This window comes from Variovorax sp. RO1, assembly GCF_002849325.1.
Classification (GTDB): domain Bacteria; phylum Pseudomonadota; class Gammaproteobacteria; order Burkholderiales; family Burkholderiaceae_C; genus Variovorax.
Genome location: NZ_PKMT01000002.1, coordinates 524,725 through 580,834 on the forward strand (window position 1 = coordinate 524,725; position 56,110 = coordinate 580,834).

Sequence of the window (56,110 nt, forward strand, 5' to 3'; positions counted from 1 at the left end):
GACCCGCAGCGCCGCGCCGAGGAGGTTCCGGTTGCCGAATACGTCGCGCTGGCCCAGGCCGTTCCCCCATGAAAAATGCCCGTCGATGACGGGCATTTTTTCTGACGAGACGGACTGCAGCAGTTAAGCCGCGGCCAGCCAGTAGCCCGCGTTGAAGGGGCTGCTCATGCGCAGCGCCAGAGGCGACACGTCGACGAGCTTGTCGGTCGGCATTTTCTCGCCGGCCGGCTCGGTGCTGGCGGCGGTGGCCGCAGCGGTTGCTGCCGTGGCGGCAGGGTTGACTTCGATGCCATCGAGGGTTTCAGCGGTGGGCTGAGCCTCGTTCGCCCGTTCTGCTTGGCTGGTAGATGCAGAACGGGCTACAGAAAAGAATAGAAGCAGCGGAAGGGGACCTTGCGATCGCCCCAGTAGTCCGAGGCGTCGCGGAAGATGTCGAGCAGTTGCTCGCGCGCTTCCTTGTCGAACTTGGCGTTGGCCGGGATCTGCTCGAGCACGATGACGAAACCAGGCTGCGGGCCCGATTTATGCAACGGGTCGGTCATGCAGTCGTACAGCGCGTCGAAGTTCTTGCCGAAGTGCGCCGGGAAGGTGAACTGCTGGGCAATCAGGTCGAGCACGTCCTGCTTGGTCTGGGCATTGCCCAGGTTGGCGTACAGGAAGTGCTGGCCGGCCGCGTTGGCGGCATCCTGCAGGTCGTTCACGCGGAACGCGCGGATCGATTGCACGATGTTCGGGCGTACGGCTCGAAGGGATAAGGTCATATCCGCTGGTCTTTCCATAGTCATCATCATCTCGTCGGGGCGCTTCGGGGCGCCGCTCAGGTCGTTGTCATCGCTCATGGCGCAATCCGTCTGAAACTCGCATAGTGATCCGCCGTGTACCAGCAGGCTTCGGGCGCCGCGCGCTGCTCGCCACCGCAAACGATCCGCCGGGCACCGCGGTTGCGCGCGCCGGGCGTTGGCACCGTGTACTCGCGGTAATGCCCGCGACGTGCCGCGGGCAGAATGCGTTCGCGATTGCCGAATACCGTGCCGTCTTTGTCGTACCGGAAGGGGCCACCGTCAAGGATGGCCTGGTAGGTTCGCTGACCCTGGACCGGGAGATCGGTCAGGGCAATTGATTCCTCGGAGGACGTTTTTCCGGCGCCGAACCATCCGCGGGCCTCGGCCCCCGTCGTCAGAGCCACCAGCATCAAGCTGGTGAGCGCAAACTTAGTGACAGAGGACGTGATCGAGGCGTAAGCCGCCATGGGGCACCACAAGAAAAGAGCGGGGGGTTTGAACTGCGCTTAACCTCGGGGTTAACCCGCAAATTCAAGCCCGCGAGTGTGCACCACGCTGGCGAAAATAGCAAGCGACTGCCCAAAGTTTGAGCAGTCGCTGGGACGAAAAGCGACGCCTTAAGTTGGCGTCCACTCTCGCCAAATAGCCTATCTCTCGGCGTTTGCGTCGGCGACTGTCAAGGCCGTCATGTTCACAATGCGGCGAACAGTCGCGCTCGCCGTGAGAATGTGCACAGGTTTGGCCGCGCCGAGCAGAACCGGGCCGATGGCGATGTTGCCGCCGGCCGCGGTCTTGAGCAGGTTGTAAGAAATGTTGGCGGCGTCGATGTTGGGGAACACCAGCAGGTTGGCGTCGCCGGCGAGCGCGCTGTGCGGCATGACGACCGCGCGCTGCTTGCTGTCCAGCGCCACGTCGCCGTGCATTTCGCCGTCCACTTCGAGCCAGGGCGCCTGCACGCGCAGCAGGTCGAGCGTGCGGCGCATCTTGATGGCGCTGGGCTCGTTGCTGGTGCCGAAGTTGGAGTGCGACAGCAGCGCGGCCTTCGGCTTGAGGCCGAAGCGCATCATTTCCTCGGCCGCCATGGTCGTGATCTCGGCCAGCTCCTCGGGCGTCGGGTCGTAGTTGACGTGCGTGTCGACCAGGAACACCTGGCGGTCGGGCAGCAGCAGGCCGTTCATGCAGGCGTACACCGGCACGTCTTGCGGGGTGCTCTCGCAGCCGCCGGGGCGCTTGCCGATCACCTGGTCGATGTAGTGCAGGTGGATCAGCGTGGTGCCCCAGGTGCCGCAGATCATGCCGTCGACCTCGCCCTTGTGCAGCAGCATCGCGCCGATCAGCGTGAGGCGGCGGCGCATCTCGATCTTGGCGGTCTGCACCGTCTGGCCCTTGCGCTCGGTCATGCGGTGGTAGGTCTGCCAGAAGTCGCGGTAGCGGTGGTCCTGCTCGACGTTGACGACGTCGTAGTCGAGCTCTTCCTTCAGGCGCAGGCCGAACTTCTCGATGCGCTGGGCGATGATGGCCGGACGGCCGATCAGCGTTGGGCGCGCCAGGCCTTCGTCCACCACGATCTGCGCGGCGCGCAGCACGCGTTCTTCTTCACCTTCGCAGTACGCCACGCGCTTCTTCGGTGCGCGCTTGGCGGCATCGAAGATCGGCTTCATGGTGGTGCCCGAGGCGTAGACGAAGCTCTGCAGCTTGTCGCGGTAGGCGTCCATGTCCTTGATCGGGCGCTGCGCCACACCGCTTTCCTCGGCCGCCTTGGCCACGGCCGGCGCGATCTTCATCATCAGGCGCGGGTCGAAGGGCTTCGGGATCAGGTATTCGGGGCCGAAGCTCAGCTTTTCACCGACGTAGGCAGCCGCCACGCGCTCGCTCTGCTCGGCCTGGGCCAGCTCGGCGATGGCGTGCACCGCGGCAATCTCCATCTCGTCGGTGATCGTGGTGGCACCCGAGTCGAGCGCGCCGCGGAAGATGTACGGGAAGCACAGGACGTTGTTGACCTGGTTCGGGTAGTCGGTGCGGCCCGTGGCCATGATCACGTCGTTGCGCACCGCATGGGCGTCTTCGGGTGCGATCTCGGGGTTCGGGTTGGCCAGCGCGAAGATCACCGGCTTGGGCGCCATCTTCGCGACCATGTCAGGCTTCAGCACGCCGCCGGCCGACAGGCCGAGGAACACGTCGGCACCGGCGATCACTTCCGACAGCTTGCGCATGTCGGTCTTTTGCATGTACTGGCGCTTGTCGTCGTCCATCAGCTCTTCGCGGCCTTCGTAGACCACGCCGGCCAGGTCGGTGACGAATACGTTTTCGCGCTTCAGGCCCACCTTGAGCAGCAGGTTCAGGCAGGCCAGCGCCGCAGCGCCCGCGCCCGAGGTGACCAGCTTCACTTCTGCGATGTTCTTGCCGGCGACCTTCAGGCCGTTCAGCATGGCGGCCGCCACGGTGATGGCCGTGCCGTGCTGGTCGTCGTGGAACACCGGGATCTTCATGCGCTTGCGCAGTTCGCGCTCGACGTAGAAGCAGTCCGGGGCCTTGATGTCTTCCAGGTTGATGGCGCCGAAGGTGGGCTCCAGCGAGGCGATGATCTCGACCAGCTTGACCGGGTCTTTTTCGTCGATCTCGATGTCGAACACGTCGACGCCGGCGAACTTCTTGAAGAGAACGCCCTTGCCTTCCATCACCGGCTTGGAGGCCAGCGGGCCGATGTCGCCCAGGCCCAGCACGGCGGTGCCGTTGCTGATGACACCGACGAGGTTGCCGCGCGAGGTGTACTTGAAGGCGTTGGCCGGGTCCTTGACGATTTCCTCGCAGGGCGCGGCCACGCCGGGCGAGTAGGCCAGCGACAGGTCGCGCTGGTTGACCATCTGCTTGGTCGCCGCAATGGCGATCTTGCCGGGGACGGGAAACTCGTGGTACTCGAGGGCGGCACGGCGCAACAGGGCGCGCTTGTCTTCCGGGGTAGGGGTCGAAGGGGACGATGCGGTCGAATCGGACATGTGCCGTTGCTCCTGTGGCGCTTCTTCTGGGGGCGCCGATTGTAGACCTGGGTTCATACCGCCCTACGCCGCATGGCCGGTGGCAGGCATGACCAAAAGCACGGGGCGCCGTCAAAGCCCTGTGGCAATATGTGCGGCTGGGACACAAACCGACAACATCTCGAGAGGAACGACCATGGCCCTGATGGATTTCATCAAGAAACAGTTCATCGACATCATCCAGTGGACCGAGTCCGGCGATGGCACGCTGGCCTGGCGTTTCCCGATGGCCGAGATGGAAATCCAGAACGGCGCCTCGCTCACCGTGCGTGAGTCGCAGATGGCCGTGTTCGTCAACGAAGGCCAGGTGGCCGACGTGTTCGGCCCCGGCATGTACAAGCTCACGACGCAGACGCTGCCCGTGCTCACGTACCTGAAGAACTGGGACAAGCTCTTCGAATCTCCCTTCAAGAGCGACGTCTATTTCTTCAGCACGCGCCAGCAGGTCGACCAGAAGTGGGGCACGCCCCAGCCGATCACGATCCGCGACAAGGACTTCGGCGCCGTGCGCCTGCGCGCCTTCGGCAACTACAGCTTCCGCATCGGCGATCCGAAGCTGTTCCACACCGAAATCTCCGGCACGCGCGACATCTATTCCGTGGCCGACCTCGACGGCCAGCTGCGCGGGCTGGTGCTGCAGAACATCAGCAACGCCATCGCCTCCAGCGGCCTGCCCTTCCTCGACCTCGCGGCCAACCAGATCCAGTTCGCGACCGCGCTGGCCACCCAGCTGGTGCCCGAGTTCGAGAAGATCGGCATCAAGCTCGAGAACATCACGGTCCAGAACGTCTCGCTGCCCGAAGAGCTGCAGAAGATCCTCGACCAGAAGATCGGCATGGGCATGGTCGGCAACGACATGGGCAAGTTCATGCAGTACCAGACGGCGCAGGCCATTCCCAAGTTCGCCGAAGGTGCGGCGGGTGGCGGCGGCATCGCGGGCGACGCGATGGGCCTGGGGGCCGGCGTGGCGCTCGGCCAGGTGCTGGCGCAGAACCTCGCACAGGGCCTGAGCCCGAACGCAGCGGCACAGGCCGCGGCCACGACGCAGCAGCCGGCCGTGGCCGTGGTGAGTGCCGCCGACGTGATGACCACGCTCGAGAAGCTCGGCGAGCTCAAGACCAAGGGCATCCTCACGCAGGAAGAGTTCGACGCCAAGAAGGCCGAACTGCTCAAGAAGCTGGTCTGACCCCAGGCTTCGCGCGTTTCGTGTCGCTCTTCCCCGCTCCTTGCAGGGGGCGATGCCTGCGGGCCGGCGTAGCCGGTGCCGCGGTGGTGTCTCCCGCCTCGTTCGTTGTTGCCGTCGTGTCTTCTGCTGTGTGCCATGGCTGAGGAAACCGGCAACCAACGCTACTACCGCGCGCCCTGCCCCGGCTGCGGCGCGCCGGTCGAATTCCGCTCGGCGCAATCGACGCACGCCGTCTGTCCTTACTGCCAGAGCACCGTCGTGCGCCAGGGCGACACGCTCGCGCGCACCGGCAAGATGGCCGAGCTGTTCGACGACTTCAGCCCGCTGCAGCTGTTCGCCGCCGGCCGCATCCAGGACAAGCCCTTCGCGCTGATCGGCCGGCTGCAGTACACCTACCCCGGTGGCCGCTGGACCGAGTGGATCGCTGCACTCGACGGCGACCGCACCGGTGTGCTCAGCGAGGACAACGGCGCCTACGTTTTTGCGCTGCCCTTCGACCTGCAGCGCGCCGCGCCGCCACCGGTCGACCTGCGCGTGGGCGCCACCACCGCCTTCGCCGGCCAGAGCTACACCGTCGCTTCCAACGAGCAGGTGGCGCTGACCTCCGCGCAGGGCGAGTTGCCACACCTGCCCGAGCTCGGCAAGCCGTTCGCGATGGTCGAGTTGCGCAACGACAAGGGGCTGGTGCTCAGCATCGACTACGGCACCGCCAAGCCCAGCGCGTACCTCGGCCGCTCGGTGCAGCTGGACGACCTGCAGCTCACCGGCCTGCGCGACGAATCCGCGAAGGACGAAAAGGGCCGCAGCTTCAGCTGCCCCAACTGCGGCTCGCCCGTCACGGTCAACCTGGCCGACAGCAAGAGCATCACCTGCGGCTCGTGCAACAGCATCATCGACCTGTCGCAAGGCATCGGCGGCGAGCTGAAGCACGCCGAGCAGAGCGAGCCGGTGCGCCCGCTCATCGCGCTGGGCAGCATGGGCCAGCTGCAGGGCGCGCAGTGGCAGGTGGTGGGTTTCCAGCACCGCGTGGGCCAGGAGCCCGGCGACGACGAGCAGTTCGGCTGGGACGAGTACCTGCTCTACAACAAGAAGCGCGGCTTCAGTTTCCTGGTCGATGCCGAAGACGGCTGGAGCATGGTCAAGCCGACCACCGGCGCGCCCGTGATGGCAGAGAACGGCACCACCGCCACCTACCTCAACAAGCGCTACCAGCAGCAGTACGCCTACAACGCCGAGACCACCTACGTGGCCGGCGAGTTCTACTGGCAGGTCGAGCGCGGCCAGAAAACCTTCAACCGCGACTTTGCGAGCGGCGGCGCGCTGCTCTCGATGGAGCGCTCGGCCAACGAGCTGACCTGGTCGTCGGGCAGCAAGATCGACAGCGGCGCCGTGGCCACGGCCTTCAAGCTCGACGCCAAGAAAGACCTGTTCTCGCGCGGCGACGCGCTGCCCGTGAGCGCCGCGTCCGGCATGGGCTGCGGCACGATCATCCTCGTCATCGTGGTCATCATCTTCGTGCTGATCATGATGAGCAACTGCAGCGGTTCCTCGAGCGGGTACCGCAGTTCGGGCGGGTCGTACGGCGGCTACTCGAGCGGCGGCGGCCACAAATGACGAAGATCGCGCGCAGGCGTTGCGCTCTCATCACTTCTCTTTTTATTGCTACGACTGGAGGTCCCCATGGGAATTGAATGGCTGAAACCGGGCGTGGTCCTCGGATCGCTCGTGTATGCGCTGATCGGCGTGGTGGTCTTCTGGATCTGCTTTCTGATCATCGACAAGATCACCCCCTATGACCTGTGGGGCGAGATCGTCGAGAAGCAGAACATGGCGCTGGCCCTGGTCGTGGCCGCCATGAGCCTGGGCATCAGCGTCATCGTGGCTGCTGCAATCCATTGAGCGACGCGGCCCTGCCCGCGCGCACCCCGGAGGCGCGGGGGCCGCAACCCGTCGAGATCGCGCTGCTCGCCAGCGTGTTCGTGGTCGCCGCGTGCGGCCTGGTCTATGAACTGAGCGCAGCCGCGCTGAGCTCTTACCTGCTCGGCGACTCGGTGCTGCAGTTCAGCACCATCATCGGCACCTACCTGTTCGCCATGGGCGTCGGCTCGTGGCTCTCGCGCTACTTCGACCGGCAACTGCCGGCGCACTTCCTTCGCATCGAACTGCTCGTGGCGCTGATCGGCGGCGCGCTGCCGGCGATCCTGTTCCTGGCCAACGCCTACGTGCCGGGCGCGTTCCGCCTGCTGCTGTACGGCCTCGTCGTGGTGGTGGGCACGCTGGTGGGGCTCGAGATTCCGCTGGTGATGCGCATCCTCAAGCGCAACATCGTGCTCAAGGACCTCGTGTCGCAGGTGCTGACCTTCGACTACCTGGGCGCGCTCGCTGTGTCGGTCGCGTTCCCGCTCATTCTTGTGCCGCAGCTGGGCATGATCCGCACCGGCCTGCTGTTCGGCGTGATGAACGCCGCGGTGGCCGTGTGGGCGCTGTGGCTGTTCCGCCATGAACTGCGCCGCGCTGGCGCGCATGCGGTGGCCTGCTTCCTCACGCTGGCCGCGCTCATCGGCGCCTTCTGGGGCGCCGACCACATCACCACGTTGGCGGAAGACAAGTTCTACCAGGACCACATCGTCTTCAGCGCCAGCTCGCCTTACCAGCGCATCGTGGTCACGCGCGGCGCGCTAGGCCACCGGCTGTTCCTCAACGGCAACCTGCAGTTCGCCGAGCGCGACGAGTACCGCTACCACGAGGCATTGGTGCACCCCGCGATGGCCGCGCACGGCGCGCCGAAGAAAGTCGCCGTGCTCGGCGGCGGTGATGGCATGGCGGTGCGCGAAGTTCTCAAGTACCCCTCGGTCGAGTCGGTCACGCTGGTCGAGCTCGACCCGAACATGACGCAGCTTTTCACCACGCACGAAACGCTGGCCGCGCTCAACGGGCACGCGCTCTCGTCGCCGAAGGTGAAGATCGTCAACACCGATGCCTTCCAGTGGCTGCAACAAGACGGCGACACCTTCGACGTCATCGTGGTCGACTTTCCCGATCCGACCAACTTCGCCATCGGCAAGCTCTACACCAACAGCTTCTACGCGCTGCTCGACCGGCGCCTGTCGGCCAGCGGCTACGCGGTGATCCAGACCACCTCGCCGCTGGTCGCACGCAAGAGCTACTGGACCGTGGCGACCACCATCGAGTCGGTCGGCCTGAAGGCCACGCCGTACCACGCGCACGTGCCGAGCTTCGGCGAATGGGGCTACATCATCGCGAGCCGTCGGCCCTACCGGCTGCCCGATGCGTTGCCGGGCGGCATGCGCTTCCTCACGCCTGCCACGCTGCCCCTGATGTTCGACTTTCCGCTCGACATGGCGCGCGTGCCGACCGAAGTGAACCGCCTGTCGAACCAGACCCTCGTCACCACCTATGAACAGGAGTGGGGCAAGGTCATGGCGCACTAGCCGCAGCATGCAACGGCGCGATTTTCTCGGCGTGGCAGGTGCGGCGGGCGCTTTGGCGCTGGCCGGCTGCGAGGCGCCGCCGCCGCCCATCGAAGGCGGCTTCACCGGCGTCGACGTGATGCGCGGCCACGCCATGCGCGACGGCACGCTCAAGTCGCAGGCCCCGGCCATCGTCAAGCGCACCCGCGTCGTCATCGCGGGTGGTGGCGTGGCCGGCCTTGCGGCGGCACGCGCGCTGCGCCTCGCGGGCATCGACGACTTCGCGCTGCTCGAACTCGAAGACACCGCCGGCGGCAACGCGCGCGGCGGCTCGGTCGGCGGCATCGCCTGCCCGCTTGGCGCGCACTACCTGCCCACGCCCGGCGACGACGCGCACGAGGTGCAGGACCTGCTCGAAGAACTCGGCCTGCGCCGCCGCGTGGCCGGCCGCTGGACCTATGACGAGCGCCACCTCTGCCACAGCCCGCAGGAGCGCCTGTTCTTCCGCGGCGAATGGCAGGACGGGCTGCTGCCCGTGCACGACGTCGGCGAAGGCACGCACGCCCAATACCGCCGCTTCGCGCAGCGCATCGACGCGCTGCAACACGCCGCTCACTTCGCCATTCCCACGCTGCGCTTCGCCGTCACACCCGAACTGCTCGCGCTCGACGCCGTGCCCTTCGCGGGCTGGCTCGACCGCGAAGGTTTTGACGACGCCCACCTGCGCTGGTACCTCGACTACTGCTGCCGCGACGACTACGGCGCCGGCATCGCGCAGGTGTCGGCCTGGGCCGGCATCCACTACTTCGCGAGCCGGCACGGCTTCCATGCACCGGGCGATGCGAGCGGGAGCGTCAACGACACCAACCCCGATCGCGATGGCGTGCTCACCTGGCCCGAAGGCAACGGCTGGCTCACGAAGCAGCTGGCCGCGCCGCTGGGCGCGCGCCTGCACACCGGCCAGGTCGTCACGCGCATCGCCGAAGGGCGCGGCGGCGTCGAGGTCGATGCGTGGGATGCCGCTTCGAAATCGATGGTGCGCTGGCAGGCCGAGCGCTGCATCGTCGCGCTGCCCGTCTTCATCGCCGCGCGCGTGGTCGAGAACCCGCCGCCGCTGTTGACGAGCGCCGCCGCGCACGTGCGCTATGCCCCCTGGCTGGTCGCCAACGTGCACCTGCGCGGGCCGCTGGCCGATCGCGTCGGCGCCGCGCCGAGCTGGGACAACGTGATCTACGGCACGCGCGGCCTCGGCTACGTCGATGCGCGCCACCAGACGCTCGACCCCACGCCGCGCGGCACCGTGCTCAGCTGGTACCGCCCACTGGGCCCGAGCGGCTACGACACCGGCGACGGCCGGCAGCTGCTGCTCGAACGCCCCTGGACCGCATGGCGCGACGAACTGCTCGCCGAACTGTCGGTGCCGCACCCCGACCTGCCCGCGCTCGCCACGCGCGTCGAGATCACGCGCTACGGGCACGCCATGTCGATCCCGCGGCCCGGACTGCTCGCGCAGATCGGCGCACACGGCGACCGCGTGGCCGCGGGCCGGCTGTCGTTCGCGCACGCGGACTGGTCGGGCTATTCGATCTTCGAGGAAGCGTTCACGCGCGGCCACATCGCCGGAGCGAACCTCGCATGAAGACGCTGGTGCTCGGCGGCTACGGCAACTTCGGCGCGCGCATCAGCCGCGCACTCGCGCAGGACGCGGGCATCGAACTGTGGGTCGGCGGGCGCGACCTCGAACGGGCCACGGCCTTTGCGCAATCGCTGGGCGGCAGTGCGCGCGGTGTGCGCGTCGATGCGCAGTCGCCCGATCTCGCGCAGGGGCTGGGCTTTCTGGGCGTGGACCTCGTCATTCACACCGCCGGCCCATTCCAGGGCCAGGACTACCGCGTGCCGCAGGCCGTGGCGGCCGCCGGCGCGCACTACATCGACCTGGCTGACGGCCGGCGCTTCGTCTGCGACTTTCCCGCCGCGATGGACGCCGCCTTCCGCCGTGCGGGCTGCACCGCCGTGGCCGGCGCCAGCACCGTGCCGGCGCTGTCGTCGGCGGTGGTCGATCACCTCGCCGCCGGTTGGCAAAGCCTGCGCAGCATCGACATCTGCATCGCGCCGGCACAGGGCGCACCGCGCGGCGAAGCCACGCTCGCGGGCGTGCTCGCCTACTGCGGCGCGCCGATCCGCGTCTGGCAGGGCGGCCGATGGACCGAGCAGCCCGGCTGGGCCCATCCCGCGAAGGTGCAGTTCGCCCGCATGAAGCCGCGCCGCGGCGCCCTGTGCGACATCCCCGATCTCGAACTCTTTCCTGCGCGCTATGCCGGCGTGCAGTCGGTCATGTTCCGTGCGGCACTCGAAGTCGGCCTGACCCAGCACGCCTTCGCCTTCCTGGCTTTCCTGCGTCGCACAGGCCTGCTGCGCGCACCGCAGAAGCTGGCGCCGCTGCTGCACGCGACGGGCGGCGTGTTCGATGCGTTCGGCACCGCGCTGGGCGGCATGGTGGTGCGCGTCGAAGGCACCGATGCACGCGGCGCCATCGCGCGCCGCGCCTGGCACATCGCGGCGGACGACAACCACGGCCCCGAGATTCCCTGCATGGCCGCCATCCTGCTGGCGCGGCGCCTCGCGCGTGGCGATGCGTTGCCGGTGGGCGCGCATGCCTGCGCGGGCCTGCTCACGCTGCCCGAGTTCGATCCCGAGTTCGCGCGCTGGGGCATGGTGACGGATGTGATTGACGAGGCGACGTCCACGCCATGACACGCCCTGCCACCAACGACGACGACCGCTTGCTGCGCCTGAGCCTCGTCGCCGTCTGGCTCTTCACCGCCATCGCCAGCATCGTGGAGCTCGACGGCCAGAGCCGCCGTGTGCTGGCCGACGCGGGCATCGCCTCGCCCCCGTGGCTGGTGCAGTCGCTGATCGTCGGCGGCGCCATTGCCGATCTCGCGATCGGTCTGGCCTTATGGCTGCGACCCGGCCGCAGCGTCTACCTCGCCGCCTTCGCCCTGATGCTCGCCATGACGCTCGTGGCGACCGTGCTGCAGCCAAGCCTGTGGCTGCACCCACTCGGCCCGCTGCTCAAGAACCTGCCCATTGCCGCGCTGCTCTGGCACCTGTACCGACGCGCCACGCCATGAACACCTACCTCGTCCTCAAGTGGCTGCACATCGTCTCCAGCGTGCTGATGGTCGGCACGGGGCTGGGGTCGGCCTTCTACATGTTCTTTGCCAACCGCAGCGGCAGCGTGCCGGCGCAGGCGGTGGTGAGCCGGCTGGTGGTGCGCGCCGACTGGTGGTTCACCACGCCCACAGTGATCCTGCAGCCGGTCACCGGCTTCGCGCTGGCGCACATGGCGGGCTGGCCGCTGTCGACGCCGTGGCTCGCGCTGTCGCTGGGGCTCTTCGCGTTCGCGGGGGCGTGCTGGCTGCCGGTGGTGTGGCTGCAGATTCGCATGGCGGCCCTTGCGGCGCAGGCGCACCACGAGGCCACGCCACTGCCGTCGCTGTATCTGCGCTACCAGCGCTACTGGGAACTGCTGGGCTATCCGGCCTTCGTGGCGATGGCCATCGTGTTCTGGTTGATGGTGAACAAGCCGGCACTTTCGTTCTGACGTTCCAGACGGGCCGGTGCGCGGGCCCTGTGCGGTTTTCACGCAGACTTCACACACAGCGCCGTGGTTTCACAGACCGGGCAGAAACTGCCAGGCGCCAACAAAAACATCAGGGGGAGCTTCCATGCTTCAAGTCGCCAATCGAAAACTCGCGTCGCTCAGCGACGTGCTCTTCACCGGACTGGGCCGCGCGCTCGGTTTTCTGCGGCCTCTGGCACGCGGACTCGTCGGCTCCTGGCGACCGCCGGGGTGGCTGCGCATCGTGGGGGCGTTTCTTCTTTTCGGGCTGCAGTGGCTGCAGCAACGGCTGGCCTGGGTGGTGGTGTTGGCGCTGCTGGTGCTGGCCGGCTGGTTCGCCAGCCCGCATGTGCTGAAGTGGTGGCATGGCCTCACGCCCGACCGCGTCGAGCCGGTCGTTTCCACCGCGCAGATCGTGCCGCCGCCGCGCACGCAGATCGAAAACGACAAGGGGCCCAACCCGGTCGTCATCAATTTCACCGCCTCGGTCGCGCCGATCGCGCGCATCGGCCAGGAGGCGACGGGCGTCAGCATCGAGCCCGCCATCGCCGGGCGCTGGTCGTGGAGCAGCCAGAAGAAGCTCGAATTCCTGCCGGCGCAGGACTGGCCGGTCGGCCAGCCCTACAAGGTGCAGCTCGCGAAGGACGCGCTCGCGCCGCACATCGAGATCGAGCAGCGCAAGTACGAGTTCACCTCGCCCGAATTCAACGCGCGCGTCGCGGGCGCGGAGTTCTATCAAGACCCGGTGCAGGCCAACGTGCGCCGCGCCCTCTTTCAGGTGCGCTTCTCGCACCCCGTGAACACCGCCGAGTTCGAAAAGCGCCTGGTGCTGACCTATGACCAGGCCTGCGGCACCTCGATCTTCAGCGTGGGCAAGTGCGCGAGCGAGAAGTTCACCGCCAGCTACGACAAGCTGCGCCTCACCGCCACGCTGCAGTCCGAGCCTCTGCCCATTCCCGAGAAGACGCGCCCCGTGGTGCTGAGCCTCACGGCGGGCACAGTCGCGCAGAAGGGCGGCCCGGGCCAGCGCAGCGACATCGCACGCGCGGTCGACATCCCCGGCCTCTTCAGCCTCGCCATCTCCAGCATCGACCCGACCATCGTCACCGGCGAGAACGGCGAGCCAGAGCATGTGATGCACGTCACCGCCTCGATGCCGGTGCACGAGCGCGAAATGGCGCGCGTGGTGCAGGCCTGGCTTCTGCCGGCCACCGAAGAAGCCAAGGGCGACCCGGAAGAAAAATTCGACTGGTCCGCCGACCCCTCGAAGGTCACCGACGCCGTGCTGCGTCGCGCGAAGAAGATCACCCTGCAGCCCATCGCCAGCGAGCGCGAAGTGACCGAGATGGTCAGCTTCCGCATGCCCCAGGCCGAGGGCGGCCGCTACCTGCTGGTGCGCGTGGCCAAGGGCCTGAAGACGCCGGGCGGCTACCAGCTCGGCACCGCGCGGCAAGACGTGCTGCTGCTCAAGACCTTCGCGCCCGAGCTCACCATCATGAGCCAGGGTTCGCTGCTCGCGCTGTCGGGCGAGCGCAAGCTGCCGATCCTGGTGCGCGACCTCCCCGGCATCCGCCTCGAAATCGGCCGCCTGCTGCCGCAGCAGCTGCAGCACCTGGTCACGCAGAGCAACGGCGACTTCGCGCACCCGCAGTTCTTCGGCAGCCTGCAGCCGGACAACCTGGTCGACCGCTTCCAGAAAGAAATTCCACTCAGCATCCCCGCCGGCAAGGCGCACTACGAAACCGTCGACTTCGCGCAGTACCTGCGCAGCGACGTGGCCGACCGCCGCGGCGTGTTCCTGCTCAAGGTGCAGGGCTACGACCCCAAGGCCAAGAAGAAGCCCGAGGGCGATGCCACGCAGGCCCAGCCCGAAGAAGAGCAACAGGAAGAGCAGCAATCGGAAGGCGAAGGCAATCCCGAAAGCGGCAACCCCGAAGACCAGAAGGACCAGCGCCTGGTGCTCGTCACCGACCTGGGCATCGTCGCGAAGAAGTCGCTCGACGGCACACGCGACGTGTTCGTGCAGAGCATCGCTAATGGCCAGCCTGTGGCCGGCGCGTTGGTCGAGGTGTGGGGCCGCAACGGCATGATCATCGCGTCGCAATCCACCGATGCCACGGGCGCCGCCAAGCTGCCCAACCTCGCCGGCTACCAGCGCGAGAAGGTACCCGTGGTGCTGGTCGTGCGCAAGGACGGCGACCTGAGCTTCCTGCCCTTCAACCGCAGCGACCGCACGCTCGACATCTCGCGCTTCGACGTCGGCGGCCTGCGCGCGGCCGGCGTGCCGAACCAGATGACCGCTTACGTGTTCAGCGACCGCGGCATCTACCGCCCGGGCGACACGATGCACATCGCGATGATGGTCAAGGCCGGCAACTGGGCCACCTCGCTGCGCGACCTGCCGCTCGAGGCCGAGATCATCGATGCACGCGGCCTCAGCGTGCGCCGCGAGAAGCTCAAGCTCGGTCCCGGCGGTGCGGCGGAAATCGCGCACACCACGCAGGACACCTCGCCCACCGGCAACTACACCGTCAACCTCTACCTGCCGCGCGAATCATCGCCCGGCAACCCCGAGGTGGAAGGCCTGCTGATCGGCAGCACCACGGTGAAGGTGCAGGAGTTCTTGCCCGACCGCACCAAGGTCGTCGCCAAGCTCAGCAGCGAAGTCGCCGAAGGCTGGGTCAAGCCCAAGGACCTGAAGGCGCTCATCGACGTGCAGAACCTCTTCGGCACGCCCGCGCCCGACCGCAAGGTGGAAGGTACGCTCACGCTGAGCCCGGCCTTCCCGGCCTTCCCGGTGTTCCGCGCGTTCGCCGACTACGCCTTCTTCGATCCGCAGCGCGCCACAGAGAAGCAGGTCGACGAACTGGGCAGCGTGCAGACCAGCGCCGAAGGCAAGGCCGAATTCGACCTGCGCCTCTCGCGCTTCGACGCCGCCACCTACCAGGTGCACGTGCTTGCCAAGGCCTTCGAGCCCGAAGGCGGGCGCAGCGTCTCGGCCGAAGCGCAGACGCTGGTGAGCGACATGCCCTACCTCGTGGGCGTGAAGGTCGACGGCGACACCAACTACGTGAGCAAGGGCGCCGCGCGTAACGCCACCGTGATCGCGATCGATCCGCAGGCGAAGAAGACGGCCGTGGCCGACCTGAAGATCGAGCGCGTGGAGCGCAAGGTGCTGTCGGTGCTCGTGAAGCAGGACAACGGCCTGTACCGCTACGAATCGCGCAAGAAGGAAATCGTGATCGACGAGAAGCCGCTGGCCATCGTCGCCGCCGGCAACACCATCGCGCTGAACACCGCCACGCCCGGCAACTTTGCCTACGTGGTGCGCAATGCCGGCGGGCTGGAGTTGAACCGCGTCGAGTACAGCGTGGCGGGCAACGCGAACGTCTCGCGCTCGCTCGATCGAAACGCCGAACTGCAGCTCACGCTCGACCGCAAGGACTACGAGCCGGGCCAGGAGATCGAGGTGAGCATCCGCGCGCCGTACGTGGGCGCGGGCCTCATCACCATCGAGCGCGACAAGGTCTACGCCCACGCGTGGTTCAAGACCGACAAGACCGCCTCGGTGCAGAAGATCACGCTGCCCAAGGACTTCGAGGGCACCGGCTACATCAACGTGCACTTCGTGCGCGACCCGGCCTCGGACGAGGTCTACATGAGCCCGCTGTCGTACGGCGTCATTCCCTTCGCCACGAGTCTGGCCAAGCGCACCGCGAACCTGCAGCTCACCAGCAGCGAACTCGTGAAGCCCGGCCAGACGGTGAAGATGAAGCTCACCAGCGACAAGCCCACGCGTGCCGTGCTGTTCGCGGTGGACGAAGGCATCCTGCAGGTGGCGCGCTACAAGACGCCCGATCCGCTCAAGCACTTCTTCCAGAAGCGCGCGCTCGAAGTGGGCACCTTGCAGACGCTCGACCTGATCCTGCCGGAGTTCAAGAAGCTCATGCAGGGCGCCGCCCCCGGCGGTGACGGCGAAGGCGAACTGGGCAAGCACCTGAACCCGTTCAAGCGCAAGCGCGACAAGCCGGTGGCCTACTGGTCGGGGCTCGTCGACGTGAACGGCGGCCGCGAATTCAGCTACACCGTGCCCGAGAGCTTCAACGGCAGCCTGCGCGTGATGGCCGTCGCGGTGAACGACGAGACCACCGCCGCCAAGAGCACCCGCACCGTGGTGCGCGGCGACATGGTGATCCTGCCGAACGCGCCGCTCGCGATGGCACCCGGCGACACCGTCGAAGTGGGTGTGGGCCTGGCGAACAACATCGTGGGTTCGGGCCAAGGGGCGCCCATCGCGCTCACGCTCACCGCCTCGGGCGGGCTCGAAGTGGTGGGCGATGCGACGCAGACGCTCAAGGTCAACGAACGCGGCGAAGCGAGCACGAAGTTCAATGTGCGCGCCAAGCCGGGCGCGCAGGCGGTGCTGGGTTCGTCGGCGCTGGTGTTCACATCGACGCACAAGACCTTCAGCGCGCGCCTGTCGACCGAAGTGAGCGTGCGGCCCGCGTCGCCGTTCGTCACGATGGTGCAGGCGGGGAGCTTCCAGCGTGCGGGCGAGTTGAGCAGCAAGGCCGACCTGTATCCGAACTTCCGCAAGAGCGATGTCGCGGTGTCCGCGGCGCCATGGGCCTTCGCAACCGGTCTCATGCAGTACCTGGAGGTCTACCCGCATGGCTGCACCGAGCAGATCACGAGCCAGACCTTCCCGGCCGTGCTGCTGTCGGGCCGCCCTGAGCTGGTGAAGGAAATGGCGCGCGGCCGCACCCCGGAACAGGGCCCGATGCCCGAGGCGCGCAAGACCTTCGAGCGCTACCTCGTGCAGCTGCGCGCGCGGCAGACGGCCGACGGCGGCTTCTCGCTGTGGCCCGGCGCGGGCACCGATGCTTTCGCGACGCTCTATGCGGTGCATCTGCTCATCGAAGCCAAGGATCACAAGCTGCCCGTGCCGCAAGACCTGCTGCAAAAGGCGAACACCTATCTGCAGGGCTGGCTCGGCAGCGGCGACAGCTCGCTGGACGGCTGGCGCCAGCGCACGCAGGCGGCCTACCTGCTCACACGCCAGGGCATCATCGCGCCGGCCGCATTGGCCAACCTTCGCGAAGCCTGGCGCAACAAGCAGACGCAAGGCTGGAGCGACGACCTGGGCGCCGTGTACCTCGCCGCGAGCTACCAGCTCGTGAAGCAGGAGCAGGTGGCCAACGAACTGCTCAACCCGGTGTGGTCCGACCTGCTCGCGCGCACCGAGAAAAAACAGCGCCGCAACGTATGGGGCGCCTACTACGACCCGCTGGTGCACGACAGCATGACGCTGCACCTGGTGGGCCGCCACTTCCCTTCGCGCCTGAAGACGCTGAAGCCGGACGTGTGGGAGGGCATGGGCGCGATGGTGCGCGACGGTTGGTACAACAGCCTGTCGTCGGCCTCGATGCTGCTCGCGGTCGATGCGTACTTCGAAGCGGTGGCGCAGAACGCCGAGGGCAAGCTGACGGCGCAGAGCGTCAACGCGCAAGGCCAGGCCGCGGCGCTGGCGCTGGGCTCGGTGAACCCGATCACGCGTGCCGCGGTGCCGGCCGGTACGGCGAAGCTCAAGCTGTCGAACGACAGCGACTTCAACCTGTACTACAGCTGGGCCGAACAGGGCTTCGAGCGCAATGTGCCCACCACGCCGGTGAACCAGGGCCTCGAGATCTTCCATGAAGTGCTCGATGCCAAGGGCAATCCGATCACCAAGGCCAAGCTCGGCGAAGAGGTCACGGTGCGGGTGCGCGTGCGCAGCCTGGAGCGCGCACAGCTCAACGACGTGGCGCTCGTCGATGTGCTGCCCGGCGGACTGGAGCCGGTGCTGCAGGCCGTGGGCGACGATGACCAGGCGAATGCCGATGCGCCGATCTGGAAGAAGCGCCTGGGCGGCGGCGGTTCGTGGAAGGTGCAGTACGCCGACATCCGCGAAGACCGTGTGGTGTTCTACGGCGCCGTCGACAAGAACCTGCTCGAAGTGACCTACAAGGCGCGCGCGACCAACGTGGGCGACTTCGTGGTGCCGGCCGCGTATGGCGAGGCGATGTACGACCGGCGCGTGTATTCGCGTTCGGCGGGTGCGCGCTTCCAGGTCGTCGCGAACTGACGCCAACGCAGAGGCTGCGATGCGCTTCAGCGTGAAGTTGGAAAGGCTCAGGAAGCCCGCGCTGTGGGCGTTGGCGGGGGCCTTCCTGCTCGCGCTGCTGCGCTTCTGGCCGCATGCCCCGCTCAGCGAAACCGTCGGCAGCTCGCGCGCCGTGTACGCGCAAGGCGGTGAGCTGCTGCGCCTCACGCTCGCAAACGACGAGCAATACCGCCTCTGGGTGCCGCTCGACCGCATCTCCCCAACGCTGATCGATGCGGTGCTGCTCTATGAAGACCGCCGCTTCTACACGCACCCCGGCGTCAACCCCGCCGCGCTGGTGCGCAGCGCCTGGCGCATCGCCAGCGGCGAGCGCAGGCAGGGCGGCTCGACGCTCACGATGCAGCTCGCGCGGCGCGTCTACGGCATCGACAGCCGCACGGCCTTGGGCAAGGTCGCGCAGATCGGCGCGGCCCTGTGGCTGGAGGCGCGCTTCAGCAAGCGCGAGATCCTCGAGGCGTACCTGAACACCGCGCCCTACGGCGGCAACATCGAAGGCGTTCAGGCCGCGAGCCTCATCTACTTCCGCAAGGACGCCGCCAAGCTCAGCCTGCCCGAAGCGCTGACGCTCGCGGTGATTCCGCAGAACCCCGTCAAACGCATTGCCGAGCGCGGTCGCAATGCCGAACTGCAATCCGCGCGCGAACGCCTGTGGGCGCTGTGGGCCGAGCGCGATCCGACCGCGAAGCAGCATGCGCCCGACGCGCAACTCGCGCTCTCGGCGCAGTCGCGCGGCAGCCTTCCCTTTCTCGCGCCGCACGCCACCGACATGCTGCTCGCGCAAGAGCGTGGTGTGCAGGAAGTGCGCACCACCATCGACCTGCGCATGCAGGCCACGCTTGAGCGCGTGATGGGTCAGTACCTGCGCACACACGCCGGCGTGGGCATGACCAACGCGAGCGCGCTGCTGCTCGACGCCTCGACCATGCAGGTGCGCGCGCTGATCGGTTCGGCCGACTGGCACAACGACGCGATCGCGGGGCAGGTCAACGGCACGCAGGCCAAGCGCTCGCCGGGCTCCACGCTCAAGCCCTTCATCTATGCGCTCGCGCTCGACCAGGGGCTGCTGCATCCGAAGACGATGCTGAAGGACGCACCAACTTCCTTCGGTCCCTACACACCCGAGAACTTCGACCATCGCTTCGCCGGCCCGCTGCCCGCGCAGGAAGCGCTGATCCGCAGCCGCAACATTCCGGCAGTCGCCGTGGCCGCAAAGCTTTCGAAACCGGGGCTCTACGACTTCATGCGGCTTGCGGGTGTGCAGAAGCTGCAAAGCGAATCGCACTACGGCCTCGCGCTGGTGCTCGGTGGTGGTGAGGTCACGCCCGAGGAGCTCGCGGGCCTCTACGCCACGCTGGCGAACGGCGGCATTTCGCAGCCGATTCGCTACACGCAGCCCGCGCCCGATGAGCGGCCCGCGCAGCCGCTGCGCTTGCTGAGCGAAGAGGCGTCGTTCATCACGCTCGACATGCTGCGTCACACGCCGCGCCCCGACACCACGCTGCCCGCGCGCCCCGCCATCGCATGGAAGACGGGCACCTCGTGGGGCTTTCGCGATGCGTGGACCGCGGGTGTGTTCGGTCGCCACGTGCTCGTGGTGTGGGTCGGCAATTTCGACGGCACGAGCAACCCCGCACTCGTGGGTGTCGATGCGGCCGCGCCGCTGTTCCTGCGCATGGTCGATGCGCTGCGCGCCGAGCGGCTGGACCCGGGCGAGATTGCGACGCGCCAGCCGGCCGATCTGCGGCAGGTCGAGGTGTGCACGGCGACGGGCGGGCTGCCCGACGCGCTGTGCCCGGTGCGCACCACGACATGGTTCATCGCCGGCAAGTCGCCGATCCAGGTCAGCAACCTGCACCGCGCGGTGTGGGTCGACGAGACGACCGGCAAGGTGGTGTGCGGGCCGCAGCCCAACGCGCGCCAGCAGGTGGTCGAGCAATGGGGCAGCGACATGCGCCGGCTCTTCCGCCAGGCCGGCCTGCCGCGCGCGAGCCTGCCGGCCGATGGCTGCGAGAAGGGCGAGGCCTCGGAGACGGCGCCGCTCATCACCTCGCCCTTGCGCGGCGTACGGCACACGCTGCGCGTGAAGAGGCCGGAGCCGCTCGTGCTGCGCGCCGAAGCGGCGGCGGGCACGCAGGCGATCTACTGGTTCGCCGATGACGCATTGATCGGCAAGGCGTCGCCCGGCGAAGGCATCACCTGGATGCCGGACATGGCCGAGTCGGGACGGCGCTACGTGCTGCGCGCGGTCGACGACCAGGGCCGCGCCGAGTCGCGCGAGGTGACGGTAGACATCGCGCCTTGAACGGATGTCATGGCTGCGTCACGCGGGCTCGGCATGGTCTCGCGTTTCGACTGAAACCTTTCTTCTGCCCATGACGCGTCTTGCCTCTCTCTCTTTCATCGCGCTCGCCACCGCCTTCGCTTGCGGTGGTGCTGCTGCCCAGACCGCCTTCCCCGCCACGCTCGCCGGCCACGCCGTGCTGCCCGCGCAGAGCTTCGTCGCTGCACCGAAAGACGCACCGGCCGACCTGCAGGTCAGCGGCAAGTTCACGACCGGCAAGCGCGTCGAAGCGCTGGGCACGGTCGAAGGCCTCTCGGCCGGCCGCGGCACCGGCGTGTCGGTGCCCTTCAAGGGCCAACCGCTGCAGGGTCACTCGGGCATCAAGAAGATGGACGACGGCTCGTTCTGGGTGCTGACGGACAACGGCGCCGGCGCGAAGGCCAACTCGCCCGACTTCATGCTCTACCTGAACCACTACAAGGTGGACTTCAAGAGCGGCAAGTTCAACCGCCTGAACACGATCTTCCTGCACGACCCCGACAAGAAGGTGCCGTTCCGCATCGTCCATGAAGGCACGAAGCAACGCTACCTGACGGGCTCCGACTTCGACCCCGAGAGCTTCCAGTTCGCCGGCGGCGCGCTGTGGATCGGCGAGGAGTTCGGCCCCTTCCTCATCAAGGCCGACCTCAAGGGCAAGGTGCTCGCCGTGTTCGACACGCAGGTCGACGGCAAGGCCGTGCGCTCGCCCGACCATCCCGCTGTGACCACGCCGGGCGCACCGGGCCTGCCAGGTGGAGGGGTCGATTTCCAGATCAAGCGCTCGAAGGGCTTCGAAGGCATGGCGTCGTCGAAGGACGGCAGCAAGCTCTACGCGCTGCTCGAAGGCCCGGTGTGGAACGCCGAGACGAAGGACTACGAGAAGCTCGACGGCAAGGAAGCGCTGCGGGTTCTGGAGTTCGACGTGGCCTCTGAAAAATGGACGGGGCGTCATTGGAAGTACGTGCTCGAAGCGAACGGCCACGCCATCGGCGACTTCAACATGATCGACGGCACCACGGGCCTCATCATCGAGCGCGACAACGGCGAAGGCACGTCTGACAAGGCCTGCCCCGAAGGCCAGAAGCGTACCGACTGCTTCCACGACATCGCCAAGTTCAAGCGCGTCTACAAGGTCGAGCTGAGCGATGCGAACGTGGGCGGCGCGGTGCGCAAGATCGGCTACATCGACCTGCTGAACATCGCCGACCCGAACAAGCTGGCGCGCAAGCCGCTGAACGACGGCGTGCTCAAGTTCCCGTTCTTCACCATCGAGAACGTCGACGTGGTCGACGCCACGCACATCGTGGTCGGCAACGACAACAACCTGCCCTTCTCCACCAGCCGCGAGCCGAACAAGGCCGACGACAACGAGCTGGTGCTGCTCGAAGCCGGCGCGCTGCTGCAGGCGAAGTAAGCGTAAAGCGCCGCCCGCGTTTCAAGGCCCCGCTCGCGGGATGGGCGGGGGCTGGAAAAACCCAGAAGATGAGTATGATTCTCATTCTCCAGGTTTCTCCTCTCCCTCTGTCCCATGAATTTCCGAACGACCTTGCACGCCGTCCGGCGCTCGTCGTGAGCGCCGGCGTCCGTTACCGGATGAGCGTGGCGTCGCGGGCCGTTGCCGCCATCGCGGGCGGCTATGGCGTGGCCGCGCTGTCGGCCGCCGTGCTCGCGCTGGGCCTGCCCGCCCTCTTCGACATGGCGCGCAGCGAAGCCGCGCTGACCGGCACGCTGGTCTCCTTCCTCGTCTACGCCGTGGCCGTGATGTGGGTCTTTGCGGCCCGTTCGGCGTGGCGCGCCTGGACCGGCCTCGCCATCGCGGCGGCGCTGCAGGGCCTGCTGTTGCTGCTGTGGACTCAGGGCGGCGGAGGTGCCGCATGAAGGACGGATTCCGCCAGTCGATGGCGTGGCTGCACACCTGGTCGGGCCTCTTGGTCGGCTGGGTGCTCTTCATGGTGTTCGCGGCCGGCACGGCGTCGTACTTCAAGGACGAAATCACCTTCTGGATGAAGCCGGAGCTGCATGCCATTTCGCACGGCAGTGTGGCCCAGGCGGTCGCGGCCGAGAACGCGACGGCCTACCTGAACCGCAACGCCGGCAATGCGGCGCGCTGGTTCATCACGCTGCCGACGGCGCGCGAGCCGGCGGTCGGCGTGCTGTCGATCAAGCCGCCGCCGCCGGCCGGTTCGCCGCCCGTGGAACGGCGCCGCGGCTTCGACCGCGCCACGCTCGACCCGGCCACGGGCCAGGCGATCACCGCGCCGCGCGAGACGCGCGGCGGCGAGTTCTTCTACCGCCTGCATTTCGACCTGCACTACATGCCCGCGCTCTGGGCACGCTGGATCGTCGGCTTCTGCGCGATGTTCATGCTGGTGGCCATCGTCAGCGGCATCGTCACGCACAAGCGAATCTTCAAGGACTTCTTCACCTTCCGTCCCAAGAAGGGCCAGCGCAGTTGGCTCGACGCGCACAACGTCACCGCCGTGCTTGCGCTGCCGTACCACGCCATGATCACCTACACCGGGCTGGTCACGCTGATGTTCATGTACATGCCATGGGGGCCGCAGGTGGCCTACAAGGCGCACGGCGGCAACGACACCTTCTTCGCCGAGGCCTTCCCGGGCGGTGTGCGCACGCAGATCAAGCCCTCGGGCACGAAGGCAGGGCTGGCGCCCCTCGCACCCATGGTGGCGCAGGCCACGGCCCACTGGGACGGCGCGCCCGTCGGCCGCATCGTGGTGCACCAGCCCAACGACGCCAACGCCGTGGTCTCGCTCGCGCGGGCCGAGGGCCGGCATCTGTCGTACGAGCAGCCGACGATGCAGTTCAACGGCTCGACCGGCGCACTCATCGGCACCTTCGGCGACGTGCCCAAGGCCGCGGCCGAGACGCGCGGCGTGCTCTACGGCCTGCACATCGGCCGCTTTGCCGATCCGCTGCTGCGCGCGCTGTTCTTCGTGTCGGGCCTGGCGGGCTGCCTGATGGTGGCAACGGGCCTCTTGCTGTGGGCCGTGAAGGAGCGCCAGAAATACGCCAAGACCCTCAAGCAGGGCGGACGCATCGGTTTCGGCCTGCGGCTCGTCGACGGGTTGAACCTCGGCGCGATCGCGGGCCTGCCCGTGGCCATGGCCGCCTTCTTCTGGGCCAACCGCCTGCTGCCGGTCGACGTGGCGGGCCGCAACGAGGCCGAGATCCGCTGGTTCTTCATCGTCTGGGGCGCCACCGCCGTGCTGGGCCTGCTGCGCCCCACCCTGCGCATGTGGCAGGCGCAGCTCGCGCTCGGCGCGCTGCTGTTCGCGCTGCTGCCCGTGCTCAACGCCTTCACCGGTCCTGCACCGCTCACGGTCAGCCTGCGCAGCGGACCGAGTTCGGTGGCGGGCTTCGACCTCGTGGCGATCGCGCTCGGCCTGGGGCTCGCGGGTGCGACCTGGCTGGTGGAGCGCAAGCGCCGCAAGGCTTTGGCGGCGCCCAAGAAAGCCGTCAAGCCGCCGCCACCGACGGAACTCGCTGCCTCGGCTGCAGCAGGACAAGGATCGTGATGCCGCTGCTCGGATTGGTGTTCGCGGCCTCGCTGGCCGGCTTTTGCGCGCTGAGCCTCGCGATGGACCGCCACAGCGAAGACGTCTTCGGCCGCGGCAGCACGCCGGGTGCATGGCGCCGATGGCTGCAGCTCGGGGGGACGGCGCTGCTGTGCCTGTCGCTGTGGGCCAGCCTGGAGGCGGCGGGCGGGTCGGTGGGGTGGGTGCTGTGGCTGGGGGCGCTCACTGCGGCGGCGCTGGCCACGGTGGGGCTGCTGAGCGGGTTGCCGCATCGCTTTCCGCGCATCGCCGCGGGCGCGGCGGTGCTCGCGATCGGGCAGGCGCTGTTCTGCGCGCTGCCCGCCTGACTCACGCGCGCATCAACGCCTCGATCTCATCCGCCTTCACCGGCACCCCCCGCGAAATCAGTTCGCAGCCCGTGGCCGTGACGATCGCGTCGTCCTCGATGCGGATGCCGATGTTGTGGAATTGTTCGGGCACGCCCTCGCCCGGCCGCACGTAGATGCCGGGTTCCAGCGTCAGCACCATGCCCGGGTGCAGGATGCGGCTGGGTCGGTTCTTGATGAGTTCGTTGGACAACGGGTCCTTGCGCTCGCTCACCTCGCCCACCTGCGTGGGCTCGACGTAGCTGCCGCAGTCGTGCACGTCCATGCCCAGCCAATGGCCGGTGCGGTGCATGTAGAACTGGAAGTAGGCGCGCGAGTCGATCACGTCGTCGACGCTGCCGACCTTGTTGCCGTCGAGCAGGCCCAGGTCGAGCATGCCCTGCGCCAGCACCTTCACGGCCGCGTCGTGCGGGTCGTTGAAGCGGTTGCCGGCTTTGGTGGCGGCGGCCGAAGCGTCCTGGCTGGCGAGCACCAGGTCGTACAGCGCGCGCTGCGGGCCGCTGAATTTACCGTCGGCGGGGAAGGTGCGGGTGATGTCGCTGGCGTAGCCGTCGAGTTCGCAGCCGGCGTCGATCAGCACCAGCTCGCCCTGGCGCACGGGCGCGGCGTCGGCGCGGTAGTGCAGCACGCAGGCGTTGGCGCCGGCCGCGACGATGGAGCCGTAGGCCGGGTACTGCGAGCCGCCCAGGCGGAACTCGTGCAGCAGCTCGGCGTCGAGGTGGTACTCGCGCACGTCCTTGCCCTCGCGCAGCATGCGCGCCGACAGCTGCATCGCGCGGATGTGGGCGCGGGCGCTGATCTGCGCGGCGCGGCGCATGATGTCTTGTTCATGCGCGTCCTTGACCAGGCGCATCTCGTCGAGCGGGCCGCACAGGTCGCGCTGCTCCTCGGGGCACAGCGCGCCGTAGCGCACGCGCGCGCGCACCGACTGCAGCCAGCCGTCGATGCGGGTTTCGAGGCCCTTGTGGGTGGCGAAGGGGAACCACACGGTCGATCGGTTCTCGAGCAGCTTCGGCAGCTTGGCGTCGAGGTCGTTCACCGAGAACGCCTCGTCCACGCCCAGCGCGGCGGGGGCGGCGTCGGGGCCGAGGCGGTAGCCGTCCCAGATCTCGCGCTCGAGGTCTTTGGGCGCGCAGAACAGCGTGGCGCGGCCGTCGCCTGCCAGCACCAGCCAGGCATTGGGCTCGGTGAAGCCGGTCAGGTAGTAGAAGTAGCTGTCGTGGCGGAACAGGAAGTCGCTGTCGCGGTTGCGCTGGCGCTCGAGCGCGGTGGGAACGATGGCGATGCCGTCTTTGCCCAGTTGCGAAGCGAGGCGCGCGCGGCGCTCGGCGTAGATCGTGGCGGTGTCTGCGAAGGTCATTTTGGCGTGTTCAGTTGGGCAAGCCGTTCGGGAGTTCCCACGTCGGTCCAGGGGGCGGTGTAGAGCTCGGCGCTCACTTGTTCATTGTCCATCGCAGCGCGCAGGATCGGGGCCAATGGGGCCTTGACGCCGCCCGGGTTGCCCGCCGCGATGCTGCTGTACGGCGGCGCGAACAGCGCGGCGCGGTACAGGCCGATGGTCGAGAAGGTGTATTTGTCGGCCGCCTGGTTCAGCGCGAGCCCCTCGGCCGAGAGGCCGAAGTCGCCCTTGAGGTTGTGCGCCGGGTTCGGCACCAGCCACAGGTGGGCGAGCTTGCCGCTGGCCAGGAAGCGGTCGACCGCGGCCTGCGTGAAGCGGAAGTCGGGCGCGAACACGTCGCCGGCTGCGACCCAGAACACCTCGCCCAGCAGCGGCAGCGCTCGCACGATGCCGCCCGCCGTTTCGAGCGCGCCGCCGAAGTCGCGGCCCTCGTCGGAATAGGAGATGGACAGCGCGCCATGCCCCTCCAGCACAGGGTTCGCGCCGAACCGGGCGGCGACCTGCGCGCCGAGCCAGTCGGTGTTGACCACCAGTTCGGTGAAGCCGCCCTTGGCCAACGCTTCCATCGGCCACTGCATCAGCGGCTTGCCGCGCACGTCGAGCAGGGGCTTGGGCGTGGCGTCGGTCAGCGGTCGCATGCGTTCGCCGCGGCCCGCGGCCAGGATCATCGCGCGCACCGCCGTCACCGCACCGACCCGGCCACACGGCCGCGTTGCAGCTCATTGCGTTCGCTGTGGCGGGGCTGGAACAGCGCCACCAGGCAGGCCATCAGCGCATGCGCCTTGGCCGAGTGGTCGGCGCCGAAGTTGCACACGTACACGTCGAGCGTCACGCCGCGCTGCTCGGGCCAGGTGTGGATGCACAGGTGCGATTCGGCCAGCAGCAGCGTGGCCGTCACGCCGCCCGGGCCCTGCGGCGTGGCGGGAAAACCGTGGACCAATTTGCCCACGGCCTGCAGCCCCGCGGCCGTCACGGCCTTGGTGCAGACCTCGCCGAGCGCGCGCCCGTCGGTGAGCCATTGGAGGCCGCATTGGCAGTCGTGGAGATCGGCGGTGAGGTGCAGCCCTTGCATGGGGGGCAACTCTAGCAGCCGTGCCTGCGACACAAGAGAGCATCAGCGGGGTGTTGGCCCTGTATCGAGGCCGGGCGCGGCTCGCCCGGTAAAATCTCGGGTTCTCCCGTATCCCCCACCCACCCTTTTCCCCCGAAAGCCCACTGCCCATGGCAAACCAAGCCCTGATGGCCAACGCGATCCGCGCGCTGGCAATGGATGCCGTTCAACAAGCAAATTCCGGACATCCGGGCGCACCGATGGGCATGGCCGACATGGCCGTCGCCCTGTGGGGCGAGCACCTGCGCTACAACCCCGCCAACCCGCATTGGTTCGACCGCGACCGCTTCGTGCTGTCCAACGGCCACGCCTCGATGCTGATCTACGCGGTGCTGCACCTCACGGGCTACGACCTGCCCCTGGCCGAGATCAAGAACTTCCGCCAGCTGCACAGCAAGACCGCCGGCCACCCTGAAGTCGACGTCACCCCCGGCGTCGAAACCACCACCGGCCCGCTGGGCCAGGGCATCACCAACGCCGTGGGCTTCGCGCTGGCCGAGAAGCTGCTCGCCGCCGAGTTCAACCGCAAGAACCTCGCCATCGTCGACCACCACACCTACGCCTTCCTGGGCGACGGTTGCGTGATGGAAGGCATCAGCCACGAAGCCTGCGCCCTCGCCGGCGCCTGGCACCTGAACAAGCTGATCGCCCTGTACGACGACAACGGCATCAGCATCGACGGCCAGGTCAAGCCCTGGTTCATCGACAACACCGAAGAACGCTTCAAGGGCTATGGCTGGAACGTCATCGGCCCGATTGACGGCAACGACGCCAAGGAAGTGGCCCAGGCCATCGCCAAGGCCAAGAAGGAAGCCACCAAGCCCACGCTGATCGTCTGCAAGACCACCATCGGCAAGGGCAGCCCGAACCGCGCCGGCACCGCCAAGGCGCACGGCGAGGCGCTGGGTGCCGAAGAAATCAAGCTCACGCGCGAAGCCATCGGCTGGCCCTACCCCGCCTTCGAAATCCCGGCCGACGTGTACGCCGACTGGGACCACAAGGCCGAAGGCGCCAAGACCGAAGCCGCCTGGAACGACACCTTCGCCGCCTACACGGCCGCGTACCCCGAACTCGCCGCCGAGTTCACGCGCCGCATGAAGGGCGAGCTGCCCAAGAACTTCCACCAGGTCGCCTTCGACACCGTGGTCGCCGCCCACACCAAGGGCGAAACCGTCGCCAGCCGCAAAGCCAGCCAGCTCGCGCTGGAAGCCTTCACGGCCGCGCTGCCCGAAATGCTCGGCGGCAGCGCCGACCTCACGGGCTCCAACCTCACCAACACCAAGAGCACCGCCGCGCTGCGCTTCGACGCCAAGACCGGCGCCGTCGTGCTGAACGCGCCCCCCGCACCGGTGGTGCCCCAGGGCGGCGAAGACGAAGCCGCACAAGGCGATGCCGTCGAGCCGCCGCACGGCGAGATCGGCCGCCACATCAACTACGGCGTGCGCGAATTCGGCATGGCCGCCATCATGAACGGCGTGGCGCTGCATGGCGGCTACATCCCCTACGGCGGCACCTTCCTCACCTTCAGCGACTACAGCCGCAACGCCATCCGCATGGCCGCGCTCATGAAGCGCCGCGTGGTGCACGTGTTCACGCACGACTCCATCGGCCTGGGTGAAGACGGCCCGACGCACCAGTCGATCGAGCACGCCGCCTCGCTGCGCCTCATTCCCAACCTGGACGTCTGGCGTCCGGGCGACACGGCCGAAACCGCCGTGGCCTGGGCTGTCGCACTGCAGAACGCCACGCGCCCGACCGCGCTGCTGCTGAGCCGCCAGAACATCGCCTACGCCGCCAAGAGCGACCTGGGCGACATCAGCCGTGGTGCCTACGTGCTGTCCGAGCCCGAGAACGTCGGCCTCAAGAACAAGAAGACGGCAGCCGTCATCATCGCCACCGGCTCCGAAGTGCAGCTCGCGCTGGCCGCCCAGAAGCTGCTGGCCGACAAGAAGATCGCCGTGCGCGTGGTGTCGATGCCTTCGACCACCACCTTCGACCGCCAGGACCTGGCCTACAAGAAGGCCGTGCTGCCCAAGAAGATCCCGCGCGTCGCGGTCGAAATGGGTTGCACCGACGGCTGGTGGAAGTACGGCTGCGCGGCCGTGGTTGGCATCGACAGCTACGGCGAGTCGGCCCCCGCGCCCGTGCTGTTCAAGCACTTCGGTTTCACGGCGGAGAACGTGGCCGCCACCGTGGAAGCGGCCCTGCGCGACTGAGCGTCGCGCGGTTCGTCCGCTTCCCGTCCGATCAAAAAGTTTTTCAACCTTAGGAGCAAGTCAGATGGCTATCAAACTCGGTATCAACGGCTTCGGCCGCATCGGTCGCAACGTGCTGCGCGCAGCCGTGCAGAACTTCAAGAACGACATCGAAATCGTTGCCATCAACGACTTGCTCGAGCCGGAATACCTGGCTTACATGCTCCAGTACGACTCGGTGCATGGCCGCTTCAAGGGTGAAGTGACGGTCGAAGGCAACACGTTGATCGTGAACGGCAAGAAGATCCGCCTGACGCAAGAGCGCGACCCGTCGCAGCTCAAGTGGAACGAAGTCGGCGCCGACATCGTGCTCGAGTCGACCGGCCTGTTCCTCACCAAGGAAACCGCGCAGAAGCACATCGACGCAGGCGCCAAGAAGGTGATCCTGTCGGCCCCCTCGAAGGACGACACCCCCATGTTCGTCTACGGCGTGAACGACAAGAAGTACGCCGGCGAAGCCATCATCAGCAACGCCAGCTGCACCACCAACTGCCTGGCCCCGCTGGCCAAGGTGCTGAACGACAAGTGGGGCATCAAGCGCGGCCTGATGACCACCGTGCACGCGGCCACCGCCACGCAAAAGACCGTCGACGGCCCGAGCAACAAGGACTGGCGCGGCGGCCGCGGCATCCTGGAAAACATCATTCCCTCGAGCACTGGCGCTGCCAAGGCCGTGGGCGTGGTGATCCCCGAGCTCAACAAGAAGCTCACGGGCATGAGCTTCCGCGTGCCGACCTCCGACGTGTCGGTGGTCGACCTCGTGGTCGAGCTCGAGAAGGAAGCCACGTACGCCGAGATCTGCGCCGAAATGAAGGCACAGAGCGAAGGCGCGCTGAAGGGCGTGCTGGGCTACACCGAAGACAAGGTGGTCGCCACCGACTTCCGCGGCGACCCGCGCACCTCGATCTTCGACGCCGAAGCCGGCATTGCCCTGGACAGCACCTTCGTGAAGCTCGTGAGCTGGTACGACAACGAATGGGGCTACTCGAACAAGTGCCTCGAGATGGTGAAGGTCGTGTCGAAGTAAGACTTCGCGGCTCCCATAAGAAACGCGCCCTCGGGCGCGTTTTTTCATGGGCGAATGGTCGTCGAGCCGCTCAGCGCAGCTTCTCGTTGCGCCGGATCTCGCTGCTGAGCTGCGCCGTCATCCGCGTGGCGGCGCGCCGTGCGGCCAGCCCGTAGTCGCCGTTGAACTCGCCGAACTCCGCTGTGCCGTTGCCGACCGCGCGCACGCGCGTGACTTCGGCGCCCGCGGTGTCCGTCACCACGCACGCCACCTCGGCCGTGAACGCGGTGGGCGGCCAGGTGATCCATGAGGACGAACTCGAATCGGTCTTGATCTGCGGCGTGAACACCAGCGACACGCCCGCCGCTTCGTTGGCCTTGGCATCGCCCGCGGTGCGCAGCACGACCACGTTGCGGTAGACCCCGCGCAGCGCATCGCGGATCGACTTTTCCAGGTCGCGGTACGGGTAGTAGCTCACGCGGTCGCCGCTGCCGCCGGCGGTGATCACCTGCAAATCGCGCTGTGCGTCGGTCATCACGTAGGCCACCTTCTTGGGGATGAGGTGGGCGGTCGACCGGGGCGGTGCGGTCTCGGTGATCATCGTGATTGGGTGGGAGCAGCCCGCCAGCAGCGCGACGGTTGCCAGCGCTGCGGCCAGCCGGGGCATCGGAGAAGAAGTAAGAAACGACATGGTGCTTCTCCGGCCTTACTGCGCAGACGGCGCGATGGCCGCAACGAACTGCGGATCGGCATACACCTGCCGCAGCAGCGCCCGCACCAGCCGCGGATACGCCGCCTGTCCGGCGGGCACGGCCACGATGTTGGCGTAGCTCGAATCGAAGGCGATCTCGCCGCGGTAGGTCTTGCGCAGTTTCTGCGCGGCGTTGCGCGTGACGGTGACTTCGACGTCCATGCGGCCGGAGCCGTTGATCACGCCCAGGTCGAGCTCGTTGACGAGGATGCGTGCCGCGATGCGGGTCGGCGCCTTGGGGTCGTAGACCGAGATCTCGCCCAGGTCGCGCATCAGCGCGTCTTCGAGGTACTGGGCGAAGGTGCCGCTGGGCGACACCAGCCTGGCGCGGCGCAGGCCCAGGGTGTTGATCCTGTCGTTGGGGTCGGTGGGTTGCACCTTGGCGACCGCGACCTTGCCGGGGTTGTGGGCCTCGAGCCGGTCGAGCGCCTCGTAATCGGCGGCATAGGGCGGTGCGCCGAGCTGCGCGCAGCCCGTGGCCAGTGCAGCCAGCAGGAGCGCGCCAGTGCGCATGCGTAGACCCTGCGGTCTGAAGACGATCGCCATGTCTTGAACCCCCTCGTCCGAGATGTCTTCTTCTCCCCGGCGCGAGGGTAGCAGGCATCGCGCCGCGCGCGAAGGCTGCGGCGCGGCGAACTCAGATCGGTTCGAGCACGTGGATCAGTTTGCTCTCGGTGAACTCCCGGGTCTGGGCGCTGAAGGCGGCCATGTGCGGCGCGACCCCGTGTGCCTGCAGGGCCGGGAGCGAGGCCCATTTCTCGATCACCACAAAGGTGTCGGGCCCGAAGCTGGCCTTCGACGGCGGAACGCCCTGTGCGTCGATCGTGGCCCCGTACTCGATGCAGCCCTCTTCGGCGAGCACGGCGGCGCGGTTGGCGATGAAGGCTTCGAGCAGACGGGCGCGCTGGCCGGGCTTGGCGGTGATGACGGCAACGACTTGGATCATGGAACAGGGTCTCCGGTGAGGTGGTTCAGGGTGAAGGGAGCCACCGAATCTACGAGATCGCGCGCCGCCGCGCAGGTCCGGTGGGCGACAAGGCCGCCGCTCGGCCACCGCATGCACACGCCGCATGCGACACAGTTACCCGCGAGACACACTCTCGCCCCGCCACTGTCGCGCCGAGGTCATAGGATCAGGTCTTCTTCCGCATCGACCTGCCTTTTGCCATGTTCATCGTCACCCTGACCTACATCCGCCCGCTCGAGGAACTCGACGCTCTGATGGATGCGCATGTCACCTGGCTCAAGAAGCACTACGCCAGCGGCCTGTTCGTGGCCTCGGGGCGCCAGGTGCCGCGCAAGGGCGGCGTGATCCTCGCGCGCTCGGGCGACCGCGAGGGGCTCGAGGCGGTGCTCGCGCGCGACCCCTTCGTGCAAGGCGGCGTCGCGCGCACCGACGTCATCGAGTTCATCCCCAGCATGACCGCGCTGAGCGTCGAAGTGCTGCGCGGCTACTGACGCTGCGCAGTTTCAGAAGCCGATCAAGCCCCCGGCACTTCCTCGCGCCCGTCCGGGTGCCGCGCAAATCGCGCGGCCTCGGCACCATGCACCGGCGCCGGATCGGCCCAGGGCCAGCCACCAAATTGCGTGCGGCGGTAGTCGGCCATCGTCTGGCTGATCTCGGCCTGCGTGTTCATCACGAAGGGGCCGTACTGCGCCACAGGCTCGCCGATCGGGCGGCCCTGCATCAGCAAAAACTCGCCGTCGCCCTCGGGGCCGTTGCACAGTTCCACGGCCGCGTCCGCGCGCAGCTCGATGGCCGCCGGCCCGTCCACGCGCCGGCCTGCCACCTGTGCGGTGGCACCCTTGAAGAAGTACAGCATGCGCCGCGTGCCCTCGCCGGTGGCGGGCGGCAGCGTCCAGCGCGCACCGGGCGTCATGCGCAGCGTCCAGATCGCGAGGTCGGCGCCGGCCTGCGCGGCCCATGAATCGGGCGGCGGTGCGAGCGGGTCGATGGCCGCCTGGGCTTGTGCGTCATCGGCGCCGAAGCGTCCGGCGATCACCGCCACCTCGGTGCGGCCGCCCTGCGCGTCGTCCGAGGCGAAGCGCGGAATCGCCTCCGACCAGAACATCGTGAAGTGCGGCTCGGCCATCTTGTTCTTCGCCGGCAGGTTGAGCCAGATCTGGAACAGCTCCAGCGGGTTCGGCGCGCTGGCGTCGAGCAGCGGGAACATCTCCGAATGCACGATGCCCTTGCCGGCCGTGAGCCACTGCACGTCGCCGCCGCCGAAGCGCGCGGTGGCGCCCAGCGAGTCGGAATGGTCGATCAGGCCCTTGCGCACGATGGTCACCGTCTCGAAGCCGCGGTGCGGGTGCGAGGGAAAGCCCGGCACCGTCTCGCCGTGGTACATGCTCCAGCCGTCCTTGCGGCTGAAGTCCTGGCCGATCTGGCGGCCGGCCAGCGAGGCCTCGGGGCCCATGCGGCCGTTGGCCTTCGGGTACGCGTCGTCGTGGTAGACGCAGAACAGGAACGGGTCCAGCGTCTGCCACGGGAAGCCGAGTGGCTGGACCTGGACGATGGGAGACGGGCTGCTGTTGCTGCTGCTTTCGTTGCTGTCGGACATGTCGGGACTCCTGGGTGGGGTGGGCACGGCCGCCATGCGGGCCGTGCCTGAACCAGGAATATCGGGGCGCCGCCGCCTTTCGGTAGGTGCCTTCCGCGCAACGATCAAGAGCGCATATGGAACGATGGGCATCGTCCGGGCCGGTGTTACTGCGCGGGCATCTCGGCGTTCGGGTCCATGTAGACCAGTTCCCACAGGTGGCCGTCCAGGTCCTGGAAGCCGTGGCCGTACATGAAGCCGTAGTCCTTCGGCTCGCTGGGCGTCGTGGCGCCCGCGGCCACCGCCTTGGCGACCAGGTCTTCGACCTCGGCGCGGCTCTCGCACGACAGGCACACCAGCACCTCGGTGCTCGTGCGGGTGTCGGTGATGGCCTTGGTCGTGAAGGTCTTGAAGAAGTCTTCCATCAGCAGCATCGCGTGGATGCTGCCTTCATGGATGACCATGCAGGCGGCGTTGGCGTCGGTGAACTGCGGGTTGAAGGTGTAGCCCAGTGCGCCGAAGAACGCCTTGCTCTTGTCGAGGTTCTTGACGGGGAGGTTCACGAAGATCTGCTTGGTGGCCATGGTGTCTTGCCTGTGTCGATGAAGGGTTGATGGGGTGTTTGCCGACGTCTTGTGTACGCCGTCCACAAAAGATATCAAAGAAAATGGACGGTGTCCACATGATTTTTCGAAGCGCCGGAATCGGCCGGCACCACGTCGCTCAGGAGGAAGAAGAGCGGGCATCATGAACACCATGGAAATCGAGTTCAAGTTCTGCATTCCCCCCGACCGCCTGAAGGCGGTCGAAGCCGCATTGCGGCGCGGCGCCGTCGTGCGCACGCGCCTGCAAGCCCGCTATTTCGACACCGCCGACCAGCGCCTCGTCGCCGACGGCATGGTGCTGCGCCTGCGCAAGGAGGGCCGGCGCTGGGTGCAGACCGTCAAGGCCGCCGGCGACAACGCGCTGCACCGGCTCGAGCACAACGTCGACCTGGGCACCGGCGCCGCCGCGCCCGCCATCGACCCCGCGCGCCACGCCGGCACGCCCGTCGGCGAGCGGCTGGCCCGCCTGCTGCAGCCGGTCGATGGCGCCCCGGTGCCGCTGGTCGAGCGCCAGTCGACCGACATCGTGCGGCTCACGCGCGACCTGCGCGTGAGCGGCCCGGGCGGCGCCGTCGTCGAGATGGCGCTCGACGTCGGCAAGGTCGTCGTGCACGCGGGCACGCCCGCACAGCGCAGCTCGCCCGTGTGCGAGCTGGAGCTCGAACTCAAGAGCGGCGACGTGCAGGGGCTCGTGGCGCTCGCGCGGCGCTGGTCGCAGCAGCACGGCCTGTGGTTCAGCACCGTCTCGAAGGCCGAGCGCGGCATGCGCCTGCTGGCCGAACAGGAGACCGTGCTCGCCGTCAAGGCTGAGGCGCCGCGCTTTCCGCAGGGCCGAGACGGCCGCGCCCTCCAGCAGGCCGTGGTCGCGTCGTGCCTGGCCCAGATGCTGCCCAACGCCAGCGAGATCGCCGCAGGCAGCACCGACGAAGAACAGATCCACCAGCTGCGCATCGGCATCCGCCGCCTGCGCACCGCGCTGCGTGAACTCGCGGGGCTCGACGCCGACACGAGCCGCTTCGACGCAGCCGCCTGGGAGCCGCCGCTGGTCGACGCCTTCCGCGCGCTCGGCGATCTGCGCGACCGCGAACAGGTCGTGAAGCTTGCGCAGCCGCGGCTGCGCGAAGCGGGCGCGCCGGAGGTCGATCCGCTGGCGGGCGATGCCGACGGCGGCACAACGGCGTCCGTGCTGACGCCCGGCGACATCGTGCGCGCTGCGGCGTTCCAGGACGTGCTGGTGTCGCTGATCGGCTTCACCGCTGCCTCGCCCCCGTCGACGGGGTCCACGGCGCTGGCCGCCGACGAGGCCCGCCAACTCCTGCGCGAACGGCTCCAGCGCCTGCACAAGCAGGCCGTGCGCGACGGCGAGCGTTTCGAATCGCTCGCCACCGAGCATCAGCACCGCGCGCGCAAGCGGCTCAAGCGCCTGCGCTACCTGGCGGAATTTGTGGCGCCGTTGTTCGCCGAGGCGGAAGGCGGCAAAAAGAAGAAGGACGCAGCCGAGCGCTACCTGAAAGCCCTGCGCCCCGCGCAGGACGCGCTGGGCGAGTTCAACGACGAGGCGGTGGCGCTCGCGCTGTACCGCGAGGTCGCATCGCGCGACCCGCGCGCGTGGTTTGCGGTCGGCTGGTTCAGCGCGCGCCGTGCGGCGGGTGCGAAGGCTTGCCGCAAGGCGCTGGGGACGATCGGCGAGGCGCCGAGGTTCTGGAAGAAGTGACGGTGCTGTTGCGGCACCGTCGGCGCTGACATCAGGTCGAGAGGCCCAGGCTCAGCTGGGAGCCCGGCACGGCGGGGTCGATCTGCCTTCCCGCGAGTTTCTTTGCGGAAGCCCCTGCGATCCATGAAAAGAAGCTCATCCAGAACAGCACGGCACTCACACCGAACAGCTTGACGGATGACCAGAACTGTTCGGCAAGCGTGCGCTTGAGAAAAGCGTTGGTACCGCTGTCCGTGAGGATCGAACAGAGGATGCCGACTTCTTGCTCGGTGAACCCACTTCGCTCCGCGTTGGCGCTGGCAGGGCGCGTGCAGTCAGCGGCCTTGAGCGATTTGGAACCAAACGGAATGATCGAAGAGAGCGTGCCGAACTCCGTCGACGTGGCAAAGAAGGACCTCTGCGTCGCGTTGAGGGACAGGACCGTTCGATCGAGAAACAGGCTCCCGAAGCTCACTGCTGCGACAAGCAACCACCACATCATCCACGCGGCCCTCAGCTTTTGGGTGAACCCCGAAGGCAGCTCGTCTACTTTGACCTGCCGGGCATCTGGATCGAAGAAATCACCACAGAGGCGCAGGCGGTACATCTGCACATCGTTCAGCTTTGTCCAGCGAATGAGTTCATGGGCTTTTTCGAGCGACGAAACCGGAACGCCCGCCAAGATGCGGAACGAGATGAAGCTCGCCTCTTCCTCGGCGAACGCCCGGATTTCGGGGTCGGCGATTTCATGCTTCCCACGAACAAACTGCCAAAGCCGATGGACGATGACTTGACGTGATCCTGCGCGCTTCACGGCCCAGAAAAACGCAAACGCAATCAGGGCTGGCGGCAGGAGGCCCAGAAATCCGGAAACACTGGCGAGCTCCATTGCGTGCGCGGCTGCTTCTTAGTGATGGTGCCCATGCGCCCCATGCACATGCCGGTGCTCGATCTCCACCGGCAGCGCCGCGCGCACGTCTGTCACCTGCAGGCTGAACTTCAGCGCCTTGCCGGCCCACGGGTGGTTGCCGTCGAGCAGCACGACCGGGCCCTTGATCTTGGTCACGGTGAACACGTGCTCGGTGCCGTCGTCGAGCCGGCCCTGCAGCTGGCCGCCGACCTTCACGCCGGGCGGGAACTCGGTCTTGGGAATGGTGCGCACCAGCGCTTCGTCGCGCAGGCCGAAGGCGTCTTCGGGGGCGAGGTTCAGCGTGGTCTGGAAGCCCTTTTCCTGGCCGTCGAGCGCTTGCTCGATCTTGGGCAGGGTGTTCTCGTAACCGCCATGCAGGTAGGCCATCGGCTCGGGGCTGGCTTCGATGAGCTTGCCCTGGGCGTCGGCGACTTTGTACTTGAGGGTGACGACGGTGTCTTTTTCGATTTTCATGGCGGGCATTTTCTGTGGAAATCGATCCGCGTCCGAAGTCAGGTCATCCGCGCCCGCCACACATCCGGCAACGCCTCGTCCTCCCGCAGCTTCTGCGTCACCACCGCGATGAACGCCGACACCGCCCGCGGCAGGTGCTTGCGGCTGGGGTAGACCACGCTCAGCCCGTGCCCGGTGCGCTGGTACTGCGGCAGCACCGGCACCAGCCGCCCGGCCTCCACATCGAGCCGCCCCATGGCCGGCGGCAGCAGCGCGATGCCCAGGTCGGCGATGGCGGCCTTGCGCAGTGCCTGCGCGGTGTTGCCGCTGAAACGGCCACCCACCTGCACTTCTTCTTCCTTCCCGCCGGGCCCGGTCAGGCGCCACGTGGTGCGGCCGCTGGGGTGGGCGGGGGTCACGCAGTCGTGGTCGGCCAGCTCGCCCAGCGTGGCGGGCGTGCCGCGCGCGGCCAGGTAGGCGGGGCTGGCGACGAGGCCGTCGGTGCGCGGGCCGAGCAGCTGACGGGCGACGTACCCCGAGTCGGCCAGCGCGCCGCCGCGGAAGGCGATGTCGATCTGCTCGGCGATCAGGTCGGCCTTGGCGTCGCTGAGCACGAACTCGACGCGCACCAGCGGGTACGCCGACAGGAAGTCGGCCACCCAGGCCATGGGAAAAAAGTCGAAGAAATCGGCCGTGGCCGCCACGCGCACCCGGCCGCTGGGTTCCTGGCTGCCGGTGATGAGCGCCTGCCCGGCCTCGACCAGCCCGTCGACCGCCTCGGCGCAGCGTTCGTGAAACGCCTGCCCGGCGCCGGTGAGCGTGAGCTTGCGGGTCGAGCGCTGCAGCAGCCGGGTGCCGAGTTGCGCCTCCAGCTGCTGGATGCGCCGGCTCACGGTGTTGGGCGGCAGGCCCAGCCGCCGGCCGGCCTCGGCAAAGCTGCCGTGGCGCACCACCTGCACGAAGACGGCGATGTCGTTGAGGTCGAGCATGGCGGGGCCTATTCCTTCTGTTTGTGGACGAGTGCAATCCGACTCTACCGTCTAGTCGATCAATGCGTGCGTGCCTAACCTTGGGTCCGTGGCCTTGCGGCCTTCGACCACCCCCATTTCATTCAGGAGCACGCACCCCATGACCGGACAGCAGCAACAGCAACCCCGCATCGGCATCGTCATCGCCTCGACCCGCGAAGGCCGGTTCGGCGAGAAGCCCGCGCACTGGATCCACGAGATCGCCAAGCAGCGCGCCGACCTGGCCTTCGAGCTGGTCGACCTGCGCGACCATCCGCTGCCCTTTTTCAACGAAGCCGGCGCGCCCGCCTGGGGCCCGGTGAAGAACGAGGCCGCGCAGCGCTGGCAGGCCAAGCTGGCCACCTTCGACGGGCTCATCGTCGTCACGCCCGAGTACAACCACGGCCCGAGCGCAGTGCTGAAGAACGCGATCGACTGGGCCTACAAGGAGTTCATCCGCAAGCCGATCGGCTTCGTGGGTTACGGCGGTGTGGGTGCGGCGCGGGCCGTGGAACAGCTGCGCCTGGTCGCGGTCGAGATGCAGATGGCACCGGTGCGCCACGCGGTGCACATCGGCATGGTCGAGTTCCTCGGCATCTGGCAGCAGGGCAAATCGTTCGACGACTTCCCGCACCTGGCGCAGTCGGCCACGGGCCTGCTCGACGACATGGCGTGGTGGACCCGCGCACTGAAGACCGCCAGGGAGGCCGCATGACCGCAGCTGTTGTTGGCACAGACACCCGCGCCATCGTCTACCGCACGCGCGGCGCCAAGCACGGTCCGATCACGCGGCTCATGAGCCCGGGCGACCTGGGCGAGTACCTCAAGCCTTTCGTGTTCCTCGACCTGTTCGGCTTCGACACCACGGGCGGCCACAAGGGCTTCGGCATGCACCCGCACTCGGGCATCGCCACGCTGACCTGGCTCATCGAAGGCGACACGCTGTACGAGGACACGACCGGCGAACAGGGCGTGCTGCGCGGCGGTGGCGTCGAGTGGATGCGCGCGGGCAACGGCGTGTGGCACACGGGCGCACCGGCGCCGGGCGTGACGCGCGTGCAGGGCTTCCAGCTCTGGGTGGCGCTGCCGGCCGCCGAGGAAAACGCGCCCGCGCAGAGCATTTACCTCGCGCCCTCGCAGGTGCCGCAGGAAGGCCCGGCGCGCGTGCTGCTCGGGCGCTACGGCGCGGCGCAGAGCCCCATTCCGGCGCCCTCGCCGATGAACTACCTGGCCGTGCAGCTGAAGGACGGCGAACGCTGGCGCTACACGCCGCCCGCCGGGCACACGGTGGGCTGGGTCGCGGTGAATGCGGGTCGGCTCGACGCGGGCGACGGCACCGGCGAACCCATCGGCACGGGCGAGCTCGCGGTGTTCGAAGAGTCCGACGCGGCGCTCGATGTCGTGGCGCAGGGCGACACGGCCTTCGTGCTCGGCTCGGCGGTGCCGCATCCGCACGAGCTGGTGATGGGCCACTACTCGGTGCACACGAGCCGCGCGACGCTCGACCAGGGCGAGGCCGAGATCCGCCGCATCGGCGCAAAGCTGCGCGAGGAAGGCCGGCTGAACTGAACCACGCGTAAGCCAGCATGCGCCGCGCGGGCGGCTGCGCCAGAATCGTTCGCTTCTGTTTTCTCGAACGACCCTGCCGCCGCCCGCCATGAATCTCGTCGACGCCTTCGCCGCCCACGCCACCCACTTCATCGACATCCGGCGCGACATCCACGCGCACCCCGAACTCGGTTTCGAGGAGCACCGCACCGCCGAGAAGGTCGCGAGCCTGCTCACCGAATGGGGCATCGAGGTGCACCGCGGCATCGCAGGCACCGGTCTGGTCGGCGTGCTGCGCAAGGGCACGGGCACCCGCACCATCGGCCTGCGCGCCGACATGGACGCGCTGCCGCTGAACGAGGCCAACGACTTCGCCCACAAGTCCACGCACGCGGGCCGCATGCACGCCTGCGGGCACGACGGCCACACGACGATGCTGCTGGCCGCCGCCTGGCACCTGTCGCAGCAGGGCCCCACCGACTTCGATGGCACGGTGCATTTCATCTTCCAGCCCGCCGAAGAGATGGGCAAGGCCGGTGCGAAGAAGATGATCGACGAGGGCCTGTTCGATCGCTTCCCGTGCGATGCGGTGTTTGCGCTGCACAACTTCCCGGTCGGCGACGTGGGCCGTTTTGCGCTCAACGAAGGCGCGCTGATGGCGTCGAGCAACACCTACAAGGTCACGCTGCGCGGGCGCGGCACGCACGCCTCGATGCCGCACACCGGCATCGACCCAGTGGCCGCCGTGGTCACGCTGGCGCAGCAGCTGCAGACCATCGTGCCGCGCACCATTCCGAGCACCGAGCGCGCCCTGCTCGCGGTCACGCAGCTGCAGGGTTCCGACGCGCCCAACGTGATTCCCGACGAGGCCTCGGTGGGCGGCACGGTCCGCACCTTTTCCGTCGACGCCATCGACAAGATCGAGGCGCGCCTGCGCGAGGTGGCCCAGGGCGTGGCCATGGCGCACGGCTGCACGGCCGACATCTTCTTCAAGCGCTCGTCGCCGCCGGTGGTGAACCACGCGGCCGAAGCGCGCTTTGCGGCCGGCGTGATGCGCGAGGTGGTGGGCGACGACATGGTCACCGACGACTTTCCCGCCGTGATGGGCGCCGAAGACTTCGCGCACATGCTGCTGGCGCGGCCCGGCTGCTACGCCTTCCTGGGCAATGGCGACGGCGACCACCGGCTCGACGGCCACGGGCCCGGCCCTTGCATCATCCACAACACCTCGTTCGACTTCAACGACGAGATCATCCCTATCGGTGCCAGCTACTTCGTGAAGCTGGTGCAGCGCTGGCTGCCGTCGGGCGCCTGACCCATTTTTTTGTTGACGATGATGAAAGCGGCTCCGCCCATGACTTTTTCTCTGCTGACCCGACGTTCGCTGGCTGCCGCGGCAGCCGCCCTGGCCCTCGGTAGCTTCGGCCTGGCCCATGCGCAGCAGCGCGTGATCCACATCATCGTGCCCTTCGGCACGGGCGCCGTGCAGGACACGGTGGCGCGGGCCTTCAACAACGAGCTGGGCGCCGCGCTCGGCGGCAGCGCCATCGTCGAGAACCGCGCGGGCGCGGGCGGCACGGTGGGCGCGGCGATGGCGGCCAAGGCACCGGCCGACGGCAACACGCTGGTGCTGGCGGCGGCCAGCCACAACATCGCGGGCTTTCTGTACAGCAAGCTGCCTTACGACCCGCTGAAGGATTTTGTCGGCGTGGCCAACGTGGGCAACGCAGGCTATGTGCTGGCGGTGGCCAGCGGCATGAACGTGGCGAGCACGGCCGACTTCATCAAGGAGGTCAAGGCCAACCCCGGCAAGTACAACTATGCCTCGGCCGGCAACGGCAGCGCCACGCACCTGGCGATGGCGTCGTTCCTCGCGAAGGCGGGGCTGCAGATGACGCACATCCCGACCAAGTCGACCGGCGAGGCCGTGAACGAGGTGCTCGCGGGCCGCGTGCAGGCGGTGATCTCGTCGAGCATCGGCGTCATGGGCTTCCAGGACGACGCGCGCCTGAAGCTGCTGGCCTCCACCGGCCAGTCGCGCAGCCCTTTCCTGCCGAAGTTGCCGACGGTGGGCGAGAGCGGCCTGCCGGGTTACGCCTTCGATTCGTGGATCGGCCTGCTGGCGCCGGCCGCAACGCCGAAGGTCGAGGTCGAGCGCATCAACGCGGCGGCCAACAAGGTGCTGGCCGATCCGGTGATCCAGGAACGCTTCAAGCGCCTGGGCGTGGAGCCGCGCAGCCAGAACGTCGAGGCTTTCCAGAAGCTGCTGCGTGCGGATTGGGATGCGATGGGGGTGGTGGTGAAGGCTTCGGGGGCGAAGGTCGACTGACCTTTTTTTGCGCTCCTGTTCGGGGCGCGTGCCCGGGCCACCGGGTACTTCCCTCCGCGAATGTCCCCCGCTTCGCTCCTCCTTGATTTCGCTGCGGGAAGCACCCAGTGTCCCGGGCACGCTGGGCGCTGTCGTGGGGCTCCCCGTCGGCGGGATCGCCGCCCTGAGCGGCCCGTTTGTTCACAGATATCACAGAAGCCCGCAGCCCGGAAGAGCGCTTGCCCCACAGATATCTACAAGATATGTACTTAATATATTTAAACTGCGACAGGTAGCCGTGGAGTCGGCCCTGTCGTTTTTCATTGTTCTTAACCCTAGGACGAAGCATGAAGTCACAAGCAGGCATGGTTTCCTCACTCAGTCTCGCGGGCCTTGTGGCCCTGGCCGTGGCAAGCCCCGCGCACGCGCAGGAGCAGGTGGTCAAGATCGGCCACAGCGGTCCGCTGTCGGGTCCCAACGCCTTCGCGGGCAAGGACAATGAAAACGGCATCCGCCTGGCCATCGAGGAGCTCAACGCGAAGAAGCTCAGCGTCGGCGGCAAGACGCTGAAGTTCGAGCTGATTTCCGAAGACGACCAGTGCGACGCCAAGACCGGCGTGAGCGTGGCGCAGAAATTCGTCGACGACGGCGTCAAGTTCGTCATGGGCCCGTACTGCTCGGGCGTGGCCATTCCGGCCTCGCGCATCTACAGCGACGGCGGCACGCTGGTGTCCACCGTGGGCACCAACCCGAAGGTCACGCAGGGCGGCTACAAGAACCTGTACCGCATCATCGCGAGCGACAACCAGATCGGCGGCGCCATGGCCGTGTACGCGGCCAAGGAACTGAAGGTGAAGAAGGTCGGCGTGATCGACGACCGCACGGCCTTCGGCCAGGGCCTCGCCGAAGAGTTCACCAAAGAGGCCAAGAAGCAGGGCCTGACGATCGTGGGCCAGGAGTTCACCACCGACAAAGCCGTCGATTTCACCGCCATCCTGACCAACATGAAGGGCAAGGCGCCCGAGGCGATCTTCTTCGGCGGCTACGCGCCGCAGGCCGCGCCCATGGCGCGCCAGATGAAGCAGCTGGCGGTGCCCGGCAAGCTGCTGGGCGGCGACACCGTGTGCAGCCCGGCCACCGGCAAGATCGGCGGCGACGCGGTGAACGACCTGGTGTTCTGCGCGCAAGGCGGCTCGATGCTCGAGAAGGCGCAGAGCGGCCCGGCCTTCAAGGAGAAGTTCAAGAAGCGCTTCAACATCGATCCCGATGCGTACGCCGCCTCGTACTACGACCAGGTGCTGTTCATCGGCGAGTCGATGAAGAAGGCCAACACCATCGACCCCGACAAGGTCGGCGCCGAGCTCTACAAGACCACCTACAAGGGCGTGGCCGCCACCTACGCGTACGACGACAAGGGCAACATGAAGCAGGCGCCCATCACCGTTTTCACGTTCAAGAACGCGGCCCCGGTGCCGATTGCAAGCTACTGAGCTCCACACGTATGCAACGCATCCAGGTCATCGACTCGCACACGGGCGGCGAGCCCACGCGCCTTGTGATCGGCGGCTTTCCCGATCTGGGGAAAGGCTCCATGGCCGAGCGCCGCACGCTGCTGGCAGATCAACATGACAAGTGGCGCGCAGCCGCCGTGCTCGAGCCGCGCGGCAGCGACGTCGTGGTCGGCGCGCTGCTGTGCGAGCCGGTATCGCCCGATGCGGCGGCCGGCGTGGTCTTCTTCAACAACGCCGGGTATCTGGGCATGTGCGGCCACGGCACCATCGGGCTGGTCGCGAGCCTGGCGCACATGGGGCGCATCGGCGTGGGCGAGCACCGCATCGAGACGCCTGTCGGCACGGTGACGACCACGCTGCATGAAGACGGCTCGGTGAGCGTGCGCAACGTGCCCGCCTACCGGCACCTGCACCAGGTGGCGGTCGACGTGCCCGGCCACGGCGCCGTGCGCGGCGACGTGGCGTGGGGCGGCAACTGGTTCTTCCTCGTGAGCGAGCACGGCCAGCGCGTGGCGAGCGACAACCTCGCGGCGCTCACCGACTACACGGCCGCGTTGCGCAAGGCGCTGGCGGCGCAGGGCATCACGGGCGCGAACGGCGCGGAGATCGACCACATCGAACTCTTTGCTGACGACGATGCCGGCGCCGACAGCCGCAACTTCGTGCTGTGCCCCGGCAACGCCTACGACCGCTCGCCCTGCGGCACCGGCACCAGCGCCAAGATCGCCTGCCTCGCGGCGGACGGCAAGCTCGCGCCGGGTGCGGTGTGGACGCAGGCCAGCGTGATCGGCAGCGTCTTCGAGGCGAGCTACGCGATGGACGGCGACCAGGTCATTCCCACGCTGCGCGGCCGCGCGCACATCAGCGCCGAGGCCACGCTGCTCATCGAAGACGAAGATCCCTTCGGCTGGGGCATCCGGCTCTGACACCGGCGCGCATGGACGCGGACGTCATCGTCATCGGCGCCGGCATCGTCGGCGCGGCGTGTGCCCATGCGCTGGCGCAGGCGGGCCGCCGCGTGTGCGTGCTCGATGCGCGCCTGGGCGGTGCCACCGGCGCGGGCATGGGCCACCTCGTGGTGATGGACGACAACGCGGCCGAGCTCGAACTCAGCCGCCATTCGGTTGCGCAATGGCGCGCCCTTGCGCCGCGCCTGGGTGCCGACTGCGCCTACAGCCCCTGCGGCACGCTCTGGATCGCGGCGAACGACGAAGAAATGGCCGAAGCCGAACGCAAGCAGCAGCGGCTGGGCGCGCTCGGCATCGAGAGCCGGCTGCTGACTGCGGCCGAACTCGCGCGCGCCGAACCTGCCCTGCGCGCCGGCCTGTCGGGTGCGCTCGAAGTGCCGGGCGACGGCATCCTCTATGCGCCGAATGCGGCGCGCTGGCTGCTCGCGCAGCATGCGGCGTCGGTGCACGTCGAGCACGCGAAGGTCGAGGCCCTTGAAGACGACGGCACGCTGCGCCTGGCCGACGGCAGCCGCCGCCGCGCGCCGCAGGTCGTGCTCGCCAACGGCATCGAAGCGACGGCGCTGTGCCCCGAGCTGCCGATCCGCCCGAAGAAGGGCCACCTGCTCATCACCGACCGCTACCCGGGCACGGTGCACCACCAACTCGTCGAGCTCGGCTACGTGACCAGTGCGCACCACAGCGACGGCGACTCGGTCGCCTTCAATGTGCAGCCGCGGCCCACGGGGCAACTGCTGGTGGGTTCGTCGCGCCAGTTCGACACGACCGACCTGGCCGTCGAGGCGCCGATGCTCGCGCGCATGCTGCAGCGCACGCTCGACTACCTGCCGGGGCTCGCTGGCCTGAACGCCGTGCGTGCGTGGACCGGCCTGCGCGCCGCCTCGCCCGACGGCCTGCCGCTGCTGGGCAAGCACCCGTGGCGCGAGAAGCTCTGGCTCGCCGTCGGGCACGAAGGGCTGGGCGTGACCACGGCGCCGGGCAGCGCGCATGTGCTCGCGGCGCTGATGACCGGCGCGACGCCCGATTTCGACGCCGCGCCGTACGCGCCGCGCGGCCTGCGGGAGAGGGCATGAGCGATCAGACGCAACTGCACATCGATGGCCAGCTGGTGCGCGTGAAGGCGGGCAGTTCGGTCGCCGCCGCCTTGCGCGTTGCGGGCGGCATGGGCGCGGCGCGCACCTCGGTCACGGGCCAGCCGCGTGCGCCGTTCTGCGGCATGGGCGTGTGCCAGGAATGCCGCGTGCAGATCGATGGGCGACGACGCCTCGCGTGCCAGACCGTGTGCGCCGAGGGCATGCGCGTGGAGACGACGGCATGAGCGGCGTGGCGTTCGACACGTGCGATGTGCTGGTCGTCGGCGCGGGCCCCGCGGGCATGGCTGCGGCCGTGGCGGCGGCGCCGAGTGGTGCGTCGGTCGTGGTGATCGACGACAACCCCGCGCCCGGCGGACAGATCTGGCGCGACGGCCCTGGCGCTTCGTTGCCGCCCGTGGCGCGCCAGTGGCGCGATGCGCTCGCACGCCACGCGAACATCCGCGTGCGCAGCGGCACGCGTGTCGTCGCTGCGCCTGCTTCGCATGAGTTGCTGCTCGAAGACGCCGACGGCGCGACGCGCATGCAGTGGAAAAAGCTGATCCTGTGCACCGGCGCACGCGAACTGCTGCTGCCCTTCCCCGGCTGGACGCTGCCCGGCGTGACGGGTGCGGGCGGCCTGCAGGCGCTGATCAAGGCGGGCCTGCCGGTCGAGGGCGAACGCATCGTCATCGCAGGCAGCGGACCCTTGCTGCTGGCCGCCGCAGCCACGGCCAAAGCGGCGGGCGCGCAGGTCCTGCGCATCGCCGAGCAGGCGTCCTTCGCTTCGGTCGCGGCCTTCGGTGCCAGCCTCGTGCGCTGGCCCGGCAAGGCCGTGCAGGCGCTCACGCTGGCCGATGCGCGCTACCGCACGGCGACGCGTGTGGTCTCGGCGCAAGGCACGACGCAGGTCGAATCGGTGCGGCTGCGCCAAGGCAGCCGCGAGGTCGAGATGGCCTGCGACCGCATCGCCTGCGGCTTCGGGCTCACGCCGAACACGCAGCTGGGCCAGCTGCTCGGTTGCGCACTCACGGGCCAAGCCATCGCAGTCGATCCGCTGCAGGCCACGAGCGTCGCGGGCGTCTACGCGGCCGGCGAGTGCACCGGCTTCGGCGGCAGCGAGCGCGCGCTGGTGCAGGGCACCATCGCCGGTCATGCGGCCGTCGGTGAGACCGCCAAGGCCCGCACCCACGACCGCGAACGCGCGCGCTGGAACGCTTTCGCGGCGCAACTGCACCGCCGCTTCGCGCTGGCCGACGACCTCAAGGCCCTGCCCCGCCCCGACACGCTCGTGTGCCGCTGCGAGGACGTGCCCTTTGCCGCGCTCTCGGCCTGCACCGGCTGGACCGATGCCAAGCTGCACCGCCGCTGCGGCATGGGCGCCTGCCAGGGGCGCGTCTGCGGCGACGCGGCGCAGTTCCTGTTCGGCTGGACGCCGCCCGCGCCGCGCCCGCCGCTGGTGCCGGTCCGCATCGAGACACTGGCCGGGCTCGCAGCGCCCGGCGACGCCCGACAATGACGGCCCCGCATCTGTACACGCACGAGCACACCCACATCCCCACCATGGCCGCCCCGAAGACCGCTCCCCGACCCCCGCCCAAGCGCCGCGCGGCCGACCTGGCCTACGACGCCATCGAGGCGCTGCTGTCCACCATGCAGCTGGAGCCCGGCAGCCAGATCGTCGAGGCCGAGCTGGCCGAGCGCACGGGCCTGGGCCGCACGCCGGTGCGCGAGGCGCTGATGCGCATGGTGTCGATCGGCCTCATCGTGCAGCAGCCGCGACGCGGCCTGCTGGTGTCGACCATCGACCTGGCCGACCACCTCGACGTGATCCAGACCCGCCGCGTGCTCGAGCAACTGATTGCGGCCTGCGCCGCGCGCCGCGCCACCGCGCCGCAGCGCCAGGCCATCGTGCGCTGCGCCGAGGCCATGGTCGAAGCCGCCGGCCGCGGCGACCTGACCGACTACATGCACGCCGACCGCGCGCTCGACCTCGTCACGCACCACGCCAGCCACAACGACTCGGCGGTGAAGGCGGTGGTGCCGCTCATCGTGCAGTGCCGGCGCTTCTGGTACGCCTACCAGCACGAGGGCGAGATCGTCGAGGGCGCCAACGCGCACCTCGAACTGGCGCAGGGCATCGCCACCGGCGACGAGGCCGCGGCCATCGCGGGCGCCGAGCGGCTCATGGACTACCTCGAAGTCTTCGCCCGAAAAATCATCGACAAGTAGGCCGAAGGGCCTCGCCCGCACGCGTCCATACCGGGGAACTACGCGTGATCTGCCGGCGCCTTCGCCGCATACTGGCCCGATGGCCGCTGCACCCCGCGCTCAACCCGACGACTTCTTCACCCCCGACGAATGGCAATCGCTCACCACGCGTTCGTCGTGGCGGGGCCTGTGGCTGGTGGCGCACTGCTGGGGCGTGATCGGCGCCGCGATGGCGGTGGGCATCGTGTGGCCGTGGACCATTCCGCTCATGGTGCCGATCGTCGGCACGCGCCAGCTGGGCCTGTTCATCCTCATGCACGACGCCGCGCACGCGGGGCTGCACCGCAACCGCAAGGTCAACGACTGGGTGGGCTACTGGCTGTGCTCGCCCACGCTGCGCGACTACCGGCCGTACCACCTGCAGCACCACCGCTTCGTGCAACAGACCGAAGACCCGGACCTCGTGCTGTCGGCGCCCTTTCCGATCTCGCGCGACTCGATGTGGCGCAAGGTCGTGCGCGACCTGAGCGGGCAGACCTTCTACAAGCAGCGCTTCGGCCACATCGCCGAGGCCCTTCGCCAGCGCGCGCCGGGCGAGTCGGCGCTGCGCGTGTTCGGGCGCGCGCTGGCAAAGGACAAGCGCTTTCTCATCGGCAACGGCCTGGGCCTGCTGGCCTTCACGCTCGCCGGGGTCTGGTGGGCCTGGGTGCTGATGTGGCTGCTGCCGATGGCGACCTGGCTGCCGCTCGTGAGCCGCGTGCGCAACATCGCCGAGCATGCGCTGGTGGCGCAGAACGAAGCCGACCCGCTGCGCCAGGCGCGCACCACGCACGCCGGCTGGCTCGAACGCATCTTCGTGGCGCCCTACTGGGTCAACTACCACTGCGAGCACCACATGTTCACCAACCTGCCCTGCTGGGCGCTGCCGAAGGCGCACCGCCTGCTGCAGCGCCGGGGCGCGACCGCGCGCATGGAAGTGCAGCCCGGCTACCTGCAGCTGCTGCGGCGCGCCGCGCCGGTGGGCTGAAACCTCAACGACTCGGTGCGGGCTGCACCGCCGGCACCGGCTGCGCACCGCGCTGCGCCTGCTGGCTCAGCCAGATGCTCGCGATCACGATGCCGATGCCCGCCATCTGCCAGCCCGACAGGCTCTGGCCCAGCAGCGCCCAGCCCAGGATCACCGCCGTCACCGGGCTCAGGAAGGCCAGTGGCGCGATCGCCGAGGGCTCCAGCCGGGCCACGCCGCGGAACCACACGATGTAGGTGAGCGCGGCGCCGATCAGGCCGAGCCAGGCGAAGCCGACCCAGTTCATCGCCGTGAGCGCGGGCAGCGGCGGTTCCAGCCACAGCGCCACCGGCAGCAGCAGCAGGCCACCCGCCGTCAGCTGCCAGGCCGTGAAGGTCAGCGCCGACACCGGCGGCTGCCAGCGCCGGCTCAGCACCGTGCCGAAGGCCATCGACACGGCCGCTGTGAGCGCCGCGGCAATGCCCAGCGCGTCGAGCGTGGCGTTCGGCGTGAGCACCAGCAGCGCCACCCCGCCCATGCCGATCACGGCCGCCGCCACCGACAGCGCGCGCACCGGCGCGCCCAGCAGCAGGCCGGCGAGGAACACCACGAACAGCGGCTGCACCGAGGTGATCGTGGCCGCCACGCCGCCCGGCAGCCGGTAGGCCGCCAGGAACAGCATCGCCCACAGCACCGAGAAGTTCAGCGCCCCCAGCAGGAAGATGCGCCCCCACCACGCCCGGGGCGGCAGCTGTCGCACGATGAGCATCAGCAGCAGGCCCGCCGGCAGTGCGCGCAGCAGCGCCACCGTCAGCGGGTAGTTCGCCGGCAGCAGCTCGGTGGTCACGATGTAGGTGCTGCCCCAGATCGCGGGCGCAATGGCGGTGAGCAGGACGTCGGTGGTGCGGGAAGTCATGGCCTGAATCTATTCAATTGACCCATGGTTGTGAATGTCCGAATAATGAATTGATTCTTTACCGCCAGTCGTCAATCGAACGCCTGCCCATGGACCATCTCACCGCCCTCAAGGTCTTTCGCACCACCGCCGCCGCGGGCAGCTTTGCCGGCGCCGCGCGGCAGCTGGGGCTGTCGGCCGCGGCCGTCAGCAAGAACATCGCCGAGCTGGAGGCGCACCTGAAGGTGCGGCTCATCAACCGCACCACGCGCAGCATGAGCCTCACCGAGGCCGGCGCGGCCTACGTGGAGCGGCTCGCGCGCATCCTCGACGACCTGGACGAGGCCGACGCTGCGCTGGCGCCCGTGGGTGCGAGCCCGGGTGGCGTGCTGCGCGTGAGCGCACCGCTGACCTTTGCGCTGACCTGCATCTCGCCGCACATCCCCGCCTTCATGGACCGCCACCCGAACCTGCGGCTCGAGCTGAACCTGCAGGACACGCGCACCGACCTCATCGGCGAGGGCTACGACCTCGCGATCCGCGGCAGCGACCGGCTGGAAGATTCGAGCCTCGTCGCGCGCGAGCTCATGACCATGACGCACGTGCTGTGCGGCGCGCCCGGCTACTTCGCCACCGCCGGCCGGCCCGCCGCGCCCGAAGACCTGAAGGCCCACAACTGCGTGCAGTTCACCCTGTCGGGCCACGCGAACAAATGGACCTTCAGCCGCGCCGGGCGCAGCGTGGCGGTGCCCATCGACGGGCGCTACAAGGTCAGCTCCAGCATCGCCGTGCGCGACGCGGTGCTCGCGGGCTTCGGCGTGAGCCTGATCCCGCGCATCTACGTCGAGCACGAGCTGGCGGCGGGCCGGCTCGAAGCCGTGCTCGACGACTGGGAGGCCGACCGTACGCCGGTGTACGCCGTGTACCCGTCGCGTCACCTGGCGGCGAAGACGCGTGCCTTTGTCGACTTTTTGCTGGAACGGTTTGCGGCGCGCTGACCGTTCAGCAGCCGACCGATGACGGTGTGGCGCACCAGCAGCTGGTAGCTCGCCAGCGCCACCAGCGAGGTGGCCGCGATGTTGAGCCCCATCTTCGCGAGCGCACCCAGCGGCGCGTGGAACAGCAGGATGCCGAAGCCGATGGTGCCGAGCATGTGCACCAGGTACACCCAGTACGCGCTGTGCGAGAGGTACGCGAGCACCGCGTTCTGGCGCGGCAGGTAGCGCAGGAAGCCGCCGATCAGCGCCATGCTCCAGAGCCACGAGGTCGCGTTGTAGGCGAAGGCGATCCAGAACTCGGGGTGCGGCAGGCGGTGCGCACCGGGCCCGCGCATGGCGTCCAGCAGCGCGAGTGTCACAACGAAGAAGGCCAATCCGGTGAACGCGAGGCCCTTGCAGCGCGCAGCGAAGCGCGCGAGCAGGCGCTCCTGGTCGCGGTGCACATACCAGCCGAACACGAAGAACAGGCCGCTCTGCATCCACTCGGAGAACGGCGGCAGGAACGCGCCGCTCTCCATCACGAAGCCGGACGGATGGAAAGCGCCCGTCACCGCCAGCGGCAGCGCCAGCACCACGAAACCCCAGCGGCGTTCCGCGAGCACCGCGAAGCCGCGCGCGACGGCATTGCGCAGTCGCGCCGGCACGAAGCGCTGCAGCCGCACGCCGGCCCAGGCCAGCACGCTGAGCCAGAACAGCTGGTAGAGGAACCACAGGTGCATGGTGTTGAAGGGCGAACCGCCGGGCTGCCGCGCGGGCGTGAGTGCGGTGTCGATGCCCGGCACGCCGCGCACGGTCAGGTGGATGTAGGCCATCGCCAGCACCGCGGTCCCCACGAACAGCGGCGGCCAGAAGATCGCGAAGGGCAGCGCGAGCCGCAGGCTGCGGTTCTTCAGCATGCCGTGGGCGCCGCGCCGCTCGACCAGCAGCGCGACGAAGAAGCCGGCCAGCACGAAGAACACCGGCATGCGAAAGCTGTGGATGAAGAGCAGCAGCAGGTCGGCGACCGGCGAGGTCTTCGGGTCGCGCCAGGGCAGCGGCGAATCGACAGTGAGGTGGTTGATCGCCACGTGCAGCACGATGCCGAGCCACATCATCAGGGCGCGGAGGTTGTCGAGCGCGTGGAGCCGTTGAGGTGTGGGTGCGTTGTTCATGAGGCCCACTCTCGAGCCTCACGCAACGTCAGGGTCAAGGGGGTGTGGTGGCGTCGGGCCGGGCCAGGGCCATGGCGCGCAGCAGGTACTCGCGCACGGCGGGCGTGGCGACCGCGCCGGCCTGCAGCACCGGCTCCGCGGCCATCGCCTGCATCAGGCGGGCCGCCAGGGCCGGGTCGTGGTCGGTGAAGGCCTCGAAGAGCTGCGCCCAGCTGCGCGCGATGGCCTGCACGGCGGCGTCGCCGGGCGCAACGCCGCGCGCCTGCAGGTCGGCGAGTTCGTGCGCCAGCTGGCGCCATTCGTCGTCGGGCGGCGGGCCGAGCCGCGCCAGGTCGCCGGTGCTCAGGTGGCGCAGCAGCGCGGCCATGCGCAGGCCGATGGCCTGTTCGATGTAGGCGATGAGTTCGGCCGACGGCCCGTTGTCGAGCCGCACCACCGGCTCGCGCCGGTACATCTCGCGCCAGCGCGTGACGCGGTCGAAGTCGCTGTCCATCCAGAGGCCGATCAGCGTCATCCAGCGGGCGGCCAGCGGCTGCAGCTGCGGCGCGTCGGCCGGCACGCCGCCGGCCATGCACGCCGTGACCTCGGCGATCAGCGGTGGCCACAGCGCGGCCACGGCCTTCCCGTTGGTCATCAGCGACTGGACTTCGGCCGGGCTGAAATAACGCGCGTAGGTGCTCATCTGCTCCAGCGTGGCGAGCCAGTCCTGCGGGCCGGGCGGGTCGCCGTCGCTCAGGCGCTGTTCGAGCAGGCCGAGCCGTTCGCGCAGCGCCGTGGCCTGGGCGATCTGCTCGTCGAGCGAGACGATCTGGCGCCGGAGGATGTCCGGCAGCGCCCCGCCCTGCGCCGCCAGCAGGCCGTCGATGTCGGCCAGCGGCAGGCCCAGCAGCCGCAGCGCCTGGATCGCGTGCAGGCGGCCGATGTCGGTGGCGTCGTAGAGCCGGTAGCCGGCCTCGGAGCGCGCCGAGGGCACGAGCAGGCCGACGGCGTCGTAGTGGTGCAGCGTGCGCACCGTGAGGCCGGTGCGCCTGGCGAGTTCTCCGACCTTGAGCCGCACCGTGCGCCCCTGCTTTTCTTAATCGTCGGCTGCGACGGGCTCGGGGCCGGGCCAGCCCAGCAGCTCGGCCAGCCGCTGCACGATCCATTCGGCCTCGGCGGGCGCCACGCCGGATTCCGGCGTGGCGAGCCCCGCGTGGATGCGCCGCAGGATCTCGCTTTCGACCGGCACCTCGGTGTGGTGCTGGATCTGCGCATGGCCTACGAGGTGACCGGCGAGGTCTTCGCAGATTTCGTAGCGCGCGCGCACCACGTCGATCGGCTCGCGCAGGCGCTGGCGCGCGTCGCTGTAGACCGCGAAGAACGAGGGCGGAATGTAGATCTGGTTGTCGTCGGACATGGCGGCCTTGGTTTTGGCGGGCCCAATGACAAAACGCGCCCGGGGGCGCGTTCGTCGTGGCTCCGAAGAAAGAGCCGCGGGGGCTGGATCAGCCGCCCTTGGTGGGGCGCTTGCCCGGGTTCTTCTTGCTGCGCGTGGCGGTGCCGCGCTCGAGGCTGATCTTCTGGCCGCCACCGGTGCGAGGCGCGGTGTAGCCGGGCATGGGCGTCGGCTTCGGGCTGGCAAGACGGTCGGCTTCGGTACGGATTTTCTTGGGCATGGAAAGCTCGGATAAATAGGATGTTCGACCCCCGATTAGGCCACATCGGCAGATTTCATCTGCCAAGCGCCGAAACGAGGGGCCATGGGACGGATGTCAGGTCGACTGCGGTGTTAGCAGGCGCACCCTGACGCTCTTGCCTTTCACGCGGCCGTTGTCCAGCTTGCGTGCGGCTTCTTCGGCAATGCTGCGGTCCACCGCAACATAGGTCGAGTACTCGTTGACGTTGATCTTGCCGACCTGCTCCTTGGCATAGCCGCAGTCGCCGGTCAGCGCGCCCAGCACGTCGCCGGCGCGGATCTTTTCCTTGCGCCCGCCGACGATCTGCAGCGTGGCCATCGGCGGCGTGAGCGGCGCGCCCGGGGCGGGCGTGAGCTCGGCCAGGTTGTGCCATTCGGATTCGCGGCCCTGCAGCTGCTCGATCTTTCCGACGAAGCCCATCTCGTTCATGCTGGCCAGGTTGAGCGCCAGCCCTTCCGAGCCGCCCTGCTGGCCCACGCGGCCGGTGCGGCCCACGCGGTGGATGTGGATCTCGGAGTCGGGCGTCACGTCGACGTTGATCACGGCTTCGAGGTGCGAGATGTCCAGCCCGCGCGCCGCCACGTCGGTGGCCACGAGCACCGAGCAGCTGCGGTTGGCAAACTGCACCAGCACCTGGTCGCGCTCGCGCTGCTCCAGCTCGCCGAACAGCGCCATCGCGCTGAAGCCCTGCCCCTGCAGCACCTCGACGAGGTCGCGGCACTGCTGCTTGGTGTTGCAGAAGGCCAGCGTGCTCACGGGACGGAAATAGTCGAGCAGCAGGCTCACGGTGTGCAGCCGCTCGCTGTCTTTCACCTGGTACCAGCGCTGGCGGATCTTGCTGCCTTCATGCTGAGCCTGCACGGTGATCTGCTCGGGGTTCTTCATGAACTGCTGCGCGAGCTTGGCGATGCCTTCGGGGTAGGTGGCCGAGAACAGCAGCGTCTGGCGTTCCTTGGGGCACTGGCGCGCCACCGTCACGATGTCGTCGAAGAAGCCCATGTCGAGCATGCGGTCGGCTTCGTCGAGCACCAGCGTGTTCATCGCCGAGAGGTCGAGGTTGCCGCGCTCCAGGTGGTCCATGATGCGGCCCGGCGTGCCCACGACGATGTGCGCGCCGTGCTCCAGGCTGGCAATCTGCCCGCGCAGCGCGACGCCGCCGCAGAGCGTGACCACCTTGATGTTTTCTTCGGCGCGCGCCAGCCGGCGGATTTCGGTCGTGACCTGGTCGGCCAGCTCGCGCGTGGGGCACAGCACCATCGCCTGGATGGCGAAGCGGCGCGGGTTCAGGTTGGACAGCAGCGCCAGCGCAAAGGCGGCGGTCTTGCCGCTGCCGGTCTTGGCCTGCGCGATCAGGTCCTTGCCGAGCAAGGCGGGCGGCAGTGCGGCGGCCTGGATGGCCGTCATCTGCGTGTAGCCGAGCTGGGTGAGGTTGGCCAGCATCTGGGGCGAAAGCGCCAGCGTGGCAAAGCCGTGGGGTTCGGCCTGGAGGCCGCCGGCTGGGGAGGTGGTGGAGTTCATCGTTCGGCAGCCGGAGACATACAGACAGGAAGACGCAAAAGGAAAAGGGACGCCCGGAAAAGACAAAGGCCTTGCAGGGCCCCCTCCGGGAGGGCGCTCTGCAAGGCCGGCCGGGCGTCGCTCAGCGACGGGGCGAGTTGTTGTTGGTTGGCGGGGGACCGCGGCGTTCCAGGTGACGGAACGTGATGCGGCCCTTCGTCAGGTCGTAGGGCGAGAGCTCGAGCGACACCTTGTCGCCGGCCAGGATGCGGATGTGGTGCTTGCGCATCTTGCCGCCGCTGTAGGCGATCAGCTGGTGACCGTTGTCGAGCGTGACGCGGTAGCGCGAGTCGGGCAGGACTTCGGTCACTGCGCCGTTCATTTCGATCAGTTCTTCCTTGGGCATAAGTGATTACCTCTGAATCGTTCGATGTGTGTTGGAGATGGAATGGGGCGTAATTGTTTCAGGCCGCGCACGGAAGTGCGAGAGGGGCCACCGGTGCGCGTTCGCGCACCCAGCCCAGGCCCTGTTCGATGGCGTAGCCGAGCGCCGCGGCGTGGCTGGCAAAGCGCGGCGTGAAACGCATCACGCGGTCGTGCATGCCGCTGCCGTGGCCGGAGCGGATCGAGACGGAGGCGGCAAAGCCGCCGTCGTCCTGGTGTCGAATGAGCGGGGAAACAAGGTACTTGCCCACCGCGATACTGTGTTGAATGATGTCCATGAAGCCTTGGCGCCGCGCGCAGAGACAGCGCGCGAAGAGCCTGAAAAATAATTGAAAACGGACGCGGACCGGCCGCAACGGCGCGGGGGATGCGCAATTCGCTTCAACAGGAACGAAGGCAGTGGTGGCAATCATGGGCGCCCGGTCTGGCGCTCCAACACACTGTGAAGCCGGCTTGAAAATGAGAGGCCTGAAGAATCCAAGGACAGTGCAGGTCAGCCGGCGGGAGTGACGAAATTCTTCGTCGTGGTATCGAAACGAACCCGACATTATAGCTTGCAGGGCATGACAGTTGCTTGTCTTAAAAACAACGACTGCATGAAAAAGGCGTCGAAGTGGCGCCTGTCTTGCA

53 protein-coding genes (1 of these 53 cut by a window edge) are annotated in these 56,110 nt (G+C 68.3%); 31 read left to right on the forward strand and 22 right to left on the reverse strand.

The genetic code is table 11. The annotated features are described in order from the left end of the window. Positions 1-72, forward strand: partial view of a 16S rRNA (adenine(1518)-N(6)/adenine(1519)-N(6))-dimethyltransferase RsmA gene (gene rsmA, locus CY658_RS13665; protein ID WP_101490728.1) — the 3' end only. It extends 696 nt beyond the left edge of the window; the window shows 72 of its 768 coding nt (coding positions 697-768); its start codon lies off the left edge, out of view; the stop codon is at positions 70-72. Between the two features lie 287 nt (positions 73-359). Here rsmA and CY658_RS13670 read toward each other — a convergent pair whose 3' ends face one another. From CY658_RS13670 to CY658_RS13680, 3 genes are all read right to left on the reverse strand, one after another. Beyond that, positions 360-785, reverse strand: a complete 426-nt coding sequence (locus CY658_RS13670) for a barstar family protein (protein ID WP_095747788.1) — start codon at positions 783-785, stop codon at positions 360-362. A 50-nt stretch (positions 786-835) separates the two neighbouring features. Next, the gene (locus tag CY658_RS13675; RefSeq protein ID WP_101490729.1) at positions 836-1,249 is read right to left on the reverse strand and encodes a ribonuclease domain-containing protein; all 414 of its coding nucleotides are present in this window, start codon (positions 1,247-1,249) and stop codon (positions 836-838) included. A 180-nt stretch (positions 1,250-1,429) separates the two neighbouring features. After that, entirely contained in the window at positions 1,430-3,778 is a 2,349-nt protein-coding gene (locus tag CY658_RS13680; protein WP_101490730.1) for an NADP-dependent malic enzyme, read from the reverse strand. A gap of 175 nt (positions 3,779-3,953) precedes the next feature. Here CY658_RS13680 and CY658_RS13685 point away from each other — a divergent pair, with 175 nt between their 5' ends. The 14 genes from CY658_RS13685 (at position 3,954) to CY658_RS13750 (ending at position 24,425) form a co-directional block, all read left to right on the forward strand. After that, positions 3,954-5,003 (forward strand): SPFH domain-containing protein, encoded by a 1,050-nt coding sequence (locus tag CY658_RS13685; protein ID WP_101490731.1) that lies wholly within the window; start codon positions 3,954-3,956, stop codon positions 5,001-5,003. 135 nt (positions 5,004-5,138) lie between these two features. Beyond that, positions 5,139-6,617 (forward strand): DUF4178 domain-containing protein, encoded by a 1,479-nt coding sequence (locus CY658_RS13690; RefSeq protein WP_101490732.1) that lies wholly within the window; start codon positions 5,139-5,141, stop codon positions 6,615-6,617. Between the two features lie 66 nt (positions 6,618-6,683). Next, entirely contained in the window at positions 6,684-6,902 is a 219-nt protein-coding gene (locus CY658_RS13695) for a DUF350 domain-containing protein (RefSeq protein WP_056574995.1), read from the forward strand. Further along, positions 6,899-8,455: a polyamine aminopropyltransferase gene (locus tag CY658_RS13700; protein ID WP_374221108.1), complete on the forward strand. Its 1,557-nt coding sequence runs from the start codon at positions 6,899-6,901 to the stop codon at positions 8,453-8,455. The genes CY658_RS13695 and CY658_RS13700 overlap by 4 nt, the downstream gene beginning before the upstream one ends. A 7-nt stretch (positions 8,456-8,462) precedes the next feature. Next, a complete protein-coding gene (locus CY658_RS13705; RefSeq protein WP_101490733.1) occupies positions 8,463-10,073 on the forward strand; it encodes an FAD-dependent oxidoreductase in 1,611 nt (536 codons plus the stop codon). Continuing rightward, positions 10,070-11,188, forward strand: a complete 1,119-nt coding sequence (locus CY658_RS13710) for a saccharopine dehydrogenase family protein (RefSeq protein ID WP_101490734.1) — start codon at positions 10,070-10,072, stop codon at positions 11,186-11,188. Before CY658_RS13705 ends, CY658_RS13710 begins: the two co-directional genes overlap by 4 nt. Continuing rightward, positions 11,185-11,568 (forward strand): DoxX-like family protein, encoded by a 384-nt coding sequence (locus CY658_RS13715; RefSeq protein ID WP_101490735.1) that lies wholly within the window; start codon positions 11,185-11,187, stop codon positions 11,566-11,568. The genes CY658_RS13710 and CY658_RS13715 overlap by 4 nt, the downstream gene beginning before the upstream one ends. Continuing rightward, on the forward strand, positions 11,565-12,041 hold the full coding sequence (locus CY658_RS13720) for a DUF2269 family protein (protein ID WP_101490736.1): 477 nt from the start codon (positions 11,565-11,567) through the stop codon (positions 12,039-12,041). The genes CY658_RS13715 and CY658_RS13720 overlap by 4 nt, the downstream gene beginning before the upstream one ends. A 124-nt stretch (positions 12,042-12,165) precedes the next feature. Further along, positions 12,166-18,183, forward strand: a complete 6,018-nt coding sequence (locus CY658_RS13725; RefSeq protein ID WP_101490737.1) for an alpha-2-macroglobulin — start codon at positions 12,166-12,168, stop codon at positions 18,181-18,183. Between the two features lie 31 nt (positions 18,184-18,214). Then, positions 18,215-20,524 carry a penicillin-binding protein 1C gene (pbpC, locus tag CY658_RS13730; protein WP_257884863.1) on the forward strand — a complete coding sequence of 770 codons (2,310 nt, stop codon included), beginning with the start codon at positions 18,215-18,217 and terminating at the stop codon, positions 20,522-20,524. A gap of 70 nt (positions 20,525-20,594) precedes the next feature. After that, positions 20,595-21,956: an esterase-like activity of phytase family protein gene (locus tag CY658_RS13735; protein ID WP_101490738.1), complete on the forward strand. Its 1,362-nt coding sequence runs from the start codon at positions 20,595-20,597 to the stop codon at positions 21,954-21,956. Positions 21,957-22,030: 74 nt separating this feature from the next. After that, a complete protein-coding gene (locus tag CY658_RS13740; RefSeq protein ID WP_308217209.1) occupies positions 22,031-22,420 on the forward strand; it encodes a DUF3649 domain-containing protein in 390 nt (129 codons plus the stop codon). After that, positions 22,417-24,078 (forward strand): PepSY-associated TM helix domain-containing protein, encoded by a 1,662-nt coding sequence (locus tag CY658_RS13745; RefSeq protein ID WP_101490740.1) that lies wholly within the window; start codon positions 22,417-22,419, stop codon positions 24,076-24,078. Before CY658_RS13740 ends, CY658_RS13745 begins: the two co-directional genes overlap by 4 nt. Continuing rightward, a complete protein-coding gene (locus CY658_RS13750; RefSeq protein ID WP_101490741.1) occupies positions 24,078-24,425 on the forward strand; it encodes a DUF3325 domain-containing protein in 348 nt (115 codons plus the stop codon). The genes CY658_RS13745 and CY658_RS13750 overlap by 1 nt, the downstream gene beginning before the upstream one ends. Before the next feature lies 1 nt (position 24,426). Here the strand turns inward: CY658_RS13750 and CY658_RS13755 are convergent, their stop codons facing one another. Genes CY658_RS13755 through speD form a run of 3 tightly spaced genes read right to left on the reverse strand, consistent with a single transcriptional unit; the run spans position 24,427 to position 26,935 of the window. After that, on the reverse strand, positions 24,427-25,824 hold the full coding sequence (locus CY658_RS13755; RefSeq protein ID WP_101490742.1) for an aminopeptidase P N-terminal domain-containing protein: 1,398 nt from the start codon (positions 25,822-25,824) through the stop codon (positions 24,427-24,429). Next, positions 25,821-26,531: a nucleotidyltransferase family protein gene (locus CY658_RS13760; protein ID WP_101491283.1), complete on the reverse strand. Its 711-nt coding sequence runs from the start codon at positions 26,529-26,531 to the stop codon at positions 25,821-25,823. Before CY658_RS13760 ends, CY658_RS13755 begins: the two co-directional genes overlap by 4 nt. A 14-nt stretch (positions 26,532-26,545) precedes the next feature. After that, on the reverse strand, positions 26,546-26,935 hold the full coding sequence (gene speD, locus CY658_RS13765) for an adenosylmethionine decarboxylase (RefSeq protein ID WP_101490743.1): 390 nt from the start codon (positions 26,933-26,935) through the stop codon (positions 26,546-26,548). A gap of 149 nt (positions 26,936-27,084) precedes the next feature. On the opposite strand from speD, the gene CY658_RS13770 reads away from it, so the two are divergent. Then, entirely contained in the window at positions 27,085-29,190 is a 2,106-nt protein-coding gene (locus CY658_RS13770; RefSeq protein ID WP_101490744.1) for a transketolase family protein, read from the forward strand. A gap of 64 nt (positions 29,191-29,254) precedes the next feature. Continuing rightward, on the forward strand, positions 29,255-30,256 hold the full coding sequence (gap, locus tag CY658_RS13775) for a type I glyceraldehyde-3-phosphate dehydrogenase (protein ID WP_099794203.1): 1,002 nt from the start codon (positions 29,255-29,257) through the stop codon (positions 30,254-30,256). Between the two features lie 70 nt (positions 30,257-30,326). On the opposite strand, the gene CY658_RS13780 is transcribed toward gap, so the two are convergent. The 3 genes from CY658_RS13780 to CY658_RS13790 all read right to left on the reverse strand — a co-directional run bounded on the left by CY658_RS13780 (position 30,327) and on the right by CY658_RS13790 (position 31,932). Next, complete coding sequence (locus CY658_RS13780) at positions 30,327-30,926, reverse strand: hypothetical protein (protein ID WP_101490745.1); 600 nt, start codon at positions 30,924-30,926, stop codon at positions 30,327-30,329. 15 nt (positions 30,927-30,941) lie between these two features. Beyond that, the gene (locus CY658_RS13785) at positions 30,942-31,499 is read right to left on the reverse strand and encodes a hypothetical protein (protein WP_257884865.1); all 558 of its coding nucleotides are present in this window, start codon (positions 31,497-31,499) and stop codon (positions 30,942-30,944) included. 124 nt (positions 31,500-31,623) lie between these two features. After that, on the reverse strand, positions 31,624-31,932 hold the full coding sequence (locus CY658_RS13790) for a putative quinol monooxygenase (protein ID WP_101490747.1): 309 nt from the start codon (positions 31,930-31,932) through the stop codon (positions 31,624-31,626). Positions 31,933-32,153: 221 nt separating this feature from the next. On the opposite strand from CY658_RS13790, the gene CY658_RS13795 reads away from it, so the two are divergent. Next, on the forward strand, positions 32,154-32,444 hold the full coding sequence (locus CY658_RS13795) for a YciI family protein (protein ID WP_062473524.1): 291 nt from the start codon (positions 32,154-32,156) through the stop codon (positions 32,442-32,444). A gap of 23 nt (positions 32,445-32,467) precedes the next feature. Here CY658_RS13795 and CY658_RS13800 read toward each other — a convergent pair whose 3' ends face one another. Together CY658_RS13800 and CY658_RS13805 are read right to left on the reverse strand one after the other, a co-directional pair. After that, a complete protein-coding gene (locus CY658_RS13800) occupies positions 32,468-33,550 on the reverse strand; it encodes a pirin family protein (RefSeq protein ID WP_101490748.1) in 1,083 nt (360 codons plus the stop codon). A gap of 146 nt (positions 33,551-33,696) precedes the next feature. Beyond that, on the reverse strand, positions 33,697-34,113 hold the full coding sequence (locus CY658_RS13805; RefSeq protein WP_101490749.1) for a VOC family protein: 417 nt from the start codon (positions 34,111-34,113) through the stop codon (positions 33,697-33,699). 163 nt (positions 34,114-34,276) lie between these two features. Between CY658_RS13805 and CY658_RS13810 the strand changes: the two genes are divergently transcribed. Then, entirely contained in the window at positions 34,277-35,848 is a 1,572-nt protein-coding gene (locus CY658_RS13810) for a CYTH and CHAD domain-containing protein (protein WP_101490750.1), read from the forward strand. 31 nt (positions 35,849-35,879) lie between these two features. On the opposite strand, the gene CY658_RS13815 is transcribed toward CY658_RS13810, so the two are convergent. The 3 genes from CY658_RS13815 to CY658_RS13825 are packed head-to-tail and all read right to left on the reverse strand — an operon-like array spanning position 35,880 to position 38,179. Continuing rightward, positions 35,880-36,716: a DUF6216 family protein gene (locus tag CY658_RS13815; protein WP_101490751.1), complete on the reverse strand. Its 837-nt coding sequence runs from the start codon at positions 36,714-36,716 to the stop codon at positions 35,880-35,882. Positions 36,717-36,734: 18 nt separating this feature from the next. Next, positions 36,735-37,211, reverse strand: a complete 477-nt coding sequence (locus CY658_RS13820) for an FKBP-type peptidyl-prolyl cis-trans isomerase (RefSeq protein ID WP_101490752.1) — start codon at positions 37,209-37,211, stop codon at positions 36,735-36,737. 38 nt (positions 37,212-37,249) lie between these two features. Further along, on the reverse strand, positions 37,250-38,179 hold the full coding sequence (locus tag CY658_RS13825; RefSeq protein WP_101490753.1) for a LysR family transcriptional regulator: 930 nt from the start codon (positions 38,177-38,179) through the stop codon (positions 37,250-37,252). 139 nt (positions 38,180-38,318) lie between these two features. Here CY658_RS13825 and CY658_RS13830 point away from each other — a divergent pair, with 139 nt between their 5' ends. The 11 genes from CY658_RS13830 (at position 38,319) to CY658_RS13880 (ending at position 48,840) form a co-directional block, all read left to right on the forward strand. Beyond that, entirely contained in the window at positions 38,319-38,912 is a 594-nt protein-coding gene (locus CY658_RS13830) for an NADPH-dependent FMN reductase (RefSeq protein WP_101490754.1), read from the forward strand. Beyond that, positions 38,909-39,766: a pirin family protein gene (locus CY658_RS13835; protein ID WP_101490755.1), complete on the forward strand. Its 858-nt coding sequence runs from the start codon at positions 38,909-38,911 to the stop codon at positions 39,764-39,766. Before CY658_RS13830 ends, CY658_RS13835 begins: the two co-directional genes overlap by 4 nt. 88 nt (positions 39,767-39,854) lie before the next feature. Next, complete coding sequence (locus tag CY658_RS13840; protein WP_101490756.1) at positions 39,855-41,060, forward strand: M20 aminoacylase family protein; 1,206 nt, start codon at positions 39,855-39,857, stop codon at positions 41,058-41,060. Between the two features lie 21 nt (positions 41,061-41,081). Further along, positions 41,082-42,074, forward strand: a complete 993-nt coding sequence (locus CY658_RS13845; protein WP_101491284.1) for a tripartite tricarboxylate transporter substrate-binding protein — start codon at positions 41,082-41,084, stop codon at positions 42,072-42,074. 326 nt (positions 42,075-42,400) lie between these two features. Continuing rightward, complete coding sequence (locus CY658_RS13850; RefSeq protein ID WP_101490757.1) at positions 42,401-43,543, forward strand: branched-chain amino acid ABC transporter substrate-binding protein; 1,143 nt, start codon at positions 42,401-42,403, stop codon at positions 43,541-43,543. An 11-nt stretch (positions 43,544-43,554) separates the two neighbouring features. Beyond that, entirely contained in the window at positions 43,555-44,490 is a 936-nt protein-coding gene (locus tag CY658_RS13855) for a 4-hydroxyproline epimerase (protein ID WP_101490758.1), read from the forward strand. Between the two features lie 11 nt (positions 44,491-44,501). Then, on the forward strand, positions 44,502-45,605 hold the full coding sequence (locus CY658_RS13860; protein WP_101490759.1) for an NAD(P)/FAD-dependent oxidoreductase: 1,104 nt from the start codon (positions 44,502-44,504) through the stop codon (positions 45,603-45,605). Next, entirely contained in the window at positions 45,602-45,850 is a 249-nt protein-coding gene (locus CY658_RS13865; RefSeq protein WP_101490760.1) for a (2Fe-2S)-binding protein, read from the forward strand. The genes CY658_RS13860 and CY658_RS13865 overlap by 4 nt, the downstream gene beginning before the upstream one ends. Next, positions 45,847-47,121: an NAD(P)/FAD-dependent oxidoreductase gene (locus tag CY658_RS13870; RefSeq protein WP_101490761.1), complete on the forward strand. Its 1,275-nt coding sequence runs from the start codon at positions 45,847-45,849 to the stop codon at positions 47,119-47,121. The genes CY658_RS13865 and CY658_RS13870 overlap by 4 nt, the downstream gene beginning before the upstream one ends. Further along, the gene (locus tag CY658_RS13875) at positions 47,118-47,834 is read left to right on the forward strand and encodes a GntR family transcriptional regulator (protein ID WP_374221109.1); all 717 of its coding nucleotides are present in this window, start codon (positions 47,118-47,120) and stop codon (positions 47,832-47,834) included. Before CY658_RS13870 ends, CY658_RS13875 begins: the two co-directional genes overlap by 4 nt. A gap of 79 nt (positions 47,835-47,913) precedes the next feature. After that, positions 47,914-48,840: a fatty acid desaturase family protein gene (locus tag CY658_RS13880; protein ID WP_101490762.1), complete on the forward strand. Its 927-nt coding sequence runs from the start codon at positions 47,914-47,916 to the stop codon at positions 48,838-48,840. A 4-nt stretch (positions 48,841-48,844) separates the two neighbouring features. Here the strand turns inward: CY658_RS13880 and CY658_RS13885 are convergent, their stop codons facing one another. After that, a complete protein-coding gene (locus tag CY658_RS13885; protein WP_101490763.1) occupies positions 48,845-49,735 on the reverse strand; it encodes an EamA family transporter in 891 nt (296 codons plus the stop codon). Positions 49,736-49,824: 89 nt separating this feature from the next. On the opposite strand from CY658_RS13885, the gene CY658_RS13890 reads away from it, so the two are divergent. After that, positions 49,825-50,712, forward strand: a complete 888-nt coding sequence (locus tag CY658_RS13890; protein ID WP_101490764.1) for a LysR family transcriptional regulator — start codon at positions 49,825-49,827, stop codon at positions 50,710-50,712. Here the strand turns inward: CY658_RS13890 and CY658_RS13895 are convergent. From CY658_RS13895 to CY658_RS13920, 7 genes are all read right to left on the reverse strand, one after another. After that, complete coding sequence (locus tag CY658_RS13895; protein ID WP_101490765.1) at positions 50,649-51,863, reverse strand: acyltransferase family protein; 1,215 nt, start codon at positions 51,861-51,863, stop codon at positions 50,649-50,651. The genes CY658_RS13890 and CY658_RS13895 overlap by 64 nt on opposite strands. A 34-nt stretch (positions 51,864-51,897) precedes the next feature. Beyond that, positions 51,898-52,920 (reverse strand): MerR family transcriptional regulator, encoded by a 1,023-nt coding sequence (locus CY658_RS13900; RefSeq protein WP_101490766.1) that lies wholly within the window; start codon positions 52,918-52,920, stop codon positions 51,898-51,900. A gap of 18 nt (positions 52,921-52,938) precedes the next feature. Beyond that, a complete protein-coding gene (locus CY658_RS13905) occupies positions 52,939-53,259 on the reverse strand; it encodes a hypothetical protein (RefSeq protein WP_101490767.1) in 321 nt (106 codons plus the stop codon). 88 nt (positions 53,260-53,347) lie between these two features. Beyond that, complete coding sequence (locus CY658_RS32765; protein ID WP_175543319.1) at positions 53,348-53,518, reverse strand: hypothetical protein; 171 nt, start codon at positions 53,516-53,518, stop codon at positions 53,348-53,350. Between the two features lie 96 nt (positions 53,519-53,614). Then, positions 53,615-55,057 (reverse strand): ATP-dependent RNA helicase DbpA, encoded by a 1,443-nt coding sequence (gene dbpA / locus CY658_RS13910; RefSeq protein ID WP_101490768.1) that lies wholly within the window; start codon positions 55,055-55,057, stop codon positions 53,615-53,617. A 121-nt stretch (positions 55,058-55,178) separates the two neighbouring features. Beyond that, the gene (gene infA, locus CY658_RS13915) at positions 55,179-55,442 is read right to left on the reverse strand and encodes a translation initiation factor IF-1 (RefSeq protein ID WP_056575080.1); all 264 of its coding nucleotides are present in this window, start codon (positions 55,440-55,442) and stop codon (positions 55,179-55,181) included. A 58-nt stretch (positions 55,443-55,500) separates the two neighbouring features. After that, positions 55,501-55,758, reverse strand: coding sequence for a hypothetical protein (locus CY658_RS13920; protein ID WP_101490769.1), 258 nt, complete (start codon positions 55,756-55,758; stop codon positions 55,501-55,503). Positions 55,759-56,110 lie beyond the last annotated feature (352 nt).

Bases quoted from the DNA above. Each gene is read 5' to 3' on its own strand.
- CY658_RS13855 (WP_101490758.1), top strand. From the start codon at position 43,555: ATGCAACGCATCCAGGTCATCGACTCGCACACGGGCGGCGAGCCCACG.
- CY658_RS13680 (WP_101490730.1), bottom strand. From the start codon at position 3,778: ATGTCCGATTCGACCGCATCGTCCCCTTCGACCCCTACCCCGGAAGAC.
- CY658_RS13685 (WP_101490731.1), top strand. From the start codon at position 3,954: ATGGCCCTGATGGATTTCATCAAGAAACAGTTCATCGACATCATCCAG.
- CY658_RS13830 (WP_101490754.1), top strand. From the start codon at position 38,319: ATGACCGGACAGCAGCAACAGCAACCCCGCATCGGCATCGTCATCGCC.
- CY658_RS13800 (WP_101490748.1), bottom strand. From the start codon at position 33,550: ATGTCCGACAGCAACGAAAGCAGCAGCAACAGCAGCCCGTCTCCCATC.
- CY658_RS13690 (WP_101490732.1), top strand. From the start codon at position 5,139: ATGGCTGAGGAAACCGGCAACCAACGCTACTACCGCGCGCCCTGCCCC.
- CY658_RS13770 (WP_101490744.1), top strand. From the start codon at position 27,085: ATGGCAAACCAAGCCCTGATGGCCAACGCGATCCGCGCGCTGGCAATG.
- CY658_RS13880 (WP_101490762.1), top strand. From the start codon at position 47,914: ATGGCCGCTGCACCCCGCGCTCAACCCGACGACTTCTTCACCCCCGAC.
- CY658_RS13810 (WP_101490750.1), top strand. From the start codon at position 34,277: ATGAACACCATGGAAATCGAGTTCAAGTTCTGCATTCCCCCCGACCGC.
- CY658_RS13875 (WP_374221109.1), top strand. From the start codon at position 47,118: ATGACGGCCCCGCATCTGTACACGCACGAGCACACCCACATCCCCACC.
- CY658_RS13835 (WP_101490755.1), top strand. From the start codon at position 38,909: ATGACCGCAGCTGTTGTTGGCACAGACACCCGCGCCATCGTCTACCGC.
- CY658_RS13905 (WP_101490767.1), bottom strand. From the start codon at position 53,259: ATGTCCGACGACAACCAGATCTACATTCCGCCCTCGTTCTTCGCGGTC.
- CY658_RS13720 (WP_101490736.1), top strand. From the start codon at position 11,565: ATGAACACCTACCTCGTCCTCAAGTGGCTGCACATCGTCTCCAGCGTG.
- CY658_RS13805 (WP_101490749.1), bottom strand. From the start codon at position 34,113: ATGGCCACCAAGCAGATCTTCGTGAACCTCCCCGTCAAGAACCTCGAC.
- CY658_RS13820 (WP_101490752.1), bottom strand. From the start codon at position 37,211: ATGAAAATCGAAAAAGACACCGTCGTCACCCTCAAGTACAAAGTCGCC.
- dbpA (WP_101490768.1), bottom strand. From the start codon at position 55,057: ATGAACTCCACCACCTCCCCAGCCGGCGGCCTCCAGGCCGAACCCCAC.
- CY658_RS32765 (WP_175543319.1), bottom strand. From the start codon at position 53,518: ATGCCCAAGAAAATCCGTACCGAAGCCGACCGTCTTGCCAGCCCGAAG.
- CY658_RS13715 (WP_101490735.1), top strand. From the start codon at position 11,185: ATGACACGCCCTGCCACCAACGACGACGACCGCTTGCTGCGCCTGAGC.
- CY658_RS13695 (WP_056574995.1), top strand. From the start codon at position 6,684: ATGGGAATTGAATGGCTGAAACCGGGCGTGGTCCTCGGATCGCTCGTG.
- CY658_RS13825 (WP_101490753.1), bottom strand. From the start codon at position 38,179: ATGCTCGACCTCAACGACATCGCCGTCTTCGTGCAGGTGGTGCGCCAC.
- CY658_RS13920 (WP_101490769.1), bottom strand. From the start codon at position 55,758: ATGGACATCATTCAACACAGTATCGCGGTGGGCAAGTACCTTGTTTCC.
- CY658_RS13745 (WP_101490740.1), top strand. From the start codon at position 22,417: ATGAAGGACGGATTCCGCCAGTCGATGGCGTGGCTGCACACCTGGTCG.
- CY658_RS13755 (WP_101490742.1), bottom strand. From the start codon at position 25,824: ATGACCTTCGCAGACACCGCCACGATCTACGCCGAGCGCCGCGCGCGC.
- CY658_RS13750 (WP_101490741.1), top strand. From the start codon at position 24,078: ATGCCGCTGCTCGGATTGGTGTTCGCGGCCTCGCTGGCCGGCTTTTGC.
- CY658_RS13795 (WP_062473524.1), top strand. From the start codon at position 32,154: ATGTTCATCGTCACCCTGACCTACATCCGCCCGCTCGAGGAACTCGAC.
- CY658_RS13725 (WP_101490737.1), top strand. From the start codon at position 12,166: ATGCTTCAAGTCGCCAATCGAAAACTCGCGTCGCTCAGCGACGTGCTC.
- CY658_RS13860 (WP_101490759.1), top strand. From the start codon at position 44,502: ATGGACGCGGACGTCATCGTCATCGGCGCCGGCATCGTCGGCGCGGCG.
- CY658_RS13895 (WP_101490765.1), bottom strand. From the start codon at position 51,863: ATGAACAACGCACCCACACCTCAACGGCTCCACGCGCTCGACAACCTC.
- CY658_RS13760 (WP_101491283.1), bottom strand. From the start codon at position 26,531: ATGATCCTGGCCGCGGGCCGCGGCGAACGCATGCGACCGCTGACCGAC.
- CY658_RS13840 (WP_101490756.1), top strand. From the start codon at position 39,855: ATGAATCTCGTCGACGCCTTCGCCGCCCACGCCACCCACTTCATCGAC.
- CY658_RS13670 (WP_095747788.1), bottom strand. From the start codon at position 785: ATGACTATGGAAAGACCAGCGGATATGACCTTATCCCTTCGAGCCGTA.
- CY658_RS13845 (WP_101491284.1), top strand. From the start codon at position 41,082: ATGAAAGCGGCTCCGCCCATGACTTTTTCTCTGCTGACCCGACGTTCG.
- CY658_RS13815 (WP_101490751.1), bottom strand. From the start codon at position 36,716: ATGGAGCTCGCCAGTGTTTCCGGATTTCTGGGCCTCCTGCCGCCAGCC.
- gap (WP_099794203.1), top strand. From the start codon at position 29,255: ATGGCTATCAAACTCGGTATCAACGGCTTCGGCCGCATCGGTCGCAAC.
- CY658_RS13850 (WP_101490757.1), top strand. From the start codon at position 42,401: ATGAAGTCACAAGCAGGCATGGTTTCCTCACTCAGTCTCGCGGGCCTT.
- CY658_RS13675 (WP_101490729.1), bottom strand. From the start codon at position 1,249: ATGGCGGCTTACGCCTCGATCACGTCCTCTGTCACTAAGTTTGCGCTC.
- CY658_RS13870 (WP_101490761.1), top strand. From the start codon at position 45,847: ATGAGCGGCGTGGCGTTCGACACGTGCGATGTGCTGGTCGTCGGCGCG.
- CY658_RS13790 (WP_101490747.1), bottom strand. From the start codon at position 31,932: ATGATCCAAGTCGTTGCCGTCATCACCGCCAAGCCCGGCCAGCGCGCC.
- CY658_RS13865 (WP_101490760.1), top strand. From the start codon at position 45,602: ATGAGCGATCAGACGCAACTGCACATCGATGGCCAGCTGGTGCGCGTG.
- CY658_RS13885 (WP_101490763.1), bottom strand. From the start codon at position 49,735: ATGACTTCCCGCACCACCGACGTCCTGCTCACCGCCATTGCGCCCGCG.
- CY658_RS13890 (WP_101490764.1), top strand. From the start codon at position 49,825: ATGGACCATCTCACCGCCCTCAAGGTCTTTCGCACCACCGCCGCCGCG.
- CY658_RS13785 (WP_257884865.1), bottom strand. From the start codon at position 31,499: ATGCGCACTGGCGCGCTCCTGCTGGCTGCACTGGCCACGGGCTGCGCG.
- CY658_RS13740 (WP_308217209.1), top strand. From the start codon at position 22,031: ATGATTCTCATTCTCCAGGTTTCTCCTCTCCCTCTGTCCCATGAATTT.
- CY658_RS13780 (WP_101490745.1), bottom strand. From the start codon at position 30,926: ATGTCGTTTCTTACTTCTTCTCCGATGCCCCGGCTGGCCGCAGCGCTG.
- infA (WP_056575080.1), bottom strand. From the start codon at position 55,442: ATGCCCAAGGAAGAACTGATCGAAATGAACGGCGCAGTGACCGAAGTC.
- CY658_RS13735 (WP_101490738.1), top strand. From the start codon at position 20,595: ATGACGCGTCTTGCCTCTCTCTCTTTCATCGCGCTCGCCACCGCCTTC.
- CY658_RS13710 (WP_101490734.1), top strand. From the start codon at position 10,070: ATGAAGACGCTGGTGCTCGGCGGCTACGGCAACTTCGGCGCGCGCATC.
- CY658_RS13705 (WP_101490733.1), top strand. From the start codon at position 8,463: ATGCAACGGCGCGATTTTCTCGGCGTGGCAGGTGCGGCGGGCGCTTTG.
- speD (WP_101490743.1), bottom strand. From the start codon at position 26,935: ATGCAAGGGCTGCACCTCACCGCCGATCTCCACGACTGCCAATGCGGC.